This window comes from Pseudoalteromonas sp. SG43-4 (genome assembly GCF_014164325.1).
In the GTDB taxonomy this organism is placed as follows: domain Bacteria; phylum Pseudomonadota; class Gammaproteobacteria; order Enterobacterales; family Alteromonadaceae; genus Pseudoalteromonas; species Pseudoalteromonas distincta.
This window is the reverse complement of record NZ_JACJFB010000011.1, coordinates 1-57,671: the sequence shown is the minus strand read 5'-3', so window position 1 is coordinate 57,671 and position 57,671 is coordinate 1. Positions and strand designations below refer to the sequence as shown.

General features: G+C 39.5%; 50 protein-coding genes and 1 pseudogene (1 of these 51 running past the window's edge). 26 read left to right on the top strand and 25 right to left on the bottom strand.

Translation table 11 applies throughout. From position 1 onward, the window contains the following. Nucleotides 1–703, bottom strand: the 5' end (the start) of a protein-coding gene (locus H5160_RS12130; protein WP_024595623.1) for a NarK family nitrate/nitrite MFS transporter. 767 nt of this gene lie to the left of the window's left edge; 703 of the gene's 1,470 nt are visible here — the first part of the coding sequence; it begins with the start codon at nucleotides 701–703; its stop codon lies off the left edge, out of view. A gap of 288 nt (nucleotides 704–991) precedes the next feature. On the opposite strand from H5160_RS12130, the gene moeB reads away from it, so the two are divergent. After that, the gene (moeB, locus tag H5160_RS12125; protein WP_182737596.1) at nucleotides 992–1,750 is read left to right on the top strand and encodes a molybdopterin-synthase adenylyltransferase MoeB; all 759 of its coding nucleotides are present in this window, start codon (nucleotides 992–994) and stop codon (nucleotides 1,748–1,750) included. Here the strand turns inward: moeB and H5160_RS12120 are convergent, their stop codons facing one another. The 3 genes from H5160_RS12120 to modA are packed head-to-tail and all read right to left on the bottom strand — an operon-like array spanning nucleotide 1,751 to nucleotide 4,197. Continuing rightward, the gene (locus H5160_RS12120) at nucleotides 1,751–2,779 is read right to left on the bottom strand and encodes an ATP-binding cassette domain-containing protein (RefSeq protein WP_182737594.1); all 1,029 of its coding nucleotides are present in this window, start codon (nucleotides 2,777–2,779) and stop codon (nucleotides 1,751–1,753) included. It lies immediately after the preceding gene. Nucleotide 2,780: 1 nt separating this feature from the next. Continuing rightward, the gene (gene modB, locus H5160_RS12115) at nucleotides 2,781–3,458 is read right to left on the bottom strand and encodes a molybdate ABC transporter permease subunit (protein ID WP_182737593.1); all 678 of its coding nucleotides are present in this window, start codon (nucleotides 3,456–3,458) and stop codon (nucleotides 2,781–2,783) included. Further along, nucleotides 3,445–4,197, bottom strand: a complete 753-nt coding sequence (gene modA, locus H5160_RS12110) for a molybdate ABC transporter substrate-binding protein (protein WP_182737585.1) — start codon at nucleotides 4,195–4,197, stop codon at nucleotides 3,445–3,447. Before modA ends, modB begins: the two co-directional genes overlap by 14 nt. 45 nt (nucleotides 4,198–4,242) lie before the next feature. On the opposite strand from modA, the gene glp reads away from it, so the two are divergent. Further along, nucleotides 4,243–5,460, top strand: a complete 1,218-nt coding sequence (gene glp / locus H5160_RS12105; RefSeq protein ID WP_182737584.1) for a gephyrin-like molybdotransferase Glp — start codon at nucleotides 4,243–4,245, stop codon at nucleotides 5,458–5,460. 54 nt (nucleotides 5,461–5,514) lie between these two features. On the opposite strand, the gene H5160_RS12100 is transcribed toward glp, so the two are convergent. Both H5160_RS12100 and H5160_RS12095 read right to left on the bottom strand, forming a co-directional pair. Then, a complete protein-coding gene (locus H5160_RS12100) occupies nucleotides 5,515–5,967 on the bottom strand; it encodes a hypothetical protein (protein ID WP_182737583.1) in 453 nt (150 codons plus the stop codon). 274 nt (nucleotides 5,968–6,241) lie between these two features. Then, nucleotides 6,242–7,666, bottom strand: coding sequence for a sodium-dependent transporter (locus tag H5160_RS12095; protein ID WP_182696458.1), 1,425 nt, complete (start codon nucleotides 7,664–7,666; stop codon nucleotides 6,242–6,244). A 189-nt stretch (nucleotides 7,667–7,855) separates the two neighbouring features. On the opposite strand from H5160_RS12095, the gene H5160_RS12090 reads away from it, so the two are divergent. The 6 genes from H5160_RS12090 (at nucleotide 7,856) to H5160_RS12065 (ending at nucleotide 12,184) form a co-directional block, all read left to right on the top strand. After that, nucleotides 7,856–8,158, top strand: coding sequence for a YciI family protein (locus H5160_RS12090; RefSeq protein ID WP_024599115.1), 303 nt, complete (start codon nucleotides 7,856–7,858; stop codon nucleotides 8,156–8,158). A 160-nt stretch (nucleotides 8,159–8,318) separates the two neighbouring features. After that, complete coding sequence (locus H5160_RS12085; RefSeq protein ID WP_024594903.1) at nucleotides 8,319–8,576, top strand: PepSY domain-containing protein; 258 nt, start codon at nucleotides 8,319–8,321, stop codon at nucleotides 8,574–8,576. Between the two features lie 2 nt (nucleotides 8,577–8,578). Continuing rightward, nucleotides 8,579–9,253, top strand: a complete 675-nt coding sequence (locus tag H5160_RS12080) for a response regulator transcription factor (protein WP_002959806.1) — start codon at nucleotides 8,579–8,581, stop codon at nucleotides 9,251–9,253. Next, the gene (locus H5160_RS12075; protein WP_002959804.1) at nucleotides 9,247–10,584 is read left to right on the top strand and encodes an ATP-binding protein; all 1,338 of its coding nucleotides are present in this window, start codon (nucleotides 9,247–9,249) and stop codon (nucleotides 10,582–10,584) included. Before H5160_RS12080 ends, H5160_RS12075 begins: the two co-directional genes overlap by 7 nt. After that, on the top strand, nucleotides 10,571–10,981 hold the full coding sequence (locus tag H5160_RS12070) for a hypothetical protein (protein ID WP_182737582.1): 411 nt from the start codon (nucleotides 10,571–10,573) through the stop codon (nucleotides 10,979–10,981). Before H5160_RS12075 ends, H5160_RS12070 begins: the two co-directional genes overlap by 14 nt. A gap of 123 nt (nucleotides 10,982–11,104) precedes the next feature. Next, nucleotides 11,105–12,184: an FAD-dependent oxidoreductase gene (locus tag H5160_RS12065; RefSeq protein WP_182737581.1), complete on the top strand. Its 1,080-nt coding sequence runs from the start codon at nucleotides 11,105–11,107 to the stop codon at nucleotides 12,182–12,184. A gap of 69 nt (nucleotides 12,185–12,253) precedes the next feature. Here the strand turns inward: H5160_RS12065 and H5160_RS12060 are convergent, their stop codons facing one another. After that, nucleotides 12,254–13,291: an AI-2E family transporter gene (locus tag H5160_RS12060; RefSeq protein ID WP_182737580.1), complete on the bottom strand. Its 1,038-nt coding sequence runs from the start codon at nucleotides 13,289–13,291 to the stop codon at nucleotides 12,254–12,256. 170 nt (nucleotides 13,292–13,461) lie between these two features. Between H5160_RS12060 and H5160_RS12055 the strand changes: the two genes are divergently transcribed. Together H5160_RS12055 and H5160_RS12050 are read left to right on the top strand one after the other, a co-directional pair. Beyond that, the gene (locus H5160_RS12055; protein ID WP_182737579.1) at nucleotides 13,462–14,352 is read left to right on the top strand and encodes a TIGR01777 family oxidoreductase; all 891 of its coding nucleotides are present in this window, start codon (nucleotides 13,462–13,464) and stop codon (nucleotides 14,350–14,352) included. 155 nt (nucleotides 14,353–14,507) lie between these two features. Next, nucleotides 14,508–15,671: a GGDEF domain-containing protein gene (locus H5160_RS12050; protein WP_182737578.1), complete on the top strand. Its 1,164-nt coding sequence runs from the start codon at nucleotides 14,508–14,510 to the stop codon at nucleotides 15,669–15,671. A gap of 134 nt (nucleotides 15,672–15,805) precedes the next feature. Here the strand turns inward: H5160_RS12050 and H5160_RS12045 are convergent, their stop codons facing one another. Both H5160_RS12045 and H5160_RS12040 read right to left on the bottom strand, forming a co-directional pair. After that, nucleotides 15,806–18,358: an exo 1,3/1,4-beta-D-glucan glucohydrolase gene (locus H5160_RS12045; protein ID WP_182737577.1), complete on the bottom strand. Its 2,553-nt coding sequence runs from the start codon at nucleotides 18,356–18,358 to the stop codon at nucleotides 15,806–15,808. Continuing rightward, nucleotides 18,358–19,632: a sugar MFS transporter gene (locus tag H5160_RS12040; protein ID WP_182737575.1), complete on the bottom strand. Its 1,275-nt coding sequence runs from the start codon at nucleotides 19,630–19,632 to the stop codon at nucleotides 18,358–18,360. Before H5160_RS12040 ends, H5160_RS12045 begins: the two co-directional genes overlap by 1 nt. A gap of 267 nt (nucleotides 19,633–19,899) precedes the next feature. Here H5160_RS12040 and H5160_RS12035 point away from each other — a divergent pair, with 267 nt between their 5' ends. The 3 genes from H5160_RS12035 to H5160_RS12025 all read left to right on the top strand — a co-directional run bounded on the left by H5160_RS12035 (nucleotide 19,900) and on the right by H5160_RS12025 (nucleotide 23,664). After that, nucleotides 19,900–21,228, top strand: coding sequence for a GH1 family beta-glucosidase (locus H5160_RS12035; RefSeq protein WP_182737574.1), 1,329 nt, complete (start codon nucleotides 19,900–19,902; stop codon nucleotides 21,226–21,228). 46 nt (nucleotides 21,229–21,274) lie between these two features. Further along, the gene (locus H5160_RS12030) at nucleotides 21,275–22,597 is read left to right on the top strand and encodes a glycoside-pentoside-hexuronide (GPH):cation symporter (RefSeq protein WP_182737571.1); all 1,323 of its coding nucleotides are present in this window, start codon (nucleotides 21,275–21,277) and stop codon (nucleotides 22,595–22,597) included. 62 nt (nucleotides 22,598–22,659) lie between these two features. Continuing rightward, on the top strand, nucleotides 22,660–23,664 hold the full coding sequence (locus H5160_RS12025) for a LacI family DNA-binding transcriptional regulator (RefSeq protein WP_182737569.1): 1,005 nt from the start codon (nucleotides 22,660–22,662) through the stop codon (nucleotides 23,662–23,664). A 64-nt stretch (nucleotides 23,665–23,728) separates the two neighbouring features. Here the strand turns inward: H5160_RS12025 and H5160_RS12020 are convergent, their stop codons facing one another. Beyond that, entirely contained in the window at nucleotides 23,729–24,397 is a 669-nt protein-coding gene (locus H5160_RS12020) for a DUF2987 domain-containing protein (protein WP_259417092.1), read from the bottom strand. Further along, nucleotides 24,390–25,196, bottom strand: coding sequence for a glucosaminidase domain-containing protein (locus H5160_RS12015; protein ID WP_024606443.1), 807 nt, complete (start codon nucleotides 25,194–25,196; stop codon nucleotides 24,390–24,392). Before H5160_RS12015 ends, H5160_RS12020 begins: the two co-directional genes overlap by 8 nt. Nucleotides 25,197–25,444: 248 nt before the next feature. Here H5160_RS12015 and H5160_RS12010 point away from each other — a divergent pair, with 248 nt between their 5' ends. Continuing rightward, on the top strand, nucleotides 25,445–26,737 hold the full coding sequence (locus tag H5160_RS12010) for an anti-phage deoxyguanosine triphosphatase (RefSeq protein WP_182737567.1): 1,293 nt from the start codon (nucleotides 25,445–25,447) through the stop codon (nucleotides 26,735–26,737). A gap of 97 nt (nucleotides 26,738–26,834) precedes the next feature. On the opposite strand, the gene H5160_RS12005 is transcribed toward H5160_RS12010, so the two are convergent. Then, complete coding sequence (locus H5160_RS12005) at nucleotides 26,835–28,991, bottom strand: prolyl oligopeptidase family protein (RefSeq protein ID WP_182737566.1); 2,157 nt, start codon at nucleotides 28,989–28,991, stop codon at nucleotides 26,835–26,837. 164 nt (nucleotides 28,992–29,155) lie between these two features. Between H5160_RS12005 and H5160_RS12000 the strand changes: the two genes are divergently transcribed. Both H5160_RS12000 and H5160_RS11995 read left to right on the top strand, forming a co-directional pair. Continuing rightward, nucleotides 29,156–29,470, top strand: a complete 315-nt coding sequence (locus H5160_RS12000) for a DUF962 domain-containing protein (RefSeq protein ID WP_182696450.1) — start codon at nucleotides 29,156–29,158, stop codon at nucleotides 29,468–29,470. Between the two features lie 512 nt (nucleotides 29,471–29,982). Continuing rightward, a complete protein-coding gene (locus tag H5160_RS11995) occupies nucleotides 29,983–32,553 on the top strand; it encodes a TonB-dependent siderophore receptor (RefSeq protein ID WP_182733732.1) in 2,571 nt (856 codons plus the stop codon). Nucleotides 32,554–32,634: 81 nt separating this feature from the next. On the opposite strand, the gene H5160_RS11990 is transcribed toward H5160_RS11995, so the two are convergent. The 3 genes from H5160_RS11990 to H5160_RS11980 all read right to left on the bottom strand — a co-directional run bounded on the left by H5160_RS11990 (nucleotide 32,635) and on the right by H5160_RS11980 (nucleotide 35,920). Next, nucleotides 32,635–33,636 (bottom strand): branched-chain amino acid aminotransferase, encoded by a 1,002-nt coding sequence (locus tag H5160_RS11990; protein WP_272941825.1) that lies wholly within the window; start codon nucleotides 33,634–33,636, stop codon nucleotides 32,635–32,637. A 191-nt stretch (nucleotides 33,637–33,827) separates the two neighbouring features. After that, complete coding sequence (locus H5160_RS11985; RefSeq protein WP_182737564.1) at nucleotides 33,828–34,880, bottom strand: acyl-CoA desaturase; 1,053 nt, start codon at nucleotides 34,878–34,880, stop codon at nucleotides 33,828–33,830. Further along, nucleotides 34,877–35,920 carry a flavin reductase family protein gene (locus H5160_RS11980; RefSeq protein WP_182737562.1) on the bottom strand — a complete coding sequence of 348 codons (1,044 nt, stop codon included), beginning with the start codon at nucleotides 35,918–35,920 and terminating at the stop codon, nucleotides 34,877–34,879. Before H5160_RS11980 ends, H5160_RS11985 begins: the two co-directional genes overlap by 4 nt. 267 nt (nucleotides 35,921–36,187) lie before the next feature. On the opposite strand from H5160_RS11980, the gene H5160_RS11975 reads away from it, so the two are divergent. The 3 genes from H5160_RS11975 (at nucleotide 36,188) to H5160_RS11965 (ending at nucleotide 38,778) form a co-directional block, all read left to right on the top strand. Beyond that, entirely contained in the window at nucleotides 36,188–37,363 is a 1,176-nt protein-coding gene (locus tag H5160_RS11975) for a PQQ-dependent sugar dehydrogenase (RefSeq protein WP_182737560.1), read from the top strand. A gap of 159 nt (nucleotides 37,364–37,522) precedes the next feature. Next, nucleotides 37,523–37,702: a DUF6435 family protein gene (locus tag H5160_RS11970; protein ID WP_007375469.1), complete on the top strand. Its 180-nt coding sequence runs from the start codon at nucleotides 37,523–37,525 to the stop codon at nucleotides 37,700–37,702. Nucleotides 37,703–38,307: 605 nt separating this feature from the next. Then, nucleotides 38,308–38,778 carry a hypothetical protein gene (locus H5160_RS11965; RefSeq protein ID WP_182737558.1) on the top strand — a complete coding sequence of 157 codons (471 nt, stop codon included), beginning with the start codon at nucleotides 38,308–38,310 and terminating at the stop codon, nucleotides 38,776–38,778. A 93-nt stretch (nucleotides 38,779–38,871) separates the two neighbouring features. Here H5160_RS11965 and H5160_RS20445 read toward each other — a convergent pair. Continuing rightward, nucleotides 38,872–39,069, bottom strand: a pseudogene (locus H5160_RS20445) (hypothetical protein); the annotation flags it as partial. A 186-nt stretch (nucleotides 39,070–39,255) separates the two neighbouring features. Here H5160_RS20445 and H5160_RS11960 point away from each other — a divergent pair. Beyond that, nucleotides 39,256–39,492 carry a hypothetical protein gene (locus H5160_RS11960; protein ID WP_182737556.1) on the top strand — a complete coding sequence of 79 codons (237 nt, stop codon included), beginning with the start codon at nucleotides 39,256–39,258 and terminating at the stop codon, nucleotides 39,490–39,492. A 35-nt stretch (nucleotides 39,493–39,527) separates the two neighbouring features. On the opposite strand, the gene H5160_RS11955 is transcribed toward H5160_RS11960, so the two are convergent. From H5160_RS11955 to H5160_RS11920, 8 genes are all read right to left on the bottom strand, one after another. Then, entirely contained in the window at nucleotides 39,528–39,983 is a 456-nt protein-coding gene (locus H5160_RS11955) for a GNAT family N-acetyltransferase (RefSeq protein ID WP_182737555.1), read from the bottom strand. Between the two features lie 60 nt (nucleotides 39,984–40,043). Continuing rightward, nucleotides 40,044–40,637: a DUF2238 domain-containing protein gene (locus H5160_RS11950; RefSeq protein ID WP_182737553.1), complete on the bottom strand. Its 594-nt coding sequence runs from the start codon at nucleotides 40,635–40,637 to the stop codon at nucleotides 40,044–40,046. Between the two features lie 61 nt (nucleotides 40,638–40,698). Further along, entirely contained in the window at nucleotides 40,699–41,490 is a 792-nt protein-coding gene (locus H5160_RS11945; protein ID WP_182737552.1) for an SDR family oxidoreductase, read from the bottom strand. Nucleotides 41,491–41,550: 60 nt separating this feature from the next. Continuing rightward, nucleotides 41,551–42,054 (bottom strand): DUF962 domain-containing protein, encoded by a 504-nt coding sequence (locus H5160_RS11940; protein WP_182715776.1) that lies wholly within the window; start codon nucleotides 42,052–42,054, stop codon nucleotides 41,551–41,553. Between the two features lie 84 nt (nucleotides 42,055–42,138). Further along, nucleotides 42,139–42,546 carry a hypothetical protein gene (locus H5160_RS11935; RefSeq protein WP_182733725.1) on the bottom strand — a complete coding sequence of 136 codons (408 nt, stop codon included), beginning with the start codon at nucleotides 42,544–42,546 and terminating at the stop codon, nucleotides 42,139–42,141. A gap of 71 nt (nucleotides 42,547–42,617) precedes the next feature. Continuing rightward, complete coding sequence (locus H5160_RS11930; RefSeq protein ID WP_182711610.1) at nucleotides 42,618–43,292, bottom strand: Crp/Fnr family transcriptional regulator; 675 nt, start codon at nucleotides 43,290–43,292, stop codon at nucleotides 42,618–42,620. Nucleotides 43,293–43,295: 3 nt separating this feature from the next. Further along, on the bottom strand, nucleotides 43,296–43,967 hold the full coding sequence (locus H5160_RS11925; protein WP_182737550.1) for a hypothetical protein: 672 nt from the start codon (nucleotides 43,965–43,967) through the stop codon (nucleotides 43,296–43,298). A 63-nt stretch (nucleotides 43,968–44,030) separates the two neighbouring features. Further along, nucleotides 44,031–44,186 carry a hypothetical protein gene (locus H5160_RS11920; RefSeq protein ID WP_182737548.1) on the bottom strand — a complete coding sequence of 52 codons (156 nt, stop codon included), beginning with the start codon at nucleotides 44,184–44,186 and terminating at the stop codon, nucleotides 44,031–44,033. A 457-nt stretch (nucleotides 44,187–44,643) separates the two neighbouring features. On the opposite strand from H5160_RS11920, the gene H5160_RS11915 reads away from it, so the two are divergent. The 3 genes from H5160_RS11915 (at nucleotide 44,644) to H5160_RS11905 (ending at nucleotide 50,743) form a co-directional block, all read left to right on the top strand. Continuing rightward, nucleotides 44,644–47,610: a TonB-dependent receptor gene (locus H5160_RS11915; protein WP_182737546.1), complete on the top strand. Its 2,967-nt coding sequence runs from the start codon at nucleotides 44,644–44,646 to the stop codon at nucleotides 47,608–47,610. Nucleotides 47,611–47,712: 102 nt separating this feature from the next. Further along, nucleotides 47,713–49,263, top strand: coding sequence for a tryptophan halogenase family protein (locus H5160_RS11910; protein ID WP_182737544.1), 1,551 nt, complete (start codon nucleotides 47,713–47,715; stop codon nucleotides 49,261–49,263). After that, nucleotides 49,256–50,743 carry a tryptophan halogenase family protein gene (locus H5160_RS11905; protein ID WP_182695598.1) on the top strand — a complete coding sequence of 496 codons (1,488 nt, stop codon included), beginning with the start codon at nucleotides 49,256–49,258 and terminating at the stop codon, nucleotides 50,741–50,743. The genes H5160_RS11910 and H5160_RS11905 overlap by 8 nt, the downstream gene beginning before the upstream one ends. A 51-nt stretch (nucleotides 50,744–50,794) precedes the next feature. On the opposite strand, the gene H5160_RS11900 is transcribed toward H5160_RS11905, so the two are convergent. Continuing rightward, nucleotides 50,795–53,371 (bottom strand): exo 1,3/1,4-beta-D-glucan glucohydrolase, encoded by a 2,577-nt coding sequence (locus H5160_RS11900; RefSeq protein WP_182737543.1) that lies wholly within the window; start codon nucleotides 53,369–53,371, stop codon nucleotides 50,795–50,797. A gap of 239 nt (nucleotides 53,372–53,610) precedes the next feature. On the opposite strand from H5160_RS11900, the gene H5160_RS11895 reads away from it, so the two are divergent. The 3 genes from H5160_RS11895 to H5160_RS11885 all read left to right on the top strand — a co-directional run bounded on the left by H5160_RS11895 (nucleotide 53,611) and on the right by H5160_RS11885 (nucleotide 57,576). After that, nucleotides 53,611–54,939, top strand: a complete 1,329-nt coding sequence (locus H5160_RS11895) for a GH1 family beta-glucosidase (RefSeq protein WP_182737541.1) — start codon at nucleotides 53,611–53,613, stop codon at nucleotides 54,937–54,939. A 32-nt stretch (nucleotides 54,940–54,971) separates the two neighbouring features. After that, nucleotides 54,972–56,498: an MFS transporter gene (locus tag H5160_RS11890; protein ID WP_149604933.1), complete on the top strand. Its 1,527-nt coding sequence runs from the start codon at nucleotides 54,972–54,974 to the stop codon at nucleotides 56,496–56,498. Between the two features lie 76 nt (nucleotides 56,499–56,574). Then, nucleotides 56,575–57,576, top strand: a complete 1,002-nt coding sequence (locus H5160_RS11885) for a LacI family DNA-binding transcriptional regulator (protein ID WP_002961833.1) — start codon at nucleotides 56,575–56,577, stop codon at nucleotides 57,574–57,576. Nucleotides 57,577–57,671 lie beyond the last annotated feature (95 nt).

Below are 57,671 nucleotides of genomic sequence, written 5' to 3'. Positions count from 1 at the left end.
GTGCACCATACATAGGGATTTTCATAATAAGAAGTAATACAAAGTCGCCTTTACTGGTTACTTCCATTGCGCCTACTTTTTTAGGCTTAAAGTATGTACCGCCTTTTGGTGTATCGGTTACATTTAAGTACCAAATAATACCAAATATAACGCTTAATACACCCGTTAAACCTACTGCGTAACGCCAACCATCTTCGCCACCAAACATAAGTGCAATAATTGGCAATAACATAGCCGCTGCTGCTGAACCAAAGTTACCCCAGCCGCCATAAATACCTTCTGCTATGCCCAGCTCGTTAGCAGGAAACCATTCACTCACCATACGAATGCCCACAACAAAGCCAGCACCAATAAAGCCTAGCGCAAAACGCGCTATAGCGGCTTGTTCAAATGTGGTTGCCATAGCAAACATAAAACACGGAATACTACAGGTAATAAGTAGCGCGGCATAAACAATCCGGGGACCAAATTTATCGGTCAGCATACCCACCACAACACGGGCAGGAATAGTTAACGCTACATTTAAAATTAGTAATGTTTTAACTTGTGCCATGGTAATACCAAGCGAGCCCGCAATTGCACCTAATAAAGGAGCATGGTTAAACCATACAAAAAATGACACAAAAAAGACCATCCAACTCAGATGTAATACTTTCATTTTTCCTTTAAAGGATATTAAGTTAAATCCAGAACTCGGTTGCATGTTTATTTCCTCGTAAACGTATTATTGTTTTATAAATGCCCCACTCTTTTATATGAGTAGTAGCTCAAACTTTGTTAAATTTTAGTTAACCAAACACAGCAATTACTGAGCCACTAATTAAAAACCATATATTTCAGCTAGTTATATGTATTTATTATTTTAATGCGTTATAGTTGCACTATATGAGTGAGGGGGTAAGGGCTGTTACAGTGCAAATAAAAAGCGTTACTACTTGCTCTAGGATTTAACAAATTGGTATTGTTCAAAAAAAGTATGAGATATTTAAAAATGCAAAAAGCACCGTTAACGTACCAACAGCAACTACGCTATTCTCGGCATATTATGCTGCCGCAGCTTGATATAGACGGACAAGAGAAACTATGGCAATCGCATGCTTTAATTATTGGTGTGGGTGGGCTTGGTTGCGCGGTAAGTCAATATTTAGCGGCATCTGGCGTTGGCACGCTTAGCTTAATTGATAACGATGAAATAGACGTGACCAACCTGCAAAGGCAAATACTGTATAAAGAAAGCGACATTGGTAGCTCAAAATGCAGTGTTGCTAAAAAACAGCTTAACGCGCTTAATAGTGAAATAAACATAAATACTATTGAGGCATTTTTTGATGCAAATACCTCTACAGAGCAGCTATTTAATAACATTGATATAGTAATTGATTGCTCAGATAACCTAGCAACGCGTAATGCACTTAATAGCGCCTGTTTTAAAGCTAAAGTTCCGCTAGTGTCAGGCTCTGCAATACGTATGGAAGGACAAGTCGCGTGTTTTACTATGGATGAAAACAGCCATTGTTATGGTTGTTTATCGCAATTTTTTAGTGAACAAACACAAAGCTGCTCTGAATCTGGTGTGCTTTCTCCTATTGTGGGGTTAATAGGCAGTATTCAGGCAACTGAAGCGCTAAAAATGCTTGCTGGTTTACCCAGCGGCTTAAGCGAACACTTATTGCTAGTGGATGGTTTAAGTATGGAATTTAATCGTTTTAAAATAGCTAAAAATAGCCAATGTGCGATGTGCAGTATTTAGTTATTCTAGATTACTGATTGTTGTATAAAGCACATCGCCCACTTTAAAGTCGTTTTTGTCCCACACTCGTCTTGAAGCCAAGCAATACAAAGTTTGCCCGTCAACATTAAGCGTTAACTGCCACTTATTATTAATAAGCTCAGCTTGAGTTAATACCGACCTTAAAACATTACTGTGCGTTATTTGCTCAGGCTTTAACGCACTAAGCGACATTTGCTCACTTTCTATAATTAGCTTATTACTACTATCGACAAGTGCAGGAAGCACAAAAAGCGGTTGCTCACTTTGCTGTAATTGCAGTTGATATAGCCCGTAGTCTTTATCAAATTTAACCACATCGTAATTAATTAAGCTCAGCGGTGTTTGCCTGTCGTTTGCGTAAATAGCCTTTGCAACGTGCGCACTTGCACCTTGGTTTATCACCTTACCTTTATCAAGCTGAATAAGGGTATCGCAGCAAAATAGCAGCTCTTTTAATGAGTGACTTACTATTATAAATTTAATATTAAACTTAACGGCTAACTCATTGAGTTTAGTGAGCGTTTTAAAACGCAATGACCAATCAAGCGCACTAAAAGGCTCATCAAGCATTATAAATTTTTGACCGGCAAGCAAAGTGCGCGCAAATACTACACGCTGGCGCTCGCCACCCGATAAGCTTTGTACATCACGATTTAGTAAATCTTGTAATTCAAGTGTTTTAACAACGTATTGAAGCGTTAAGCTGGTTTGCTTATTTTCGCAGTGTTTTTGTGTAAACGCTAAATTACCTGCCACATCTAAATGAGGAAACAACGGGCACGATTGCAACTGAAGCGTTATACCGCGTTTATCACTTGGCAACTCATGCACTGGCTGATTATTAATATGAACACTTTTTGCAGGCTCTAAACCACTAATACAACGCAGTAATGTTGACTTACCGGAGCCTGAAGGACCGTAAACACCCAATACATTAAACGACTCAAGCTCAAGGTTTATATCTAAATCAAAATTATTGAGTGCTTTAAAAAGGCTTAACTTAATCATGTTATTGCTTAACCCCTACAATGCTTTTATTAAACTTAAATAACAGCACTAAACAGGCAAACGAAATAGCCAGTAAAATAAGTGAAAGCTGATGCGCCGCCGTATAATTTAACGATTCAACATGGTCATAAAGCGCAATAGACACCACCTGTGTTTGCCCCTGAATATTACCGCCAATCATTAATACCAAACCAAATTCACCCAATGTATGCGCAAAGCCTAAAGCAAATGCGCTACCAATACTGGGTTTTAAAAGCGGAATAATTAAATGCACAAAGCGTTTAAATGGGCTTAATCCAAGCGCAATGGCAGCTTCGTTATAGGTTTGATTAATATGCTTAAACCCAGCCACAAGCGGCTGCATTACAAAAGGCAGCGAATAAAAAAGCGAGCCAATAACCACGCCCTGAAAACTAAACGCAAGCTGCGTACCCGTTAGCCAAAGCCAAAACTGCCCAAAAGCGTGATCAGGCGAAAACAAAACAAGTAAATAAAACCCTAACAACGTAGGCGGTAGCACTAAAGGCATTGCAATTAATGCCTCTAAAAATGGTTTAAATTTACCGTTATAGCCAGCGAGCTTGTAAGCCAGTGGAATACAAAAAATAAGAAGAAGTACTGCGGTTATAAAGGCAAGTTTTATAGTTAACCACAGCGCGGTTAAATCACTTTGAAGCATTGTTGTCCTTTATTCTGTAACCTAATTCAATTAACTGCTGCTGCGTAGCTTCTGCCATTAAAAATTGCATAAGTTGCTTAGCGCTAGCATGTTTTTTAGTCGAGCTAATAATAACGCCTTGTTGAATTATATCGGGATATTGATTGGTAGGCAGCACGGTATAATCTAAATATTTTTGATCTTGCGTGTTACGGTAAGCCGCCTTTAGGGATGAAACAGCCACCAGCCCTACTCCTACATTACCACTTTGCACAAACTGAAACGCATGCGTAATGTTATTCCCGTACACATAATTTATTGGTTTTTTAAAATGGTTATTCGCGTAGTGCTCTGAGGCACGTCCGTATGGTGAAAAACGCGGATTAGCAATGGCTACTTTATCATTTACTTTTTCAGCTTTGGGTTGCCACAAAGCAAGTTCGCCTAACGCGTAAGTGATTAAACTGCTTTGCTCGGCATAGCCTTCTTTAATAAGCGATTGCGGTCGAAAATCGTCAGCCGATAAAAACACATCAAATGGCGCGCCATGCACTATTTGCGAATATAAAACACCGCTAGAAGCAGCTGATATTTTCACGTCAACATTAGGTAATGGGGATTTTTTTAGTAGGGTTTGCAATACAGTTTTAAAATTACTCGCTACGGCTACTTGCAGCGTTTCTTTTGCGTTTACGCTGCACGAAAGCATGCATGCTATACACAAAAAATAACCCAACCATGTATTGTAAAGCTTTGACATTGTAAGTATTGTTTCAAAATAAAATGATTTAAGTAAGCAATATATATGAACGATGTTTGCAATGCACCCGGTTTATTACCAATTGAAACTGCAATACAAAATATACTTGGCTCAATAACGCCTGTTAAAGACGTTAAAACCATCACTATAATGCAAAGTGTTGATCGCGTTTTAGCAAGCGATGTTAAATCAACTATAAACGTACCCGCTCATAACAACTCTGCAATGGATGGCTATGCGCTGTGTATTTCAGATAAAAGCTTAACTTATACACAAGTAGGTAGCGTGTTTGCGGGTCAAGTTTTTGAAGGAACGCTTACCCCTGGGCAATGCGTAAGAATAATGACCGGCGCCGCCATTGCACCAGGCGCTAACGGCGTTGTAATGCAAGAAAACGCCTCGGTAGATGGCGATAAAATTACGTTCACCTCGCAACCAGAGCTAAATGAAAACGTGCGTTTTGCTGGCGAAGATATTGCAATAGACGATGTTATTTTAAAAGCAGGCGATAAATTAAAAGCCGTTGATGTGGGGTTACTTGCATCGTTAGGGATTGCCAATATAGACGTGGTGAGAACTTTGAAAATAGCCGTACTTTCTTTAGGCGATGAGCTAATTGAACCTGGTCAGCCTCTTAAGCAAGGCGCTATTTTTGAAAGCAACCGCGCTGTTATTATTAGTGCGCTGCAACAAAAAAATATCGACGTGATCGATTTAGGAATAATCCCTGATGACAAAGACCTCATCACCAATGCATTTTTAAAAGCGAATGAACTCGCCGATGCCGTAATAAGCTCAGGCGGCGTATCGGTTGGAGAAGCCGACTTTACTAAAGAAGTGCTCAACGAAATTGGTGAAATTCACTTTTGGAAAATAGCCATGAAACCAGGCAAACCTTTTGCCTTTGGTAAACTAAGTAACAGTTACTTTTTTGGCTTGCCAGGTAACCCTGTGTCGGCTGCTGTTACGTTTAATCAGTTAGTAGAGCCTGCACTGCAAAAGCTGTCGGGGCTTGGTGTAGTAAACCCTAAAATGCGCTTTAACGCTGTTACTACATCCGTTATTAAAAAGCGCCCTGGCAGAGCTGATTTTCAGCGCGGTACTGCAACAATTAACGAGCAAGGTGACTTGATGGTTGCTCCGTTTAATAAACAGGGTTCGGGTGTACTTTCGTCGCTTAGTAAAGCTAACTGCTTAATTGTAGTGCCGGCACAAAGCGGCAATATCGAAAAAGGCGCAACAGTAAGTATTGAGTTGCTATAAAGCCTAAAATGCTACAGCTAACTGTATAATTTAGCTGTAGCGCTGCTGCAAACCTTAAAATATTCTTATATTTAATGTTTGAATTAAACAATTTAACTTTTCGCTACGCCCTACAAACCCTTCTTTGCTCAATCTATTAACACACTTTAGCGCATTTTTAGTCGCAAAGTATCTATCATAACTTAGGCTTCTTTCGCATTTAACACTATACGTTGAGGGCCAAGAGCCGCCGGCACCCGTTGCTATGCCAACAACGTTACATGTAGCATCTATATACTGCTCCCATGCTTTTATTTGTGCTTTAACTGCATCTACTTGGTAATCATCAGTTAGTTGCGGGTAGATCTCATCCATCATTTTACTGATTTTAGTTTTGTACCTATTACCCTCTAAATTATAAGTATTGCCGGTGTGCATTTCACCGCCTTCTGGCCAACCATCAGCGCTTTGTGCAAATGCGCCAAATGATGAAATAGCAAAAGCAAACCCAATAATAATTTTATTCATTTTAAATCCCTTTAATACCAATCTGCTTATATATGGGGTCTATTTAACGTTAAGAAAATTACGCTAGAACTAGGCAAAAATTTTTGTATCTAGTTGTTCTAAATAAAAAAATTTTAACGACGTTATAGTGCAATTTAATTCGTTAAATTGATCAAAGATTTATGCAGGTTGGTATAATAGTTAGACCAGATACCTGTAAAAAACGCCTATAAAAAATGCCGCTAAGCTTAACTGAGCGGCATTATATTATTCAATAAGCTTTTAAAGAGGCCTATTAAAAACCAAATATTTTTAAATCAAAAAACTTAGTCGCCACTGTATTTATAAATATTACAGCTAGAATGACAGGAATAAACGTTGAAAGTGAAAAGTTAACGTACTTTTCCATCAAGCTTCCCGCATAATTAGGCGAACCTAAGCTTAGCTCTTGTGTTAAGCGTGCTTTTTTCCAGCGGTACATTACAAACAAACACACCATTAAGCCATTAAGCGGTAAAATTGTGTCGTAAAATACATCAACAATAATATCAAAAAAGCTCTTACTAACGCCGCCATAACTGGTGAAAGATGTAAGGCTGTCAATCATACCAAACGACATTGTACATAAAATAGTAAGTACACCGGTTGAAAGTGTAAGGATGCCCAGTGCTTTTTTACGGCTAATACCTTTACGGTCGCTTAGTGTTGCTGTCGGTACCTCCACTATTGAAACAAGTGAAGTAATCGCTGCAAAAAATACCAATAAAAAGAATGAGAACGCAACAATAGACGCACCTACATAGCCAATATCATTTTGCAGTGCTAATAATATTTTAGGTAGGTATACAAAAATCATTGATACGGACGAGTCAGAAAGTGCTGATGGGTCTGTATTTGGGTCAAAGCTAAATATCGCTGGCAACACCATTAGCCCCGCTACAAACGCAACGAGTGAGTCAGTAATAGCGACCATTTTAGCACTGCTTACAATGTCATCTTTCTTAGAAATGTACGACGCGTAAGTCATTAATATACCCATACCCAGCGATAGCGAGAAAAACGCTTGGCTTAATGCGCCATTAAGTACACTTGCACTCATCTTAGAAAAATCAGGAATAATGTAGTATTTAACACCGGCCATTGCGTTATCAAGCGTTAATACATAAGTAACTAGAGCTAGTAGCATAACTAATAAAGCGGGCATTAAAAATTTGGCGGCTTTTTCTATGCCTTGTTTAACACCACCTAACAAAATTAAGTTCACCATAATAACCACAACAGCCATATAACCAAACACAGTGTAACTATTAATAAAAACACCAAAGTGGCCAGGATCTGCAAGTAAATCTAAATTACCGAGGCCTGTTTGCGTTAAATAACCAAAGATCCAAACCGTAATCACCATATAAAATACAGCAATCATAAATGGTGTAAGCACCGCAAAAAAACCAGCTAACTTCCATTTTTTATCGTTATTAGATAATAGTTTGTACGAACCAAGTGGATCTTTTTGAGCGTTACGACCCATTGCCATTTCAGCCATCATGACTGGTAAACAAATGAATATGACAAATAAAGCGTAAATTAATAAGAATGCGCCACCACCATTTTTAGTAGCAGAAACCGGAAAACCAACTAAATTACCAATACCAACAGCTGAACCGGCCGCTGCCATTATGAATCCAAGGCGGGAACTAAATCGTTCTCTATTTTCGCTCATGCATAAAACCTTTTTATTATTTTGTATATTTCAGCGACTCTACCAGTGTTACACAGAGATTTTCAAGCAATTACAGCTTAAAAATAAAATCGAAGTGTAAACCTGTGTAAATACGCTTTTAATTCACCAATTTTCAACGCTGTGGTAGTATTGCGTTAATCAAATTTAACAATTTTTATGAGATTCCTTATGTTGTACATGATTCACTCAACAGACGTTGAAAACAGCTTAGAGCTTAGAAAAGCAGCACGCCCGGCACATTTAGCACGCCTTAGTGAGCTTGATTCACAAAACCGTCTACTTACCGCCGGTCCATTACCGGCAGTCGATAGTGAAGATCCTCAAGAAGCAGGTTTTACCGGTTCATTAGTGGTTGCTGAATTTGAATCAATTGAAGCAGCTCGAGAGTGGGCAGCAGCAGACCCTTACGTTGCCGCTGGCATCTATGAAAATACAATTGTTAAACCTTTTAAAAAGGTATTTCCTGCTTAAAAAGTATTAAACCCTAGAGCGTGCGTTGCACTGTAATTCAGGGTTTGTTCACAGGTTTTTAATTAAAATTATCAGGATAAAAACGAATTTACCGTTTTTACTTGAATTTTAGTAACTTAGTTAATTAAACTAAGTGAGTCTGGTCTAGGAGTTTTCCATTATGCGCGTATTATTAAGCCTCGGTTTTATTGCTTGTGTTAGCTTAGCTAACTTTAGCCAAGCAGCAACCGCCACCCAAGCATCTCATGCTGAGGTGGACAAAAAGAAAGCCGTAATACTCGCAAAGAAAACAATTGGCGGTAAGACCTTAAAAATTACCGAAAAAACAGATTTTTATACCGTACGAATACTCAAATCTGACGGCCACGTCGTTGATTTACATATTAATAAAAAAACCGGCGAAGTGAAAAAGGATTAAAAATGCGAATTTTAGTTATAGAAGACGATTTACATTTAGCAGATAACCTACGTAATGCCTTAGAAAAAGAACGTTACAGCGTGGATTTATGCCACGATGGTGAAGCAGGTCTTTTCCACATTACAGAATACCCGCTTGATATGGCCGTAGTTGATTTAGGTTTACCTAAAATAGACGGTATTGAGCTAATTAATAAAGCACGAGCACAAGGCATTACTATTCCTATTTTAATCTTAACCGCGCGCGATCGCTGGCAGGATAAAGTAGAAGGTTTAGATGCAGGTGCTGATGACTACCTTACCAAACCATTTCATGTTGAAGAACTTATTGCACGTTGTAATGCATTAATTCGTCGCAGTGCTGGTAAAGCAAATCCAGAAATGACTGCGGGCCCAATTAAAATTCATACACGTTCTCAACAAGTATGGGTTGATGATAAAGAGCTTAGCCTTACAGCTTACGAGTATAAAGTACTTGAATACTTAATGGTAAATCCGCAAAAAGTAATTTCTAAATCAGAACTGACTGAGCATATTTACGACCAAGATTTCGATCTTGATTCAAACGTAATTGAAGTATTTGTACTACGTTTGCGTAAAAAGCTTGACCCTGATGGTGTGCTTAACCCAGTAGAGACACTACGTGGGCGTGGTTACAGGCTTAAAAGCCAGTGGTAATACCGCAAATATCGTTAAAAATAAGGCAAGGATTTATCCTTGTCTTTGTTTTATTAGTCGCACTCCCTATCTTATTTTATTCAATTGGCAAAGCGTATTACGCTTCACTTGTTGATGCGACTGAAAAAACTCTCGAAGCACAGCTTTACTCGCTAATATCTGAAGTCGACTTTACTGAGCATGGTATTATTATGCCCAGCACTATTTTAGCGCCTGAGTTAAACAGATTAAATTCAGATACCTACGCAATGATTTACCGAGATGATGATCCGGTTTGGAACTCAGAGTCGGCTGTAAATTTAAACTATGTACCTCAGCAAATAGAGACCAAAGCAGGTGCTGCCGACTTTAGGCGTGTAGAATATAATAATACCGCTTATTGGCAACTTAGCCTGACTGTAATTTTAAATAACATAGATCAATCAGAACAAGCTCGCTTTATATTAGTTAAACGTAATGACGCTCTACTTCGTTTAATGGATGGCTTTAAGCAAACCCTTGTAGATTGGATGTTTATAATGGGCATTGCAATTGCAGGCCTGATGGCGATTGGTTTTATTTGGAGCGCTCGCCCACTCCAAAGACTCGATAAAGAAATAAAAGCAATTGAATCGGGTGATATTCAAGAAATTAAAGGCCTCTACCCAGTAGAGCTGCAAACAATAAAAGCAGACCTAAATTTGCTACTTGAGTCGCAACAACGCCAAAAAGAGCGCTACAGAGCCTCATTAAGCGACCTTGCTCATGCACTTAAAACACCGCTTGCGGTACTTAAATCAAGTCCATTGGCAAACGATGCCGATGCACAAGAACAACTCGACCGAATTAATGTGATGATCGAGCACCAATTAAAGCGTGCTGCAACCGGTGCATCAGACACCTGGAAAAAACAAACACCTATTAAGCCAGTACTCGATTCAATACTCAGTGCTATGGCAAAAGTGTACCGTGATAAAGATATTATTTTTACCTGCACCGTAACCGAAAAAGATTACTTTTTAGGTGACCAAACAGATTTAATGGAATTACTTGGCAACCTGATTGATAACGCCTGTAAAGCGTGTCGCTCACAAGTAGCAATACAAGTTATTCAAAGCAAAACTTTGTGTATTGGAATTAGCGATGATGGCCCTGGCGTACCAGAGGACAAACGTGAATCTCTACTTACACGGGGTACTCGTCTGGATACATATGAAAGCGGACACGGCGTAGGGATGGCGATTGTATCTGACTTGGTTAAGTCCTATCGCGGTACACTTACCATTACAGAAGCTGATAACTTAGGCGGCGCTCAATTTATTTTAGAGTTTAATTACAATGACAAAAAGTAACCATTTATTACAACTAACTGCCATTGTGTTATTAGCTTCAAGCCAATACAGCTTTGCAGATGAGGCATGTACTTTAGCCGCTAAAGCAACAACCGATGAAGCTAAGCGATATATTCAATGCCTAGATAGCCAAATTGATAAAGCAAAACAAGCACAAGGCAGTTGGATACAAAAGCGTAAATATGAGCTAACTCAATCACAAGAAAGCACAGGCAATACGCAAGTACTGCCGTTATTCATGCGCAGCATTAAAAATAACGAAAAGTACCTTGAGAGCGCCTGCCAATGGCGTTACTTAATAAAACTTCCTAATGCGACAACCGCAGCCATTAGCTATAAACTGTGTGAAATTGAGCTTATAAATCAATTTACAGAATCACTAAAACACCCATTTTGACGTAACTTAAGCACACTAAACTAGTTACGTTTCTTTACTCACTCCCTATAGCTTACTTGACAATTTATTCACACCAAAACAAACTACCTACTAGTAGATTGCTAAAAACTAATGGATAAACAGATGACCAAACCAGTAATTATTATAGGTGGCGGACTTGCTGGTTTGTACAGTGCGTATAAATTACAACTACTTAATATTGAGTACTTATTATTAGAAGCTAAATCGCAATTAGGTGGCCGAATTTTTGCCGCGCAATCACCAATAAATAACGATGTTAGTTTTGATTTGGGTCCTACGTGGATATTTCCCCACCAACCAAAAATTCAAGCGCTAATTAAGTCACTCAACTTAAGTATATTTGAGCAATACAATAAAGGTGATGTGTTATATCAAGCACCTAACTCCAAGCAACCTCAACAAATTGCAGGCGCTGGAGATATGCAACTATTTAGACTCAAACATAGCATGAATACCTTAATAACTGCCTTATACGAGAAACTTAATCCTAATTCAGTGCTATTAGAACACAATGTCATTGAGCTTAAAAAGAACGATAATAGCTGGCAAGTTACTGTTAATCACTTAGGCAATATAAAGCACTTTGCTACTGGCAAATTAATTTCAGCAATTCCTCCTCGTATGGTTACAACGCATTTAACACCTGAACTATGGGCGACTCCAACACTCATAAACCGCCTCAGTAGTGTACCTACATGGATGGCAGGACAAGCCAAGTTTATAGCTACTTTTGAACATGCATTTTGGCGTAATAAAAACTTATCTGGGCAATGCTTTAGCCGCGTAGGCCCTATGGTCGAAATTCACGATGCCAGTGCTGAGGATAGTAATTACGCCGCATTATTTGGCTTTATAGGTGTCCCCTACTTATCACGAAACCAAGTAACTCAAGAGCAATTAATTCAAGCCTGTGCCCAACAGCTCAGCTACTTTTATGGTAAGGATGCTGAAAAGGCAACCGGATACTTTATTAAAGACTGGGCAGAGGATAAATTTGTAGCTAATAGAGACGATCAAACTCAGCCTTCACAGCACCCAGAATTTGATTTTTCAAACTTGGAAGAGCAATTAAGTAACCTCAATATTCATTTTGTAGCGAGTGAGTTTGCAAAACAAGAAGCAGGATATTTAGAAGGCGCAATATACGCAGTGGATGACGCTATTAAATCGTTTATTAATTAATAGCCCTGTATTTATTGATAACTTAACCATCAAGGGTTTTAATTTTACAGCCCTTGATGGTTATAAATGTTAGTTATTTTTAGTAACGTCTTCACCACTGCCCAATAAAGTGGCAACCCACTTGCCTTCTGCACTGGCTTCTAGGGCTATTTTTACAATCATTGTTAATGGTACAGATAAAAGCATACCCACAGTACCTAATAACCAGCCCCAAAATATTAATGATAAAAACACCACTAACGTTGAAAGTCCCAGCCCTTTACCCAAAAATTTAGGCTCTACAATATTACCCATTACCGTATTTATTGTTAAATATCCTGCAGCAACAAGTCCTGCCACTAATGGGCCTTGAGTAATAAGGGCAAGTAATACAGCTGGTACAGCCGCAATAATTGAACCTATATTTGGAATGTAATTGAACATAAATGCCAACACGCCCCAAAGCACAAAGTAGTCAACGTCTAAAATCCATAAGTAAAACGCAGCAATAATACCCGTCCCTAAACTTACTAGCGTTTTAATTGCCAAGTATGAATTAATAGATTCTAAAAAGCGGTCAATTTGCTTCATTTTACTATCAGGGTCTTCAAGTGCCATATGTATTTTCATGCTCAGCATTGGCCCTTCAAACAGCATAAAAACAACCGTTAAAATAATTAAAAACATGTTTGCCATTACGCCACCTAACCCAGTGAGCATATTAGTGGCCACATCAACCATTTTGCCAGGGTCGAACATATTAATTAACTGATCTTTATTGATCAGTATGTTGTATTGAGATGCTAAATCGACCAGCCACACAAATTCTTCTTTAAGTTGTGTTTTATACTCAGGAAGCTGCTGAGAAAAGTCGTTGATAGATTGCCCTACAAGCCCGCCAAGGCTTACCCCTAAGCCAACTATAATCAGCACGACCAACATAACAGCAATGCCTTTAGGAATTTTGTAGCGCGCAAAAAACTTGATAAGCGGGTTACAAATAATGGCAATAAATGCCGCCAAAATAAACGGAATAATAATTACACTCGCGGCTTTTATTCCAGCGAGGACCACTACTAAGGAAGCAAAAACTATTAAGCTTTTATTTACTCCAGTTAAACTTGCCAATTTATTAATCCTTTTATTAACTATATCGTCCCAGTGTAAGGCAAAAGGTAATTAAATGAAATAATTACGAAGTGATCATAAAAGCCTGTTTTACGTATAAATTTGCAAAGCTGTTTGCTAGCGAGTATGTTTTTTAATCACTTGCTTCTATTTTATTGTAAGGATGAATAATGCATATATTTATAACTGGCGCGACCGGATTAATTGGTAAGCACTTATGCCCTTTTTTACTTCATCATAATACTGTTACTGTACTTAGCCGCAATCCAACTAAAGCAAACGTATTATTAGGCCACAAAGTTAAAGCCGTAAGTGACCTTAGTGATGTTGACTTCAACACTGTTGATATCGTTATTAATCTCGCTGGCGAGCCGATTGTAAATAAACGCTGGAGCGACAAACAAAAGCAAATAATACGAAACAGTCGTATTGATATTACACAGCAAATTAGTCAAGCTATTAAAGCCTGTTGTATACCCCCGCATACTTTTATATCTGGCAGTGCAATTGGTTTTTATGGTCGACAAAATAGTAATCCTATTGATGAAACTTTTGAACGCCCACACGATGAATTTAGCCACCAGCTTTGTAAAGACTGGGAAAATGCAGCACTACTCGCCCAATCAGAACAAACCAGAGTATGCCTTTTGCGAACGGGTATTGTTTTAGCTAAAAAAGGAGGTGCACTTGGAAAAATGTTACCTGCTTTTAAATTATGCTTGGGTGGCCCGATTGGTAATGGCGAGCAAGGCATGTCGTGGATACACATCGACGATATGATTCAGCTAATACTCTTTATTATTAAACACCCAGAAATATCAGGCCCTGTTAACGCAACAGCACCCAACCCTGTAAGCAATGCTCAATTTAGTAAAAGCTTAGGCGAGGCGCTCTCTCGACCTGCATTTATCACTATGCCAACCCCAGTACTTAAACTATTAATGGGTGAAATGTCAGACTTACTAACAACGGGGCAATTTGTAGTCCCTAAAAAGGCACTCGTTAACAATTATCGTTTTCATCATCCTGATATAAAATCGGCTTTAGAAAGCTTGGTTTAGCGGGCGTTAATATTCGTTCAGTTAAAATCCCTTTCAAATTAGATATATGGGTAAATTACTACTTTTTACCCATATTGACCTTTAAACATTAATACATAATAATCAGCAAGTTTTCCACACCAACCACGCCTATCTTTAATAAAAGAGAATCTTAAATGCTACACCTGCCTACTGTGATCAGTCTCTCTTTTATTCTTAACGTATTAATAGGCTTGTTTTTTTTATCCGTACATAACTTTAAAAAACAAACATCATTTTTATTATTTGGCCTAGCATGCATTACCTTTGCATTTGCCGAGTTACTTGCCTGTTTAAAGTTAGTAATAGACGCGCCTTTTATTACACACTATTTGGCTGATATTTTTATATTACTAAGTCCATTGTTAATTATTATTGGGTTAAATAAATATAAGCACAGTAAGGCACTAAACTTAAAACCTCTTTATTGTCTCCTTGGATTAACGGGGGTTGCTTTATTACCCATATATTCAGACCCTGCAGGGCAAATGCTGACAAGCTTAATTATTTCGGTTTTATACCTATATTCCGCATATATTATTAAGCAGATGAACTTTGTAGCCACTTTGCAAAAAAAAGCGCTGATAGTTTGTTTTTCAATTCACAGCATTTTAATGCTCATACAAACAACACTATTGGCGATATCTATTTTTAGTATTAATTCGCCAAACTACATAGAGCCACTGCAACTTATCTTAAGTAGTCATTTAATTTTGGCCACTTGTAGCGCACTAATATTGCCATACCTGCTGGCTTCTAATACAGAGCATACACTTTCAAGCCTTGCTAACACCGATACTTTAAGCCAATTACTTAATCGCCGTGGCTTTTTTACAAAAAGTAAAGAAGCACTAAGTGATCCTAAGAATATAGACAAAAATGTGTCTGTTATTTTGCTCGATATTGATTTTTTTAAACGTGTAAACGATCAGTTTGGTCACGAAGCGGGCGACCACGCAATTAAGTGGATATCTCACTTTATTAAAGAGCAATTTTTAAATGTAGGTATTAGTGCCAGAATTGGCGGAGAAGAATTTGCCATTTTACTACCTGATTACACTCTTAGTGCAGCAAAAAGTGATGCTGAGCTATTAAGAAAGAATATAAGCACTCAAGCTTTTTATCATGAAAATCAGCATATAAAACTTTCCGTAAGCGCTGGGGTAAGTAATGCAATTAATGGGAATGCAACTATAAAAGAGCTGCTCGCTTATGCCGATAAACGCCTTTACTTAGCTAAAGAAACAGGCCGAGACAAAGTAGTAACCTTTGATGAAAAAAGCTTACTCACGAAAAGTTAATTGCTTTTAAGTGACTTATAAGCGCATTAAAAACAACTATATTTACACTACCATATTTTATCTAGCTAACACCTATCCATAAAAAAAGCCCTTCATTAGAAGGGCTTTGGTATACACACAATAGAGTTAATAAACTACTTACAAGACAGCGTAGCCTCGTCCGCTTTATTTGGTACAAACTGAATATTAGCTACAGAAATTGATGCTTGACCATTGCTGTGCAAGCTAAATGGGCTTGTTAGGCTTGCAAAATTAACACCCTTATCAGCAAAACAACCTAAATCGATTGATACTGACTGCCATTTATTTTCAATAGTTTTATCAACTACGTTTGCTAAATCAATGCTTGCACCACACTCACCAGAACAAGTCATAGCAAGGGCTACATCGCTCGTTAGTGCTTCGTTTAATTTAATATCAAAGCTAATCACACTGTTTGCTTCAACGTAGGCAATGGTATCTTCTGCAAAGCTTGTTACTATTTCAGCACTGGCTTTTTCTGCACCGCTGAAGTTAAATTGGCGCGCGTCTTCTTGTACTGTTTTGTCCTCAGTACGGTATTTAATTGCACCAAATTCATGCGTACTACTCGATACATCTAAAAGCTCATCGCCCGATTTTAACAATAAGCGCCATGGTGCTACAGGCGCACCAACAAGTATATCCATACTCGTAAGCCCAGAGTTATCAAGTTTAGAGTCTTCATCAAGGTCGTCAGCTAACACGTTTTTATCGCCGTACGATAAGCCAAAACCATAAGGAAGTAATGGATCGTAATTTTCATCGCCTTTATTAACCGCAGTTTGTACCGCTGATTTAGGCCAAGAAAACGATAATTTACCTCTAAAGTTATTTTGAATGGTGCCGTCTGCCGCTTTTAATAAAACATCAGCAATACCTGCGCCTTCTGTACCTGGCAACCATGCAGCTACAAACGCGTCAGATGCGTTAAGTTCGCTGTTAACCCACATAGGTCGACCTGATATAAACACAGATACAACAGGAATGCCTTGCTCTTTTAGTGAGTTTAAAAGTGCTAATGACTTTTTATTTCCGCGCTCAAACTCAAGGTTATCTTTATCGCCGTGCCCTTCTGCGTAAGGTTCTTCACCAAATACAACAATGGCAACATCAGGACGTTGCTCAAACGTACCATCAGCGCTTAAAGTAACACTTCCACCTGCTGCAGATATTTGATCTTCAAGCCCTTTATATATCGAAGTAGCACCAGGGAAATCAGCATTTTTATTATTAGTACCTTGCCACGTAATACTCCAACCACCCGACTGTTTACCTATATTATCGGCTCCATCACCTGCAACAAGTACGCGTTGATTAGCTGCGATAGGCAATAGGTTATTTTTATTTTTGAGTAACACAAGTGATTCGCGCACAGCTTGACGTGCTACTTCGCGGTGCTCTTGGGCACCAATTAGCTCTGTTTTTCCAGAGTAAAGACGCTTAGCCGGGCTTGGTTTATCAAATAAACCAGCGCGAAGTTTTACGCGTAATATTCTGCTCACTGCGTCATCAATACGCGACATACTAATTTCGCCTGACTTAACTTGCGCAATTGTATTGTTATAAAGAGGCTTCCAGGCACCTGTTGGCACCATGAAAATATCAAGGCCAGCATTAACGGCTTGCGCACAACTTTCGTTAGTACAGCCTTCAATTTGACCGTGACCGTTCCAATCGCCTACTACAAATCCATCAAAACCCATTCGTGTTTTTAATACATCAGTAAGTAGATATTTATTGCCGTGATTTTTAACGCCATTCCAGCTATTAAAAGAAGCCATAACCGATTGGCTACCTGCTGATAAACCGCCTACATAGCCTTGTGCGTGAATATCAAATAATGATTGTTCACTGTCGATATTATTACCCTGATCATCACCATCAACCGTGCCACCGTCGCCAATAAAGTGCTTAACGGTACTAATTACACGCTTGTCACTTAAAAAGTCGCCATCGGCTTTACCTTGTAAGCCATTTACTATGGCTGCTGAGTAATCATGTACAATTTTTGGATCTTCTGAGTAACCTTCGTAGGTTCTTCCCCAGCGATCGTCGCGCACTACGGCAACTGTGGGTGCAAATACCCAATCAATACCCGTAGCCATTACCTCTACTGCAGTAATCGATGCTATTTGCTCGATTAAATCAGGATTATTCGCCGCGCCTAAACCAATGTTGTGCGGAAATAACGTGGCACCAATTACATTATTATGGCCATGTACTGCATCGGTGCCCCACATAGTTGGGATACTACTGCCATCAACTGAGTCGTCGACAGAAGCTTGATAAAAGCTCTCTGCTAAGGCTACCCAGTCCATAGGTGTTGCATGTTTGTCGCCATTAGGAAAAGCACCACCGCCATTGAGGTAAGAGCCAAAACCATATTTACGCATGTCTTCAACGGTAATATCACGAATTTCTGGCTGAATCATTTGAGCAACCTTTTGCTCAAGTGTCATGGCTTTTAAATAGTTAACTATTTTAGCTTCAATATCGGCATCTTTTTTAACGGCAATATTAAGTTTTGGCCAAATTTGCGCTGTTTTAGATAACGTTTCATTAGTTTCAACCGATGTCACTGCGTCGTTTGAACAAGCCGATAAAGTACCTACTGATGCAATTAATGTTGCTAAGGCTATTTTATTAAGTGTAAAAGGGGTTTTCATTATAGAGTCTCCTGCGCATGAACTGGTTTGCTACCGCTTAAACCATAGAACACGATAAATATGTAACATAAAATAGGTAAAACATACGAAAGTTGAACACCCACACTATCAGCAAGTGCACCTTGTAAAAGTGGCACTATTGCACCACCTACAATCGCCAAACACAAAATACCAGAGCCTTGAGCGGTATGCTTACCAAGTCCATTTAACGCTAAACTAAAAATAGTTGGGAACATAATAGAATTAAATAAACCAACCAATAGTATTGACCACATTGCTAATTGACCCGACGTGCTCATGGCAATAATGACTAAAATAATAGCCATGGTTGCGTTAAAGCCAAGTACTTTACCAGCGGGTAGTTTTTGCATTACAGCAGCACCAATAAAACGCCCAACCATAGCACCACCAAAATAATAAGTAATGTAATGAGCTGCAACATTCTCTTTTAGCCCTGCTATATTTTCTTGTGCTAAAAAGCTTACTAAAAAGCTACCAATTGCCACTTCTGCGCCTACATACATAAATATACCCACAGCACCTAATACAAGATGGCGATACTGCCAAGCACTGCCTTCAATTGCCTCTGATTTTTCGGCTTCTGCTTTTTGCTCGCTCATAATGTCTGGTAATTTAAGCCAAGCAAAAATACCGGCTAGTAAAATAAGCATTGCAGCTAAAAGGAGGTAAGGAAGTTGAACTGACTCTGCATTTTGAGCCGGTGTTAAAAAGGCTTCTGACGCTGAGTCTAGAATTAACAGAGCACCAAATGATGGCGCAACAGTGGTACCTAATGCATTAAAAGCTTGGGTAAGCGTAAGTCGAGACGACGCAGTTTTTGGTGAGCCCAACAAACTTACGTAAGGATTAGCAGATACTTGCAATAATGTTATGCCGCTGGCAAGTACAAATAAAGCGAATAAAAATACAGGGTAACTATGTAAAGACGCTGCTGGGTAAAATAATATACACCCGACTGCTGCAATTAATAATCCAATCACGATGCCTTTTTTATAGCCCACCTTTTTAACTATATAACCACTTGGAAGTGACATTAAAAAGTAAGCGCCAAAAAAGCAAAACTGAACCAACATGGCTTGTACATACGTTAAGTTAAATACGGCTTTTAAGTGTGGGATTAAAATATCATTTAAGCAGGTTATAAATCCCCACATAAAAAATAATGTTGTTAGAGAAGTTAATGCAAAACTGTAATTTTTATCCTGATAGTTTTGCGACTGTGTGTGTGTTGTCACTGGTGCTGAACTTGCCATGTGTTCTCCGTATTTTATTATTATAAATCTATTCTTAAGGTGCCCTGTTTTAGTTTTCAGCTGTCTTTAAACCATCCAGAAGCATTAAAGAGTTGACCTAAGAATTAATAAACACTAACCTTAAATGTAAGCGCTTTCATATGCAATTAAATACGAACAAGCTGTATATTTCAACACTTTTTATTTTTTGTACCCTCATACAGCATTAATTAAGCAAAAACACAGAGCTGATTTCTCTGTAAATGACTAACAAAAGGTTTGTTATTAATGACAAAATTATCACTACCACCCCATTCACCGCTTTTATCTAAAAACTTTGTATACGGTGTGGCCACGGCTTCTTTTCAAATAGAAGGCGGATCACAAGATCGTCTCCCATGTATTTGGGACACTTTTTGCGATACGCCCAATAAAATAGTCGATAACTCAGACGGTCATACCGCCTGCGATCACTATAACCTTTGGCGTAATGATATAGACCTTATTGAGTCACTTGGCGTAGATGCTTACAGGCTTTCTATTTCATGGCCGCGCGTGATGACCCAAGACGCAAAATTAAATCCTGTAGGCGTGAAGTTTTATACTGATATTTTAGATGAGCTAAAACGTCGCAATATTAAAGCCTTTGTTACTTTGTACCACTGGGATTTACCGCAACACCTTGAAGATGAAGGCGGTTGGCTTAACAGACAAACAGCTTACGCTTTTGAACATTACGTAAATTTAATTACCAAAGCCTTTGGCGATCGCGTTCACTCTTATGCCACATTGAATGAACCATTTTGTAGTGCGTTTTTAGGTTACGAAATTGGTATTCATGCCCCAGGTAAAGTGGGTAAAGAATATGGCCGTAAAGCAGCGCACCATTTATTATTAGCCCACGGACTCGCTATGAGCGTATTAAAGCAAAACTCGCCTAATACATTAAATGGCATAGTGCTTAACTTTACGCCGTGTTATAGCCTTACTCAAAGTGACGAAGACTTAAAAGCCACTGCATTTGCAGACGACTATCTTAATCAGTGGTATATAAAACCAATAATTGATGCCCAATATCCTGATATAATTAATCAATTACCATTAAACCATCAGCCTGAAATTCTTGAGGGCGATTTGGAACTAATTTCTCAATCTATTGATTACTTAGGTATTAACTTTTATACCCGCCAAGTTTATAAAGCGCACCCTGCTGACATTTATGAGCCTATTGCACCTACGGGCCCGCTAACTGATATGGGGTGGGAAATTTACCCGCAATCGTTCACCGACTTGCTCGTATCGCTTAATAAAACATACACCTTACCGCCTATTTATATAACCGAAAATGGTGCAGCAATGCCCGATACGTATAATAATGGTGCAGTTAACGACTTAGACCGTTTAAGTTATTATAATACTCATTTAAACGCGGTTCATAATGCAATTGAACAAGGTGTTGTTATACATGGCTACTTTGCTTGGAGTCTAATGGATAACTTTGAATGGGCTGAAGGCTATTTAAAACGTTTTGGCATTGTGTATGTAGATTATAAAACCCAGCAACGCACTATTAAAAACAGTGGCTTAGCTTATAAAGAACTCATCTCTAAAAGATAAGAGCATACCCATAACTAAAAACAAGTATAAAGCGGGATAAATAATCATGGTCAGTGTAAAAGAAAAAATAGCGTATGGCTTAGGCGACACCGCCAGTAATATCATTTTTCAAACAGTTATGATGTTTTTAATGCTGTACTACACAGACGTAGTGGGTTTATCACCCGCTGTTGTCGGTACTATGTTTTTAGCAGTACGTATTTTTGATGCCGTAACCGACCCATTAATGGGCAACCTTGCTGACAAAACACATACGCGCTGGGGGCACTTTCGCCCCTACCTACTTTGGCTTTCACTTCCTTTTGCCATTATTAGTATTTTAGCGTTTACTACGCCTGATTTAGAAGGCACCGATAAAATAATTTACGCCTTTACTACTTACACACTTCTTATGGTGGCTTACACCGCTATCAATATTCCTTATTGTGCACTGGGCGGTGTACTTACTGCAGATGTAAAAAAGCGCGTGACTATTCAGTCTTACCGGTTTGTATTTGGTATGTTAGGCGGCGTAATAGTAGCGGGTTGTACTATGCCAATGGTTGAGTACTTTGGCCAAGGCGATGCAGCTAAGGGCTATCAATACACCATGACTGCAATGAGCATTTTAGGCTTTGTACTTTTTTTACTTTGTTTTTTAGGCACAAAAGAGCGTATACAACAGCCAAAAGAGCAAAACATTCCTTTTGCCCAAAGTGTTAAAGCATTAATTAAAAACGATCAATGGCGAACACTTTGCTTAGCTGCGTTTTTTTTACTTACCGGTCAAGTATTAAGGCTTACGCTTGCTGTTTACTACGTAAAATACTATTTAGGTCGAGACGATTTAATCACCTTATTTATGACACTAGGCGTTGCAGCAAGCATGCTAGGGTGTGCTTTAGCTCAACCGCTTGCAAAGCGCTTTTGTAAAATAAAAGCCTATATAAGCTTACAAGTTATTGCCGCCGCTATTTGTGGTTTTAGTTACTTTATTAGTAAAGATCAATTAGTACTCGCATTTACTGCCTTTATTTTATGGAAATTCTTTTTAGATATGGCAACCCCTTTGTTGTGGGCAAAAATGGCCGACACCATAGATTACGGGCATGAAAAAACAGGTGTACGCATTACGGGTTTAGTTTATTCAGGCGTCATATTTTTTATTAAAATGGGCGTGGCGGTAGGCGGCGCAATTGCAGGCTGGTTGTTATCTTTTTACAGTTATCAGGCCGATGCAGTACAAACTCTTGATACTCAACACGGTATTTTACTTTCATTTACTGTGTTACCTGCTTTTGGATCTTTATTTGTTGCCTACATAATGAAAAAATATACACTGACTAATCAGGTTGTTGAAAATATTCAATCTAAACTAACAGCTAGTTAAGATATATACTCTAAGGTATTATTTAGCCGAAGTAGTTAAGGATAAGCGAGTGAACAAATAACATGGCAACAATTTATCAAGTCTCAGAGCTTGCGGGCGTATCGTTAGCCACCGTTTCTCGCGTGATGAACAAAAATACCCGTGTAAGCGATAAAACCAAACAAAAAGTGCTTGATGCCATGGAGCAGCTTGGCTACAAGCCTAACTCAATAGCGCAATCTTTAGCCTCTAACTGTACTAACAGTGTCGGTATTTTAGTGTCTGAGTTACATGGTCCTTTCTTTGCCCAAATGATGGCAGGTATTGAGTCGGAGCTTCGTGCTGCGGGTAAACACGTTATTATTACCACCGGGCACAGTGAAGAAGACAAAGAACAAGAAGGCATTGAATTTTTAATTAGCAGACGCTGCGATGCTATTATTTTGCACGTTGAAGCCGTTTCAGACGACTACCTAATAAAACTAAGTAAAGGCTCTACGCCCGTTTATTTAATGAGCCGTTACGTAGAGCAACTAAAAGACAACTGTATCAGCCTAGATAATCAATTAGGTGGTTACCTAGCCACTAAATCGATATTAAATCAAGGCCATACACAAATAGCGTATATTGCAGGCCCGCAGTTTAAAGCCGATGCATTTAATAGACTTGAAGGTCACAAACAAGCGCTTACAGAGGCTGGTGTTAAATTTGATCCTACGCTTTATTATATTGGCGACTTTAACGAAACTGGCGGTAGTAAAGGCTTAAAACATTTTATTGAAGAAAAACTTAGCTTTACTGCACTGGTATGCGCCAATGACGAAATGGCCTCCGGTGCCATGAAGTATGCACGAGAGCACGGTTATAACTTACCAATTGATTTATCGATTGTTGGATTTGATAACGTTATTTTTGCAAACTACCTATACCCTACACTCACGACTATAGATAATCCGGTCGGGAAAATGGGCGAAATGGCAGCTAAATTAGTGCTTAAAGACGTATATCAAAATAAAAACCTTGTTATAAATCGCTTTTTTGAACCTACTTTAATGCAGCGCGATTCATCTGCACCACTTATCAAATAAAGACTAAAAGCGAATACTAATTTTGGTACAAAAAAGCGGCTAAATGCCGCTTTTTATATGTGAGCTACTTAACAATCCAAGGCGTTACTTTAATAACGTTCGATATATCGCCAAGTGACGCGGTATCATCTTCCCAGTTATCTTTAACTGCAAAATAACACACAGACTTTTCACACGTTATATTTTCATCATCAAATTGCATTGGGCTTTTAAATGTAACCGCTACGCCCTTTTGCTCTGGTAATAAAAACCACATTAATTTACTTACAAAAAAGCCCGACAAATCAGTTAACAGCTCATCAAGTTCTTCGTTAATGGTATATAACGACTGCTTTGAAAACGTTAAATCTTCAAGTTCGTTTGCTTCTATTTGAAGTTTTAATTGGCAATCATGATCTGGATTTTGTGGCTGCACCACAATGACGGCTTTATCTGTATCAAGTTGCTTATCGAACGGTAATAGTAATTGTGCTTTATCGGTGAAGTTAAGTGGGTACTCGTTTCTTTCAGTTAAAATAGTGCCGCTTTTAATGGCACACGCTTCGTTAGTTGCTATATCACTTATATAAAAATTAACTCGCGCATATTGAAAGTCGCCTTTGTTAACAACTTTTAATCGGTCATAAAAACCGTCATACGACATCACAAATTCTCTTGCATTAACATTAAATGCACTCATGCCCAGCAGCACTAACGCAATGGCGTTGGTGCAATTAAAAATGTATTTATTCATCAAAGTAGGCTCTATTTTGGCTAATCATCGTGTTTAGCTCTTCTATATACGCTTCACCGCGCTCAGAGTAAGACATTAAACCATGTGTAAGTTCAGTCGCTAAAATTGGTTTTTGCTCAAGACGTAAGTTTTCACGTATTGCGCGTAAATCTTTATAAGCAGGATGCGTATTTATGTTTTTAAAATAAGAGTTTATAGCAGCTCTTACCGATTTAAACGCAGCAACTTCGTGTGCAGCTCCAGTATTACGGCGTTTTGGTACCATGCCACAACCTTTTGTGTAACACCACTGACCAAAAAAGTTAAGGCCAATACGTGCAAAACGCGATGTGCCCCACGCCGATTCATTTGCAGCTTGCATAAGCGCTAATTCTTTAGGGATTATATCAACACGGCGTAGTGCTTGCGTAAGTATTAGCGTATCAATGGTGGTTGGTAAGCCGTACGACTTTAATATTGCTGCAATATCTTTGCTTTGCTTTTTTTCTAAAGGTAATTCGTTTTGTAGCATCATGCGTGCTATTTCAAGCTTAGCGCGTTGCTGTAATATTTTTTTGTTTTCGGCTTCAACGTGCGGACGAATAAAGCTAAAAAATGCATGTTTTTTTTCTTTAACATCACTAAATTCTGAAAACTTTGGCAGTTTTACATTATGTAATGGTTTTTCTTTTTTCTTCACTTTTTTTGGTTGTTCTGACGTTTGTTCATCTAGTTCAACATCATCATTTTGTATAAACGGATATGCAAGCGCCCATACAAAAAACACGGTTAGTAAAAGCTTAAAAATCGTTTTTAACATGTATTCTCTCTTTGAAACAACAACTATGCATGGTTAATACACAAGCATACGAAGGCGCATTATACCTAAGCCACTTTATAAACGCGAATAACTGGGATTTGATGACCTTTTACGGTTGAATTTTCAGCAGTGGATTTGGGTTTTAGATAAAACAGAGCCTATGTAGTGCATTTGTTCATTCGCAATTTATAAGTCCATGGGTATACTGAGCAAAGTTTAATAATATTAACTATGTGTGAGTAAGCAGTATGGATAAACAATGGCAAAGCCGAATAATAGAGCAATATAAACATCGTCCTAACGATAACCGCTCGCCGTGGCAGGTCGACCGTTCGCGTATTATTCATGCCGCAGCATTTAGGCGTTTGCAAGCTAAAACCCAAATTATGGGTATTGGCCTAAACGATTTTTACCGCACTCGCCTTACCCACTCTTTAGAAGTATCGCAAATTGGTACCGGCATATTGCGCCATTTAAAAGCGCAACATAGCGACTTTACGCACTTTCCATCAACTGGACTGCTAGAAACACTGTGTTTGGCTCACGATATTGGCCATCCGCCTTTTGGTCATGGTGGTGAAATAGCGCTAAATTACATGATGCGCGATCACGGTGGTTTTGAAGGTAACGCACAAACACTGCGCATAGTTGCAAAACTTGAGCCCTATAGTAATGGGCACGGTATGAACCTAACTCGTCGTACTTTATTAGGTTTTATAAAATACCCCGCGTTTATTAATACGCTTTGGCATACCATTCCCGATGCCACAACCGGTCGTGCATTTATAAAAGCAGATGATTGGCGCCCTGCCAAAGGGTTATACAACGACGATGCAGCCATATTCAATTGGATAGTAGAACCACTGAGTCAAAACGATAAAACATTGCTAGGTAACCATGCCGCTATTGATAAGTACCGCGCTAAAACAACGTATAAATCGCTCGACAGCGCCATAATGGAACATGCCGACGATATAGCATACGCGGTACATGACTTAGAAGATGCCATTGCAACCCACGTACTCACATTAGACGATTGGCAAACCCATGCTCTGCCCCATTTAAAAGCACTAAACTTTGACTGGCTAAACGACATGCTTGAATCGCTGACCCAGCGCTTGTTTTCAAAAAATGATTATGAGCGAAAAGATGCCATAGGTGAGCTGGTTAATACCTTTATTATTCATATACATTTGGATATTCAAAACGATAACTTTGAATGCCCTATTTTAAAGTACACCGCTAAATTAGATGCCCAATACGACAGTGTATTGCAAATACTTAAGCATTTTGTGTTTCAACGTTTAATACGTGACCCCGAAATGCAGCAAATAGAATTTAAAGGTCAAAATTTGCTAATAGAGTTATTTACCGCTTTTGCTAGCGATCCGCTGCGTTTATTGCCCGAAACAACACAAGCACAATACATAGAAGCGCAAAAGCAAAACCAAGGGATGCGTATAATTTGCGATTATTTGAGTGGAATGACCGACGAGTACGCCTATAAAACATACCAACGATTGTTTTCACCTGTGCAGTAGCTAACTGCTAACTGCTAACATTGAAAAGGCCGAGTAAATTTAATTTACTCGGCCTTTTTGCTCAGCTATTAAAGTTAGCTATTTTGTTAAAGCGCTTTTATAACGACTCTACGCCCATGTTGTATAACGTAAAACCAAATATATCAGCGTACTGCTCAATTGTTTTACTCGTTGGTGTACCTGCACCATGCCCTGCGTTTGTTTCTATACGAATAAGCGTTGGGTTATTACCTGTTTGCTTTGCTTGAAGCTCAGCTGCAAACTTAAACGAATGCGAAGGGACAACGCGGTCATCATGATCGCCAGTTGTGATCATAGTAGCTGGATACTCAACACCTGCTTTTACATTATGAAGTGGTGAATAACCTTTAATGTATTCAAACATTTCTTTACTTTGCTCACTGGTACCATAGTCGTATGCCCAACCAGCGCCGGCAGTAAATGTATGGTAGCGCAGCATATCAAGTACGCCTACAGCAGGTAGAGCCACTTGAAATAAGTCTGGGCGCTGCGTCATTACTGCGCCAACTAACAAACCACCATTAGATCCACCGCGAAGTGCTAAGCGCTTTTTAGACGTGTACTTTTTATCTTTTAAGTACTCAGCCGCCGCAATAAAGTCGTCAAACACATTTTGCTTTTGCAATTTAGTGCCTGCATTGTGCCAGTCTTTACCGTACTCACCACCACCGCGAATATTAGCGACGGCGTATACGCCACCTTGCTCAAGCCATACTGCATTAACGGGGCTGAAGCTTGGCGTTAAACTAATATTAAAACCACCGTAACCGTATAAAATTGTAGGGTTTGATCCATCAAGCTTAATGCCTGTTTTATAGGTAATTACCATCGGTATTTTAGTGCCGTCTTTTGATGTGTAAAACACTTGCTCAGACGTGTAATCATCACTATTAAAATCAATAGCCGACTTACGATAAACACCCGATTCACCCGTAGCTACATCAAACGTATAAGTAGTACCTGGTGTTTTGTAGTTAGTGAACGAATAATAAAGCGTTGTTTGATCTTTTTTACCGCCAAAACCACGTGCTGTACCCACGCCTGGCAATGTAATTTCGCGAATTAGCTCGCCTTTTTTGTTGTACTGTTTTACCTGCGATATCGCGTCAACCATGTAGTTGGCAAAAAAGGTATCGCCGCCTTTTGTAAGATTTAGTACGTTTTTGGTTTCAGGAATTAAATCAACCCAATTTTCAGGGCTTGGGTTACTTGCATCAACCGTCACTACTTTTTTGTTTGGTGCATTAAGGTTAGTAACTAAAAACAGCTTGCTGCCTTCGTTATCAATAACTGATGTATCTGAATCAGTATTTCCTACAACCGTTACAAACTCACTGTTTTTATTTGTTAAGTCCTTTATAAACAGCTTATTGCCTGAAGTAGACGTACTAGCTGAAATAAGTAAGTAGCGGCCGTCATGAGTTACATCAGCGCCTACATAGCGATGTTTTTGCTCATCAGTTTCACCAAATACAACACTATCTGCAGATTGTGCAGTACCTAGCTTATGGTAATACGCTTTATGCTGATCTGTTTTAGCCGACAGCTCACTGCCTTTAGGTTTTTCGTAACTTGAATAATAAAAGCCCTCGTTACCTAACCAATCAATGCCACTAAATTTAACGTCAACAAGCGCTTCTTCAACTTGCTCTTTAGTATGTGCATCAATAACTATAATTTTGCGCCAATCGCTGCCGCCTTCAGATATTTGATACGCGAGTAATGACCCATCTTTTGAAAACGATAAACCCGACATAGACGTCGTACCATCTTCACTAAACTTGTTTGGATCTAAAAATACTTCAACGTCGCCACCATCTTTACTGCGGTACAAAACATATTGATTTTGCAGACCATCGTTTTTATAAAAATAGGTGTAATCGCCTTCAGTAAAAGGAGGGCCTATTTTTTCGTAGTTCATTAGTTTTTCAAGGCGCTGCTTTAACTTATCGCGATAAGGAATTTGTTCTAAATAAGAAAACGTTAAATTATTTTGCGTTTTAACCCAATCGGCAGTTTCGCTGCTCATGTCATCTTCAAGCCAACGATATGGGTCACTAACCGCTTCTTCAAAGTAGGTATCTACGATATCGCCTTTTTTTGTTTCTGGGTATATAACTGCGTTAACTTGCTTCATAGGTGCTTTTACTTCTTCTTGAGTTACCGTATTAGTTGGCTCTGTACAGCCGCTAAGCGCTACAATTACAGCACACGCTAGAGTATGTTTAAACATCCCGAGTTCCATTCTTATTTATTAATAGTGCGCCTAAGCTATTAACTTTTAGCCCTTTTGTCTATATAGATGCGTTAAGCGCCATTTATCGCTGTAAACAAATGTAAACTTACGCTTTAATAGCATTACCCTCATTAAAATAAAAAACAATAAAAGAGCACACTATGCAAAGTACAAACCCCACGTTTAAAAGCTTTAAAGCTTTCTATCCTTATTATTTAAAAGAGCATCGCAACGTGATTTGCCGCCGCTTACATTTTATAGGAAGCACCCTCGTTCTTGTTGTAATCGCAATAGCATTATTAAAACAACACTACAGTTTATTGTGGCTATTACCTGTTATTGGATATGGGTTTGCGTGGGTCGGGCATTTCTTTTTTGAAAAAAACCGCCCTGCTACTTTTAAACACCCTTTTTACAGTTTGTGGGGAGATTGGGTAATGTTTAAAGACATACTTATTGGAAAAATTAAATTTTAACACTATTTCTAGCACTCTTTTTTATACCAATTACTTATAAAAACAAAATTACTTCATGCTTTAAAGTATAGGTTCTAATAAGTAGTACATAATTTATAACACACCCATTAAATGTTAATTTAGTTAACATTTAATGGGTGTATTTTTATTTTATATTTTTAAAAATATTTATAGCTCAACAGTTGTTTATTGCCAGCCCAATAAAAATGGCTTCCTACAAATAATTAGTTAAATCTACCAACCTCATCTTACCAGTTAATTAAACGTTAAATTTAATTTTTAAATATAATTCATTATCCATCAATTACTTAGCAATTACCTTCGCTATATAACTAAAACAATGGTCATTATAAAAAACAACTAAATGTAATTATAAAAACCCTTAAATTAATTGAATGTTATTCAATTGACTGGCTTTGTTAATTAAGTATATGTTCAAGGTAACAAAGAGGTTTAATCTTTATCTTTTTGTTCAAAACTAAAATAATTCAATGGGTATGGGGAAATACAGCATGAATAGAAAACCGTTATTTAAATTACAGCAGTCGGTACCACAAATATTACTCGCCATGAGTGCATCAGCTGCGCTACTTGGTTCGCTCTCAGTAAATGCTGCAGAGCAAGACACCAAAGCAGAAGAAAACATCGAACAAATAAGCGTAATTGGCTCTCGCCGATTAGGCCGTACAGTAGAAGACAGTGCAGTACCCATCGATATAATTGGTGCAGATGCACTTAAAAACTCAGGCTTTACTGAAACGAATGCCCTACTTAGCAATTTATTACCTAGCTTTAACTTCCCGCAAGCATCACTTACTGATGGTAGTGACCATGTACGCCCTGCTCAACTTCGTGGTTTAGCACCCGATCACACTTTAGTGCTTGTTAATGGTAAACGCCGCCACAGTAATGCATTACTTAACTTAAATGGCTCAACGGGTCGTGGTTCATCATCGGTTGATTTAAATGCGATACCTGCAAATGCTATCGACCGCATTGAAGTATTACGTGATGGTGCAGCAGCCCAATATGGCTCTGATGCTATAGCCGGTGTTATTAATATTGTGCTTAAAAGTGCCAGCAGCGGTGGCTCAGTGGCGGCTATATATGGTGCTAACGTAACCGAAATGGACGGTGTACCACAGCTTGAATCTGTATCTGAAGGTAGCGACGGAAATTTAGCATTTACCGAAGGTGGCGATCGCTCTTTAACAGACGGTCAAACATTAACACTGCAAGGTAATATGGGTTTTGAGCTTGGCGATAATGGCTTTTTAAACATTTCAACGGAATACCGCGACCGCCATTCAACTAACCGCTCTGACTACGATAATCGTGAAAACTACGCACGATTAGATGATGGCTCTCTCGACCCACGTGAACTTACCGTAAATCGATATAACCATAACTTTGGTAATGGCGATGTAGAAGACTTTTCAGTGTTTTATAACGCAGGTTACCAATTAACAAACGAAGTAGATTTATATTCGTTTGGTTCTTACAGCAAACGCGAAGGCGAAGGCGGTGGTTTTTATCGCCGTGCAAGCGATAGCCGTAATATAGAAGAAGTTTACCCTGATGGCTTTTTGCCTGTTATCACCTCAGACATAGATGACTTTTCACTGGCACTTGGCGCTAAAGGTTTTGTAAGTGAATGGAATTACGATGTATCGGCTGTATATGGTCAAGATGCATTTGAGTTTGGTGTTATAAATAGTTTAAATACCTCATACGGCCCGACTAGCCAAACAAGCTTTGATGCCGGAACACTTACCTACGATCAACTTACCTTAAACGTTGATTTTAGTCGCGAAGTAGACGTCAGCTTTTTAGAAAGCTCGGTAAGTGTAGCTGTAGGTGCTGAGTATCGCCGCGAAGGATACCAAATAGATGCAGGCGAAGAAGCTTCATATGCACAAGGCACATTTGGCCCAGGAGGCGCAGTAACCGACCCAGTCGATGGCCCATTTGGCGCAGCGGGCGCACAAGTATTCCCGGGGTTTACACCCGAATCAGAGGGCGATAATAGCCGCCATAACGTGAGCTTGTATATAGACCTTGAAACCTACCTAACCGACGATTGGAATTTAGCGGTTGCCGCCCGTTATGAAGATTACTCAGACTTTGGCGATACACTTAACGGTAAAGTTGCGACTCGTTATTCATTAACTGAAGACTTAGCGCTGCGCGCCTCTGTATCAACTGGCTTTAGAGCACCTTCTTTGCAGCAACAATACTTTACCTCAGTGGCCACTGTATTTGTTGATGGCGAACCAACCGAAACAGGTACGTTCGCACCAAGCAGCGATGTAGCAAAAGCACTGGGCTCACCTGGTCTTGATGCAGAAGAAGCAACAAACTACGGCGTTGGTTTTACATGGTCTACCGACTTTAATTTCAGCTTGTCGGTTGATTACTACCAAATATTAATTGATGACCGTATTGTGTTATCAAACAACTTATCGGGCGATGCTATTGCCGATTTACTTCAAGGCACAGGTGCTAATCAAGGTCGTTTCTTCTTAAATGCAATTGACAGTAAAACCCGTGGTGTGGATGTGGTTGCCTCTTATAATGTAGCAACTGATGGTTATGGCGATTTAGCCTTTAACCTAGGTTACAACTACGGTAAAAATGAAGTAACAAATATTATCGACCCACCAGCAGAGCTGCAAGGTGCAGGGTTCGATCAAGATAACCTGTTCTCAGGCACTGAGCTGCGTCGTTTTGAAGTAAGCACACCGCGTAATAAGTACAACTTAAGCGCAACATGGACTAACGACGACATACGTACCACGCTTAGAACAACACGTTACGGCGAAACTCAAGACCCTTCAGATATCCCAGAACGTAACGAAGTGCTTAAGCCCAAATGGATAACCGACTTAGATGTCGCCTACTCGCTTAGTGAAAACTTATCGCTGAGCTTAGGGGCTAATAACATTTTTGATGTTTATCCAGATGCAACCCGTGAAAATGTTGACGATGTAACCACCTTCTCACGTTTATTTGCTTACTCTAGCTTCTCGCCGTATGGATTTAACGGACGCTACGTGTACGGTAAAATAGAAATGAAGTTTTAATAAGCGCAGCTTAAAGTAACCAAACACACAAAAGCCACCGATTAGGTGGCTTTTTAATGCGAGTTAGAATCAAATCTATAATTAGATTTTAGTTAACCAGCCGTGTTTGTCTTCACTTTTACCCCATTGAATATCGTTCAATGCTTGGCGAAGGCGTGCAGTCGTTGGGCCTGGCTCGCCAGTACCTACTTTGTACTCTTTATCGTTATGAATAAACGTACCCACAGCAGTTAGTACAGCAGCAGTGCCCGAAAGCGCCGCTTCAGTACCTGGTTTAGCAGCACGCTCTAATAGCTCAGTAACGCTAAAGTTACGTTCGCTTACCGTCATACCTAAATCTTTTGCAATGGTTAAAATACTATTACGCGTTACACCATGTAAAAACGTGCTATCAAGCGCTTTAGTAATAATTTCGTTGCCATCAATAAGTATAAAGTTAGCAGCACCGGTTTCTTGTACGTCGCCACCTGGGCAAAACAAAATTTGATCAGCTTGATACTTTATACGTGCAGCGCTAATAGGTGCTAGTGCACTGGCGTAGTTACCACCACTTTTTACCATACCCATGTGCGGAGCGCAGCGCATGCCATCTTCTTCAAGCAGTACACGTAGTGCAGTTGCACCACCGGCAAAGTAATCACCTACTGGCGATAGTAATGTGTATAAAAGCGAGCTCATTGATGGCGCTGCGGCTTTACCAATTGCAGCCTCTGTACCAATGTGCGTTGGGCGAATATACATAGAACCCGGCGGTAATGGCGTTTCATCTGCGTATTCACGCATAATATCGATAATCATCGTTTTTAGCATATCGCTGTCAAAACTCGGTAAGCTTAATAGCGCTGAGCTTTGTTGCATGCGTGCAATGTTTGCATCCATTCTAAAAAGATAAACAGAACCATCTTCATGGCGAAAGGCTTTTAAGCCTTCAAAACATGTACTTGAATAATGAAGAACGTGCGCACCAGCATGAAGTTCAAGTTTATCGGAAGGGACAATTGAGCTTTCGCTCCATTTATTATCAGAAAAACGAGCTTGAATCATCTGCGGCATAAACACGGTACCAAATGCGGCCATTTTAATCTCTCTTGTGTGGTCTATTTCCCTCCATTGTATGACAATCACACGCTATTTAACCATAGCTAAAGTAAGGCTTTTTTAATTAACTATGAGAATTTTTTGCAAGTGCTGTTTACTAATCAACCGCATTGGGTGCTATAAACAAAAAAATCGACCTATGCTGCTACATAGATCGATTTTTTAAAACAAATAATTTATTTAAACGAGTATTTAATAATACGTTTTAACACCGACGTATACTGTCTAAAAAAGCCACCAGTGTGATAATCAATACCGTGTTTTTGCAAAACAGCTTGTACTTGAGGTGCAACTTCTTGATAGCGCGAAGACGGCATATCTGGAAATAAGTGATGCTCTATTTGGCAGCTCAAATGCCCTGTTAAAACATGAAACCAATGCGACCCTTTAATATTAGACGAGCCCAGTACTTGGCGATAATACCACTGTCCTTGCGTTTCGTTTACGCAGTCTTCTTGTTTAAAAGTTTGCGTTTCTTCAGTAAAGTGACCACAAAATATTATGGTTGATGTCCATAAATTACGGATTAAGTTAGCTACCAAGTTACCCGCTAATACCCATAAAAATAAAGGCCCTGCAAGTAACGGAAATATCGCATAATCTTTAATTAACTGGCGAGCGCCTTTACTAAAAAAGCGCTGCTTTAATGTATAGTGTGATACAAGCCCTTCACGGTTTTCTTTCTTTTTACCGATAAAAACACGCTCTGCAGCTAACTCGTGATACGACACGCCCCACTGAAATAACACACTTAAATTAATATATGTAAAAAACTGCCATACATTTTTAAAGCGCCATTTAAAATCATCGCTTAAACGCAACAAGCCATAACCAAAGTCTCTGTCTTTACCAATAATATTAGTATACGTATGGTGTTCAAAGTTATGAACGCGGTGCCAACTTTGTCCATCGCACGCTATGTCCCACTCATAATGTTGTGAGTTAAGTTGCTTGTCGTTCATCCAATCGTATTGACCATGCATTACATTGTGGCCAATTTCCATATTGTCTAAAATTTTAGCAAGCGCTAATAGCAGCACGCCTGCAACCCACAATAGTGGCTGAATAAAACCAAGCATAAGCAAAATTCGCCCGCTCCATTCACACACTCGCTGTTTGCGCACAACAGAGCGAATATAGTCAGCATCTTGTTGGCCAACTTTGCCAAGGGTGTCCATTTTAATGGCATCTAGCTCGCTTGCGAGCATGTCATAGTTAATGTTTTTCATAATTGTAACTCCAAATCACTAACAGGTTGGCTTACGCAAAGTTGTATTAATTGCTCGCCGTTGTCACTCAATTCACCTGTTTTTAAATTACGTACCACGCCTGACTTTTTAATACATTGGCATTGATGGCAAATACCAATACCGCAACCGCGTTTAACGGGGAGCTTTTTTTCTTCAAACTGAGTCAGTAAAACATCGTTGCCCGATACAACATGGGCACTGGCGTTAATTTTTACATTAAATTGGCTGTCGTCGTTTAAGGTAGGCAGCGCTAAACCAAATGCTTCTTGGTAATAATTTAGCTTATGCGTTTTAGCAAAATCGCTCACCGTTTGCATAAATGCTGCAGGGCCACAGCAGTAAATATCTGGGTTTTCCCACGGCTTAATATTGCTGGTTATATCGCTTGATTGCTCACGCGTTAATAATAAAAACGAAAAATGCTCAAATTGCGCTGCCAACTCACTTAGCTCATCAACACATTGATGCTCAGTGGCTTTTGCGTAATACACTAACGACACTTTTTGCGTAGTTTGGCTTAAGTAATCATCAAGCATAGCCAGCATAGGTGTTATACCCGAGCCGCCTGCAATAAAAGTGGCTGGCGTGTGTGTGTTTTTAAACACAAAGTCGCCGCTTGGCGCAGAAATATTGCACCACAACCCCGCTTTTAATGCACTGCTGAGTAAGCCTGTAAAGCGCCCTTGCGCATTTGTTTTGATTAGTAAGCGCACCAAACCTGTATTTTTAAATTGCTGAGCGCTTGAGGCCACGGTAAAAACGCGTGTTAATAATCGCCCATTAATTTCAACCGTTAAACTTATATGCTGCCCTGACGTATGCGCCTGCCATTGTTTGCTTGGCTTAAGTTGCACACTTAAAAAACCGCCATCAAGTACAGCTGTACTAACTACTTGCGCTCTAAACTGCCCTGCACGCCAAGCAGGTTTAAACACCTGCATTACGGGCTCTATGTAGCCTGCAAAACTTTGATGGTGTAAAAACCATTTTGAAAATTGGTTTAATACTTGAGTCATCATGGTTAAATCTCTATCAAATCTTAATTACTTTGAACTTACACGTGTACGCCCAAACTTCAGCGCACAAGTGTACGCTCAAATTCTAAGTTTTCAACCCCAATAGAGTAATTATTCAGTTTTTTATTAGCGCTAATTGCTAAAACAATTTCCTGTTAAAGGTCATCGTATAAAAATAGAAGTGTGTGTTTTTCATTCAACTCAACGCTTAACAAATTTATTTATGCCATGTTAAGGTTATATAAGACTGAATTAATTTTGGAAGCCATAATGATAAATTTAATGTCACATAACACACTCCCTAAACTAATAAGTGCAGGCTTAGCCATTGCTATATTTGCTACTAACGCACCCGCGCATGCAAAAAGCGATTACGTAAAAAACTATAAACAGCTCGATACTTTAGCGCTTAGCGTTAACGCAGTAACAGCGGCAGAAGGTGTAGTTATACCTTGGGCTATTGAGCCTTTAGCTAATGGTGATTTATTAATATCTGAGCGCAGTGGAACGTTATTTTTATTACCTAAAAATACCACTACGTTAACTAAAGTCTCTGGGCTGCCCGACATTGACGCTAATGGCCAAGGTGGATTACTTGATTTAGCACTACACACCGACAGTAAACAAAACCAATGGCTGTACTTTAGTTACGCAAGTAGTGAGGGCAAAGGAAGCGGAAGTAACACCGCCTTAATGCGCGCCAAGCTAAGTGACGATCATATGCAGTTGTCTGATCAGCAATTGCTATACAAAGGCGAGCATAATAGTACCAAAGGCCAACACTACGGCAGCCGTATTGTGTTTGATGATGAAGGTTATGTTTATTTTTCAATTGGCGATCGCGGCTCGCGCGACATAAACCCACAAGATCTCACCCGTGATGGCGGTAAAATTTATCGCTTACACGAAAATGGTAATATCCCAAGTGATAATCCGTTTGTTGAACAAAAAAATGCAAAACATGCGGTATGGTCTTATGGACACCGTAATCCACAAGGTATGTGGATTGATAATCAAAATAATATTTTATGGTCTCACGAACACGGGCCACGCGGCGGCGATGAACTTAATATAATAAAAAAAGGCGCTAACTACGGATGGCCTTTGGTCAGTTATGGCGTTAACTACAGCGGCACCAAGTTTACCGACCTTAAAGAAAAAGACGGCATGCAATCGCCTGTATTACACTGGACCCCTTCAATTGCCCCTTCCGATATGTTGTATGTAACGAGTGATAAATACCCAAAGCTTAAAGGTAAGCTATTATTAGCATCAATGAAATTTGCATTTATTAGCGCATTGGAAATCTCAAAGGGTAAGGTTGTTAAGCAATATAAAGTACTCGATGGAATAGGCAGAGTACGCAGCTTAGCCCAAGGCAGTGATGGTTTTATTTATTTAGGTATTGATGGGCAAGGTATTAAACGCCTAGAGCCAGAAACGTAAGTACTAGAACCAGAACTAGCACACAGTACGTTAATAACTACACCGTGTTTACTTTGCGCTTTAAAAGCGCAAAGTAAACATTTTCACTAAACAAAGAACTATTAAGCCCATTAATGCGTACACTAACTACATATAATTTAATAAATTAAGAGAATACTAATGTTTTCATTTTTAAAGCCTGATCCCGTAAAAAAACTGCGTAAAGAATACGACGTAAAACTAGAGCAAGGCATGCAGGCACAAAGAAAAGGCGACATTAAAAGCTTTGCCATGTTAAGTGCCGAAGCCGAAAAAATCTGGAGTGAAATAGAAACTCTAGAGGCAAAAAAAGCTAAATAATACCAATCGTGTTAAGTTATTAGACATTTATAGCGACGGATAAATAGAGGGATAACAAGGCATAAATTTCGACATGTAGTTGCTCTACATGAGAAATTTATAACGCCGTTAACGCTTTATTTAGCACGCTAGAAAGGCTAAATATTTAAGTCGATTGGTATAAGTACATCGTGTCTGCCCTGTTTTAAAAGTAGGAAGACTCGTTTAGTAAATAATTAATGATCTCGTTTTTACAGCTTCCACCGTCCCTAAACCACCTTTTATAATACGCCTACACAAATAAGTGTACTTAAAGCGGTTATTTGCATTATCGCTGGCGTTTTTTAGTGACTATAAAATGATTTAAAATCGGGTTTGGTTTTCATTTTAAATACTTAATTGCTGCATTTATGTACCGCACTGGAGCTTTTCCTCATAAGTCTAAAAATGAGGACGTTTCCTCATTTGTGCATATTATTAAAAGAACAGCCCGCCTTAAAGTTTATAACTGGCAATGTGTTACAGGATTTGTTATTAATATTAAAAAATAATTAAGGGGACATACATTGCTCATAAAAAGAGGAAAGTGTCCTCTGATAAAGCCGTTGTGTACCTAGGATGATGCAATGAAACTTTTAGTATTTGTTTTAATATTCATTTTTTCTGCAGGTCTTAATGCGAAAGAGAATGACTGGACTCTACGTGCAGAAATTGAAACTATGAGAACTGTTGATCGAGTTTGGCTAAACAACCAAGGCGAGTTTTATTGGGCTACTTCATTCTTTTCAAATGCCATGCCTTGCAAAACAAAACTTGAACAAACTGAAATAGATGAGTTATCACAATTGATTCAAAGTTTACCAACAACCCCATATGAGAGAAAGTTCAACAACCAATGTAAAGATGGACTGCATTTCTTTATTTTTGCATCTACCGAATTAGCAGGCGGCTCTTTAATTGAAGTTGGCAAAAAATTTCCTAATTCTAAACACTGTCGAAAATTACCTGTCAATAAATCATGGGACGACTTGAGCTTAAAATTGCATGAGTTAACTCAAGATAAGTTTAAAAGTTGCAGACAAAGTATGTGGAAATAGTTACATAATCGGGTAGCCGGAGGCCTCCAGCCCCCACACCCCCCATCATGCGGGTCCGCAATGGGCGGTTCATCTCCCGTAATGAATACCGATTCAAATATCTCTCAATGACATTAAACCTTGTGATGCTAAATAGTCATTGACTAGCGCAATGTTAATTCCTTTTGTTTTTGAGCTTCTACAAGGGCCTTTGCTGGTGATAACGCAGGCTATGGCGAGTCGTTCGCTAACACCTCGTTTTATTAAACTGCATACTTTCGTGCGTGGTTTACGCCATTGCCGCCAGTAGCAAAAGCCACCTATATACCTATAATCCCTTTCAAAACGCGAATAAAAAAAACACTAAATACTTTTCAATATTCTGCGTAAAAACACAGTAATCAATTGAACCAAAATAGGAACTCAGCTATGGTTTGTTTATATAAAAAACGAGTTAATCTAAAGGCTCGTTAGGTGTTTCTCAGGTTTGGAGTTCAAATGGGATCTAAGTTTTGGTTCGTTAGAGCATTAAAAGTATTTCTTGGAGTAGCAGCCTTACTTTTTATAGTTGAGTTGCTTAAACAGCATTCAGTTCAAGAAGCATTAATTTTTGCTTGTACTTGGTCTTTAATTACAACAACAGTGTTTATATGTTCAAGATTATATCAATCACGTAAAGGTGTAGGGTGTGCTTTATGTAATGATATTCCAGACAAAAGTGATAAAAACACCTAACAAGATCTTTAAATTTATCATGGTCTTCCCCCCGCTTAATAGACCTCACTATTATTTTCATCATACACATTCTCAGGATTTATTTGCATTAGCAATGCGGGGTTGTCTATAGGTTTAAACCCGTATTGTGCATAAAGCCCGTGGGCATTCGATGTCGCTAACAAAAAGCGCCTGAGCCCTTGCAGCTCAGGGTGCTCCACTATCGTTTTAATAAGTAACTTACTCAGCCCATTACCTTGCAAGTGCGGGGCAATAAATACATCTGCTAAATAAGCAAAGGTTGCTTTATCGGTCACGACTCGGGCAAAGCCAACTTGCTCGTTATGAGCGCTGTAAACACCAAAGCACATTGAGTTATCAATAGCTGATTGCATCACGCTTTTAGGAATGCCTTTGGCCCAATAGCTATTAGCAATAAAGTTATAAATAACGTTAAAGTTAAGTTTGCTTTTGTCTGTGCTAATTGAGTAGTTACTAATATTTGCGGTCATAAGTTAGTAGTCTTTTTTACCAATGTTTTTATAAACATTTCTATAGAACGTTCCTATAGCCTATAAATAATCTTTAACGTTTTTTAGCTGTTTGTCGTGTACTTTTGAAAGTACTAATAGCGAGCAAATAGCCCCAAATAACGCCAGTCCCATATCTGATTGGGTATCCCACACGTAACCTTGCGTGCCTAAAAACGCTTCTGCGTTTTCGCCGCTTAATACTGCAACCCACCATTCTATTAATTCGTAAAACGCGCTAAATGCTAAACATACCGAAATAACAAAGGTGATTAACCAACCTTTGCCGTTTACTACTTTTTTGCGCAGTAAAATTTCGCGTGCTAGTAGTGCTGGTACAAACCCTTGAAAAAAGTGCCCTACTTTGTCGTAGTTATTACGCTCGCTACCAAATAGGTTATCGAAAAAAGGGACTTCGGCGTAGGTGTAATGCCCGCCAATCATCAGCACTATGCAATGCGCTAAAATAAATGTATATAAAATAGGGGTAAGTTTAAAATGGCTATAGGTACTTGCTAGCAGCACTAAACCAATAATTGCGGGGATAACTTCAAGCAGCCATGTAAATTGATCTTTTGGGTTAATACCAGACCAAATTAATACAATAAAAAACAGGCTCAACCATAAATACTTCATTTAGAATCCTTTTCTAAATTGATCAAATTTACGGCATTTTACGCCTTTGAAATAAACGACGCTACCTATAGTTTGTTTTTGCAGTAATGCGATTAAACAAAGTAGGAAAAAAGCGCTTAATTGTAGGCGCCCAACCACTCAAACCTTTGCCAATAATCACTTCGTCTTTTTTATTGCTAATGGCACGAATCATTTTTGAAGCCGCTACGCTTACATCCATCCCATTTTCTATCGATTCTTCTGGTTTATTTTGAGCTATGCCTTGCTCGTTTAGTGAGTTATGCGCAATTGCTGTTTTAATAGAGCCTGGGCAAATTGTTAAACAATGAATGTTATGTTGTGCTACTTCTGCTCGTAGGCAATCCATAAAACCAACCACCGCATATTTAGAACCCGAATAACCTGTTCTAAATTTTGACCCAACTTTACCCGCCACACTACTAATAGACACAATTGAGCCACTGCGCCTTGCCACCATAGTAGGCAATACAGCTTTAGTAAGTGCAATTGAGCCAAAGTAATTAACCTCCATTAATTGGCGGTACACGTTAAAGTCGTTTTCTAAAAATAAGCTACGCTGCGATACGCCGCCGTTATTAATTAAAATATCTATTACAGGAAGCTCGCTCATGTTTGCTGTTATTGTACTCAGTACATGCTCTGGCTGGGCTAAGTCCAGCGGCACAACCAAGTGCCCTTCGCCTTTAAGCGTTGCTTTTAAATCGTTTAGTTTATCTACATTGCGCGCCGATAAAATAACGCGCGCTCCAAGCTCGGCAAATTGTATAGCAAGCTCTTTACCAATACCTGACGATGCCCCGGTGATCCACACGGTTTTATTATTATATTGCATGCGTTATCTGCCCTTTTATTGTTATTTATTAGGTTTTATAAAGGTACTTAGTAAAGTATTTTACGCCTTTGTAGGACCTGCTATTGCGTTTACTTCATCTTCTAATGTTTTGTAAAAACCCATTAAAAATAGTAGTTCAACAGTTACGTACAAAGGGCCTATAATTAAACCAATTAGATCATCTACAAACGCCGGTTTTTTACCTTCGTAATAATGCCCAATAAACTGTAATACCCAACCAAATACAAACACACCTACGCCAATACTCAACCAAGGCCAAAACGCCATTGCCGCAATAGGCTGAGCAGCAACAAGGAGTAAAGTAAATATTACGGCCATAATAAAGCCAAGCGAAAAGCTTAGCATAAAATAATAAACAACCGACGCTAATACAAAAAGTTGTGCGCCATCAATTACTACACTACCAAGGGGTATTTGAATACGTGCTAGTAAACACAACGCCGCAAATACAATGAGCGGAATACCAATAAAGTGCGTTAGTACATTACGTTTAGAACGATGATATAAACCATATTTACCAAGTTGCTGTTGAAGTGTTTTCATTGTTTTGCCTTTATTTTTATATTTAAAACTTACTTTAGCAAAAGTAAGCACAGCAACAATGTCAGGTATCCGACATTGTGTAAATTAAACAAATGCAGAAATTATTTTACCCGGCTCATGCTCACCTTTCATATCCGTTCGCTCGCGCCCTTTTTGATACTCTTGCTCAAGCATTTTTTGAAGTTCCTCTATTTTATCAGCAATTGCGCTAGGGTCTGTGCCCTGACCTTGTAGCTCTTTAGTGAGCTCTTCTATTGTCGCTTTTAGCTCGTCTATCTTGTTTTTGTTTACGCCTAAGCGCTGATAAACCAGCGCTTCTTGGGCACTTTCTAAAAACGTTTGATCTTTAGGCGTTGAGCTTATGCCTTTAACACCATTTGGTTTTTCATTAGGGAGGGTATTAGTTGCCGCAACTTCGCTTGAACCTGCCGCTTTATTTACTGTTGGAGAGTTATAATTACTATATTGATTTTTAAAGGTTATTGTAGTCATTAGCTCAAATCCATTGTTGCATTACATATTATGTAGCAATTTTGGTTCCAACTAAATAAAGCAGCCTCTATTTAAGCTTGTGTAGCACGGGCCTGTAACTTTTGTTTATCTAAAACAGTTATGCGTTGATACCCCAAACTAATAGCTTGTAAGCTAACAAGCTGTTGCAGTATTTGATTAATAGTTTGGCGCGTTAGGTAGGTCATATCAGCAAGTTGCTGCTGAGATAAAACAAGCGGTGTTAAGTGCTCTGTATGTTCGCTAAGCATTAAAAGTCGATTGCATACTTTTTGCTCAGCGCTTAGTAATGCGTGATCTTCCATTGAGGTAAACATTAGGCGTAACTTTTGTGCCAGCAATAAACCAAACTCTTGCCAATATTGTGGCTGTTCGTTTAATAGCTGTTCAAGCGCGCGTTGGGGCACGTAAAAAAGCACAACATCAGTTTGTGCATATACATCGTGAGTGCGCAGGCCACCATCAAACAAGGTAACTTCGCCAAACCACAGTGATGAATCAATAAAGCTCAATACGGCTTCTTTGCCTTCGTTACTTACGCCACTAATACGCACCACGCCGCTAAGCACTGCATAAATTCCATCGTGCTTATCACCTCGCAAAAATAATGATTGCTGAGCCTTTAGTGAGAGCGTTTTGCCCTGCGTTAATAAAAAGCTTTTTAAATAAGCGCTACGGTTTTTAAACCAATGCCCTTGCTCTATAACGTTTTGCTGCTGTGGAGTCATTATTTACTGCATTTGCTTATTAAATGGCTGTTTTTCGATAACCAATTTTTTAGGGAAATTTAAATCGGTTGCTATAACAAAATCATCGTAAGGATCATTACCCGAAAACAGCTCAGTTATTAATGTATCGTTTTCATAAACATTAACGGTTACACCGCTGCCCATACCGCCTGAGTTAATAATATAGTAGTGATATTCGCCGTTACTAAAAAATAAAATACTCTCGCCAATACGCCCTACTTGCCTGTAGTAACTGCCAAATGGAGCATTCGGTGTTGCTTCTTTTTCAAGCCCTATGTCATTAACTCTACCAAATCGATAACTAAGCGATGAGTCATCTTTTGCAACACAAATAGAAAGCACTTTATCGGTAGGCTCTAACTTGTAGGCTGTACTTTCATCTGGGTTACGCACAACTTTATGCATTTTTGCGTTAATGTAGGCTGCTTCATTACTTTTACAATGTGTTGCTAGCATACCGACCACTAAAGCGGGTTCGTGTGTTTGAGCTGCTGAAGGCGTGTTTACTTTGAGATTAGAGGGTGAGTTACTTACATTATTATTTAGCTGAGGACTACCTTGAATTGCCATACTTTGGTCGTCACAACCAAACAATGCAAACAAGAAGAAAGAATAAAAGCTCGCTAAAAATTTAATGCGCATAATAAAATCCATCTATGAGAGAGCCTTTAAAATAGCGATAAAACTAGCGACTCGCAACACCTTATGCGCAATACTTTATAAGTTTATTTTTAAACCATCTTCTGCAAAAGCTACGTTACTTTTTAGTGATTTAATTAACGATTTTTTAAACAACTTCTGGTTTTTAATGACCGATACATAAACTGAGATAGAACCGCCGCTTGATGCGATTGCTTCAATTGCGTTGTACATAATCACTACATCGGCATTTTCGCTAAGTTAGCAAATGTACCTATTTTTTGTTGAGTGACCAACGGCCGATTTATTAATTTTAGCTAGTATTAAAAGCTGATTTAAACACCTTATAAAAATGTGTAAATAACTAAATTAATCAATAATTGGTTTTCTTATAATAAAATATTGTTACAGCACTATTGCAAACGGCTTTTTATAACCAATTGTAATTTATGATTTAAATAAAATTAAATCCAAAAAACATACATTTTAAAAACAATTTAGTCTCATTTTATTAAAACAACAGTTGACCCTATTCAAAATATAAACTAGCATTTCTGGAAGCGCTTCCACAAAATCTATTTAAACAGATCTCTCTGGAAGCGCTTCCACACATTTGACAATGTTTATAACTACACAATAACAGCCCCATACAAGCTGTTAATAATAATGATAAAAGCGCGAGGGAAACCGAATGTCCAACCATATTGTAAGAAAAACAAAGATAGCGACCAGCCTATCTCTGATTTTAGGTGCATCAATCTCTTTGCCTGTATATGCACAAGAAGCAAATACAGATGTTGAAGTAATCCAAGTTACTGGTTTTAAAAGCAGTATTAAAGAGTCGACTCGTTTAAAACGCGACGCCGCCGGTGTTGTAGATGCTATATCAGCTGAAGATATTGGTAAATTCCCAGATACCAACTTAGCCGAGTCGCTACAGCGTATTACGGGTGTGTCGATTGATCGCTCAAATGGTGAAGGCTCTAAAGTAACGGTTCGTGGTTTTGGCCCCGACTACAATATGGTAACCCTAAACGGGCGTACAATGCCGGCGGCATCTTTGCCTGCAGGCGGTGGTACACCCAGCTCTCGTGCATTTGATTTTGCAAACTTAGCGTCTGATAGCGTTAAATCGGTTGAAGTATATAAAACTGGTAAAGCAAGCATTGCATCAGGTGGTATTGGCGCAACAATTAATATTAATACGGCTCGCCCGCTCGACAATCCAGGCTTTGTTTCAAGCATTGGCGTAAAAGCATTACACGACTCAACAAACCGCGTTGGTGATGACATAACACCTGAGCTTTCGGGCTTAATTAGCTGGACCGACAGTGAAGCTAAATTTGGTGCCTCGTTAACTGCAAGCATGCAACAGCGCGATAGCTCATCAACAGGTGCGTTTGTAAATCAATGGAATACATCAGCTTTTGACGGCACAATCCCACAAGCTGCAGACGATATTGTTTTAACTAATGCACCCGCCGTTGGCCAGCTTTATTCAATGCCATCAGATTTGCGCTACACCATTGCCGACAGAGAGCGTACTCGTACAAACGCGCAATTAACGCTGCAATACAGCCCTATTGACGATTTAACAGCCACGCTTGATTACACATATTCTAAGCAAGATTTATTCGAAGCCCGTGCTGAGCAATCAATTTGGATGGATAACTACAAAAGCGCGCTAACATTTGACGACAACACGGTAAAAACCCCTATTTATTACCGAGAAGAACGTCGCGATCAGCAAACACGCGATTTAGGCTTAGCATTTCAAGAGCTAAACCAAGTTAACCAAAACGACTCTATTGGTTTAAACGTTGAATACTATTTCAATTCAGAATTGAGCTTTATGTTTGATGCGCACAATTCAAAAGCCACTAGCAAACCAGATGCACCTTACGGCAGCTGGGTAAACGCAGGCTTGGGAGCAAACGTAGTTAACGCACAAGAAGTTGATTTTAGCCGTGAGCTTCCATCAATGAGTATCGATTTTGATGATTGCCGCCGAGACAACCTAAATTGTAATAACACATTAGATGCCTCTGATGTGGGTACGTCTATTTTAGATTCTAACTTTGCTCGCCAAGAATCTGAAATTACAGAATTTAGAATCCATGGTAAATACGAAATTGAAAACGGCGCAATTGACTTTGGTATAGAGTCTCGCTCTATGGAAAGCCATTCACTGCAATCACTTACACGTAATACAATGGGTAACTGGGGTATCGAAAACCCAGGCGAACTACCTGATGGCTACCTAAACCCAACAAACTTTTTAGCTGAGTTTGACGACTACGATACATCGGGCTCATACAACCAAGGTTACACCGGCAGCGCATCGCAAATTGGTTACTCGGCGGGTGAAGAATACGGATTTAACTTTGCAGCCGATGGCGCATTTGCAACTAACCGCACCATTGAAGAAGATATAACCGCAGCGTTTGTGCAATTTACTTACAACGGCTACATTGGCGATATGCCATACAACATTGTTATTGGCGCGCGCCAAGAGTCTACCGACATTACCTCAACGGCTAATATCGATTTACCTAACGCAGTAGCGTGGGAAGGTAATAACGACTTTAATGTTCGTTTTGGCTCAGATAAAGAAGATTTCACCCTTAAATCTAGCTACGATCACTTTTTACCAAGCTTTGACTTTGACATAGAAGTAATCGAAAACGTAAAAGCGCGTTTTTCTTATAGCACTACAATTGCTCGCCCAACTTACGACAACTTAAGTTCAGCAGCGACTGTTGGTGTACCGGGTGCCCCTACTCTTTTAGCAGGTTCTTCACCGGCTACAGCGTCAACGGGTAATCCTGGCTTAGTGCCGCTTGAATCAGACAATATTGATGTATCGGCTGAATGGTACTTTGCAGAAACTAGTTATGTGTCGGTAGGTTATTACACTAAAGACATCGAAAACTTTATTGGTTTGACACCAATGACGCAAAACTACTACGGATTACGCGATGCAACAGCGGGTCCTCGCGCACAAGCTGCCATTGCTGAACTAGAATCTCGCGGACTTGCCCTAACCGATTCAAACTTATTTCAAATGGTTGCCGCAACAGAAAACAACGTTGATTTTGACTCTATGACTTACGAAGAGTTTGAAGCCGCTTACGATGTAATTGCTAAAAGCGATGACCCATTACTAGAATTTACAGCGCAAGTACCTACCAACAATAAAAATGCCACCATTGATGGTTTTGAAATTGCCTTTCAGCACTTTTTTGGTGAAAGCGGTTTTGGTGTGCAAGCAAACTACACCACAGTTAATGGCGACATAGACTTTGATGTAAACGCTGACCCTACTACAACACAATTTGCACTAGTGGGTTTAAGCGATACAGCTAACTTTATTGCAATGTACGAAAACGATGATTTTCAAGCACGTATTGCTTACAACTGGCGTGATAAGTTTTTAAATAGCGCAGCTCGATACGTAAACGAGCCAGGCTTTACTGAAGAATATTATCAAATCGACTTTAATGTTGCGTACAACTACAGCGAACAACTATCGTTTTTTGTTGAAGGCCTTAACATTACTGAACAAAACAGCCGCGAACATGGCCGTACGTCAGCACAATTGTGGAACCTACAACAGCTAGGTGCACGTTACAATATTGGTATGCGTTACAACTTCTAAAGGTAATACAAAGTAAAGCCGTTAGTTTATACTAGCGGCTTTTTTGTATTTAAAACAGTATTAATGCTAGTTTAATTGTTATCAACTTTAGGGTGTTAACTCATGACCAAACCAATAACAAAAATAGTCGTTTTAGGTGGTGGTACTGCCGGCTGGCTAAGCGCAGGCTTATTAGCCGCCGAACACCCGCACCTTAATGTAACGTTAGTGGAGTCGGCAAACGTGCCTATATTGGGTGTGGGCGAAGGCACATGGCCGTCAATGCGCAACACGCTGCAGCGCATTGGCATTAAAGAAATTGATTTTATAACCCAGTGCGACGCGTCATTTAAACAAGGTTCTAAATTTATAAATTGGCGCAACCTCAGCGAGGGAGAAAACTACTACCACCCTTTTATGAATCCACAAGGCTACGAGCACACTAATTTACACGCCAGCTGGCAACGTATTGCACCTGATCAAAAATTTGCCGACGTTGTTAATATGCAAAGCTTTGTATGCCAAGCAGCACTTGCACCAAAGCAATTACAAACACCCGAATATGCAGCGGTCACCAACTATGGCTATCATTTAGATGCGGGTAAATTTGCTGAGTTTTTAAAAAATCACTGTGTTAAAAATCTAAACGTTACACATATTATTGACGATGTAACCGAGGTTATTAACGACGAACATGGCTATATTGCTTCATTAAAAACAAATAATAATGGCGATATAACAGGTGATTTATTTATAGATTGCTCAGGCTCTCGTGCTCGTTTAATTGGTGAGCATTTTAATAGTGAGTTTATAGCGCAAGATCATATTTTATTTAATAACAGCGCTGTTGCGGCGCAAATACCTAATGCACACATCGATCAGCCAATTGCCTCTGCTACGCTATCTACAGCGCAAAGTAACGGCTGGATTTGGGATATAGCCCTGCCAACACGCCGTGGTACAGGTTATGCATTTAGTAGTAAATATCAAAGCGATGAAAGCGCAACAAATACACTAAAAAGCTACATAGCCAAAAGCACCAGTGAGCAACAAGCTGAGCAACTTACCTACCGTGTATTAAAATTCAGCCCTGGTTACAGGGAACAATTTTGGATTAAAAACTGTGTTGCCGTGGGTATGTCAGCTGGCTTTTTAGAGCCGCTTGAAGCGTCAGCTCTTGCTATGGTTGAACTTTCAATTAACATGATAAGCGAGCAACTACCGCAAAACCGCACCCACATGAGCCAGCTTGCAAGTCGTTTTAACAGCCGCTTTAGCACTCGTTGGCAGCGCGTTATTGAATTTTTAAAACTTCATTATGTACTAAGCGAGCGCGACGACACTCCCTATTGGCAAGATATTAGTAATTTAAATACCGCGCCCGAGCGCCTGCAAAACTTACTTAAACTTTGGCAATTTCAGCCCCCTAGCCGCTTTGATTTTATTGAAAACGAAGAAGTGTTTTCATCAAGCAGTTACCAATACGTTTTATATGGCATGGGCTTTGATACACAAACAGTCTCTGCACAAAATACATTTAACGACCCACGTGCTGGGGATTACTATTATCAGCAAAATCGCGAAAAAATAGCGCAGTGTTTAAATGGACTGCCAAGTAATCGCGCGCTTTTAAATCACCTTTTATCAAATAATGGGCAGCCACATAATGACTAAAACAAACGCTGTTAAAAACGTAGTAATTGCTGGAGGCGGCACTGCAGGTTGGATGGCCGCAGCGGCACTTGCTAAACTAGTTGGTAACAATATAAACATAACCCTTGTTGAATCTGACGATATTGGCACTGTGGGTGTTGGCGAAGCTACAATTCCGCCTATTCGTACATTTCATAAATTGCTGGGTATAAACGAGCAAGCATTTATGAAAGCCACTCAAGCAAGCTTTAAATTAGGTATTAGCTTTGAAAACTGGGGCGATGAAAACACGCATTATATTCACTCATTTGGCGCAACGGGCAAAGAATGTTGGGCGGGTGAATTTCATCACTTTTGGCTGCAAGGTAAAGCACTTGGAATAAACAACCCATTTGGCGATTACTGCTACGAGCTGCAAGCGGCTAAAGCCGGTAAGTTTGCGTTTAATCAGCAAAACCCTATTAACTATGCCTACCATATGGATGCCACGCGTTACGCGCAGTTTTTACGTGAATTTTCAGAGCCACTGGGTGTAAAACGCATTGAAGGTAAAATACAAAAAGTAGTAAAAAACCCTAAAACGGGCCATATAGAATCATTGATTTTAAATAATGGCGAGCACATTAACGGCGACTTTTTTATTGATTGCACTGGCTTTAGAGGCTTGTTAATAGAGCAAGCATTACATACTGGCTACGAAGACTGGTCGCATTTACTACCGTGTAATAGCGCCATTGCGGTGCAAACAAAATCAACCAGCGAGACCGTATTACCACTTACCCGATCTATTGCCCACAAAAGCGGCTGGCAATGGCGTATACCGCTGCAAAACCGTGTAGGCAACGGATTAGTTTATTGCAGCCAATATATGGATGACGAGCAAGCCAAAGCGCTCTTATTAAGTAACATAGAGGGCGAGGCGCTTACAGAGCCACGTATTATTAAATTTAAAACAGGGCGGCGCTTAAAAGGCTGGAATAAAAACTGCCTAGCGCTTGGCCTTGCCAGCGGTTTTGTAGAGCCACTTGAGTCCACCAGCATTCACTTAATTATGTCGGGTATTATTCGCTTTATGCGTTTATTTCCGTTTAATGGCATTACCAATCACGCCATTGACGAATACAACAAACAGCTTAAAAGCGAAATTGAAAATATTCGCGACTTTATTGTGCTGCACTACAAAGTAACTAATCGCGATGACAGTGAGTTTTGGCAGCATTGTAATGCCATGGAAGTGCCAAAAACACTTCAGCATAAAATTGATTTGTTTAAACAAACCGGCCGTGTATTTTTAGACGATGGCGACATTTTTAGAGTCGACTCGTGGGTGCAAGTTATGCTTGGTCAAGGTATTGAGCCTAATCAACATCACTTAATAGCCAGCATGATGAGCGATGAAGAACTCACCCGTTTTTTACACGGTATTAAACAGCAAATAGAACAGCGCGTTAGCCAATTACCGCCTCACCATGAGTTTTTAAAGCAGTATTGCCCAGCATAAAAAACCCTTATTACTAAGGGTTTTGGTTACACACAACAACTTTAGGTTTTATTATTCACACTTAACCACGGCGCTTTTAGCGCTTTGTGGTTCAAAGCTAATATCTGCAACTGAAACGCTAAGCTCTCCTGCTGTTTTAATAATAAAAGGGCTGGTTACTCTGGCAAAATCAACGCCCTTTTTAGTAAAACACGTTAAATCTATACTCATGGTTTGCCATGTATTTAAAGTAGCATTTTCAAGCTCATTGGTAATATCAAATTCGCCACCACAACCTTGTTCGCACTTCATTGCAAGGTATGTATGTGAGCTAGGTATTTGGTTTACTTTATAGCTAAAACTAAGGGCCGAATTTGCTTCAATGTAGGCCACTTTGTCTTCGGTAAAGTTACTATTAATTTCGATGTAGCTGGCTGCAGTGCCATCAAAATTAAATTGCATCGCATCTTCTTGAATGGTTTTGTCTTCAGTGCGATAAGTAATGCCACCGAGCTTTACACTGTTACTGGCTACTTGGTGCTGCTCGCTATTTGAATTTAAAAACAAACGCCACGGCGTTTTAAAACTGCCATTAAATATAGATAGCGGCGCAAGGTTACTAATATCAACACCTGAGTCTTCATTTAGATTATTGGCAAGCGTACTTTCATCTTTATAGGTTAAACCAAAGCCATAGGGTAATAATGGTGAGTAATCAGCATCGCCCTTATTTACTGCGGTTTGTAGTGGCGATTTAGGCCATGAGAAAGACAATTTACCTTTAAAGTCGTACTGTACCTGCCCACTTGCATCCGCTAATAAAACATCTGCAATGCCTTGTCCTTCAGTGCCAGGAAGCCATGCTGTTACAAATGCATCTGACGCGTTTAGCTCGCTGTTAACCCACATTGGTCTGCCCGATATAAACACAGAAACAACCGGTATATTTTGCTGCTTTAATGTTTTTAATATTTTAAGAGAGCGTTTATTGTTACGCTCAAACTCAAGGTTGTCTTTATCACCATGCCCCTCTGCGTATGGTTCTTCACCAAATACAACAATGGCTACATCGGGTTTGGTATTAAATTCACCCGTTGGGCTTAAAATAGCGTTACCGCCAGCAGCCTCTATTTGTGTTTTTAGCCCCGCATAAATAGACGTTGCCCCAGGAAAATCTGCATTTTGATTATTAGTTCCCTGCCACGTAATGCTCCAACCGCCCGATTGCTTGCCTATGTTATCGGCCGCATCGCCTGCAATCAGTATGTTGCTTGATGGATTAAGCGGTAATAAATGGTTGTTGTTTTTAAGCAGTACTAACGACTCTTGTACCGCTTGGCGGGCAATATCGCGATGTGCTGGCGCACCTATTAGTTTTAATTTACCTGAATATTTTCGATTTGCGGGGCTTGGTTTATCAAATAAACCCGCGCGTAATTTAACGCGTAAAATACGTGCCACGGCGTCATCTATTCGCGCCATTGTTATTGTGCCCGCTTTTACTTGTTTAATTGTATTTTCATAAAGTGGCTTCCAAGCACCCGTTGGCACCATAAAAATATCAAGCCCCGCATTAACAGCCTGTGGGCAACTTTCATTTGTACAGTCTGCAACTTGTCCGTGTCCGTTCCAATCTCCTACAACAAAGCCATCAAAACCCATTTTTGTTTTTAATACATCGGTAAGTAGGTATTTATTGCCGTGATTTTTTTTACCATTCCAGCTATTAAACGATGCCATAACCGACTGACTACCTGCGGTTAAGCCACCTATATAGCCTTGCGCATGAATGTTATATAACGTCTCTTCGCTATCAATGTTGTCACCTTGATCGTCACCATCTACCGTGCCGCCATCGCCTAAAAAGTGCTTAACGGTACTAATTACGCGTTTATCACTTAAAAAGTCCTCATCGGCTCTGCCTTGCAATCCGTTTACAATTGCGGCTGAATACTCACGTACAATTGCAGGGTCTTCTGAGTAGCCTTCGTACGTTCTGCCCCATCGGTCGTCGCGCACAACCGCAACAGTTGGTGCAAATACCCAATCTATGCCTGTTGCCATTACTTCTATTGCCGTAGCTGCTGCAATTTGCTCAATTAATGCAGGATTATTTGCTGCACCTAAACCAATATTGTGCGGAAATAACGTCGCCCCAATCACATTATTATGACCGTGTACCGCATCAGTGCCCCACATAGTTGGAATTTTACTGCCATCAATTGAGTCATCAACCGATGCCTGATACATACTCTCAGCAAGTGTTATCCAATCGGCAGGCGTTGCATGCTTATTAGCATTAGGGAACGAGCCACCGCCATTTAAATACGAACCAAAACCATATTTACGCATGTCTTCAACACTAATATCGCGAATTTCAGGTTGGATCATCTGCGCTACTTTTTGCTCAAGCGTCATTGTTTTTAAATATTGTTCAATCGTATTTTCAATTTCAGGCGTTTTCACTACTTTGTTTTTAAGCGTTGGCCAAAGTGATAAATCACCTTGCTCATGTTCAGCCTTTTTGGCCACCGCGCTTTCGTTATTATTAGCGTTAGCTTCTTGTTTATTACACGCACTTAGAACGCATAATCCGCCTATTAAAATAGGGAGCATTCGTAACCTATTAGTGTTTAAGCTTTTTTTCATTTTTATAGCCCTGTGTTGTGTCAGTGTGTTTTTGTGCAGCACCTATTTGTTATTTAAATTTAACTATTGACCTACTTAGCAATAGCCACTAACCTAAATATGGAAGCGCTTCCTTAAAGTTATTAAATACCATCCTTAGTGATTAATCAAATTAAATATGGAAGCGCTTCCAATATTGAATTTAATACACGCTATATACAAAGCAACCTTTACCAAAAAGAAGCAGAGGTTTTCTCTTAATGAAACAATTATCTTTACCTAGTGGCTCACCCCTTTTAGCCAAAAGTTTTACCTATGGTGTAGCTACGGCCTCATTTCAAATTGAAGGCGGCGCAGCTGATCGCTTGCCATGTATTTGGGATACCTTTTGCAGTAAAGAAGGAAAAATAGTCGATAATTCAAATGGCGATGTAGCCTGCGAGCACTACACTCGCTGGAAAGACGATATAAACTTAATTGAATCATTAGGTGTAGACGCTTACAGACTTTCGATTTCGTGGCCGCGCGTAATGACTAAAAGCGGTCACTTAAACCCGACAGGCGTTAAGTTTTATACCGACATTTTAGATGAATTAAAACGCCGTAACATTAAAGCTTTTGTAACGCTGTACCACTGGGATTTACCACAACATATTGAAGACGAAGGCGGTTGGCTAAACCGTAACACCGCTTACGAATTTGCGCATTACACTGATTTAATTACCAAAGCATTTGGTGACCGCGTACACTCGTACGCCACCTTAAACGAGCCGTTTTGTAGCTCTTACTTAGGTTACGAAATAGGCGTACATGCGCCGGGTATTGTAGGTCGGGAGTTTGGTCGTAAAGCTGCGCATCACTTATTACTGGGCCACGGATTGGCTATGCAAGTACTTGCTAAAAATAGCCCAAATACATTAAACGGTATTGTACTTAACTTTACGCCTTGTTACTCAGTTACCCAATGCGAAGAAGATTTAAAAGCGACTGCATTTGCTGATGACTACATAAACCAATGGTACATGCAGCCTGTAATGCAAGGTAAGTACCCAGATATCATTTCGCAATTACCTAAAGCCCACCGCCCTGATATTTTGGATGGAGACATGGAAATAATTGCTCAACCACTAGATTACCTAGGGGTTAACTTTTATACCCGCATGCATTATCAAGCAAGCGAAACCGACTTTTACCATGAGCTGCCACATAAAGCGCCAATGACCGATATAGGCTGGGAAATTTATCCTAAAGCACTTACAGAGTTACTTGTATCGTTAAACGAAAAATACACCCTACCGCCTATTTATATTACCGAAAACGGTGCAGCCATGGCTGACGAATTTAAAGACGGTGAAGTGAACGATAACGACCGTATTGAATATTACCACGAGCATTTAAATGCCCTACATAACGCAGCTGAGCAAGGTGTGAAAGTAGATGGCTACTTTGCTTGGAGCCTAATGGATAACTTTGAATGGGCTGAAGGATATTTAAAACGTTTTGGAATAGTACACGTAGACTACAACACACAAAAACGAACTGTTAAAGCCAGCGGTAAAGCGTACAGTAACCTAATAACTAGCCGATAATTTTTCGGCTTATAACAATAAGAACACGCACTGTGAACAAACTCCCTTTATACGAAAAAGTCGGTTACGCCATGGGTGATGCCGGCGCTAACTTAGTGTGGCGCGGCGCGCTTGCTTATTTAGCGGTGTTTTACACCGATACATTTGGCATATCGGCGGCTGCCGCTGCCATGTTGTTTTTAGTGGTAAGGCTATCTGATGGCGTAACCGATATTATTATGGGTATGATTGCCGACAGAACGCAGTCGCGCTTTGGTAAATTTCGCCCATGGATACTCTACTCGGCACCATTTTTGGGCTTGTTTATGGTGTTGTGTTTTACTACACCCGACTTTAGCACTACCAACAAACTTATTTATGCCTACGTAACCTACATAGGTTTAACGCTTGCTTACACTGTAAGTAACGTACCTTACTCGGCACTTATGGGCGTTATGACACCAGACGATACAGAGCGCACAAAGCTCTCTGGTTTTAGGTTTGCAGGTGCGTTTACTGGTGGTTTATTGGTTATGGGTTTTTTACCTGAGCTAGTAGCTTTTTTTGGTGGCGGCGACAACGCTAAAGGCTATCAGCTTACTATGTACTTATTTGCCAGCTTACTTATTATTTTAATGATTATAACGTTTGCGACCACTAAAGAGCGTGTAACACCGCACGCTTCAAATGAAGGGAATTTAAAATCAGAATTATTTGATTTAACCAAAAGCCTGCCATTTATAATCCTACCTTTGCTTGCTACTACCTTGTTTTTTTATTACCGCGATTTATACAGCGGCGTATTTTTTGCCCTTGTTATGGCTGCAATGACATTCGTTATTAAAAAATTACTCAATAAAGATAAGCAAAGCTTAACGGGATCACAACGCGACATGGTTGATCTTCTGACCAACAAACCTTGGCTGGTATTACTTGGCATTGGTTTTTTAACCATGATGTTTAATGGCATTAAATACGGCGTAATTGCGTACTACTTTAAGTACCACGTAGCCAATGAACTCATGGCTGGGCAATACTTTATTGCTTTGTTGGTTGTATCTATATTTGGCGCACTTGCCACAGGTAAACTGGCCGAAATTATGGGTAAACGAAACCTTTTTATTGCTTCATTAATGCTAAGCGGCATACTCACTACTGCATTTTACTGGGTACCTAGTGATAACCTTATTGCTGTATTTACCTTTGGTTGCGCTGCTGAATTTTTTGCCGCGATGATGCCAACATTATTTTTTAGTATGCTTGGTGATTCAGCCGATTATTCAGAGTGGAAAAACAAACGCCGCGCTACAGGCTTAATTTATTCAGCGGGTACATTTGTGCAAAAAACCGGTGGTGGTTTTGCAGGTGCATTAGTATTAGTGGTACTTGCAGGCTACGGCTATAACGGTATGGATGAGCTAACAATCACACAAGCCCTACCTGGTATGCAGTTACTTATGAGCTGGATACCCGCCGCATTTGCTTTTTTAGGCGCCGCATTGATGCTTATTTATCCGCTAACCTCAGCGATGACGCAAAAAATAACAGAAGACTTAGCAATTAGACGCAGTAATGTGTAAATTAACTTTTAATGACCCTTCGCACTTTATATTTTTTATAAAGTGCGAGTAAAAATACATATAAGCTAGGACATCAATGGCGACAATTTATCAAGTATCAGAAATGGCAGGTGTGTCTTTATCAACTGTTTCAAGGGTACTTAACGACAACGACTACGTAAGCAAAAAAACTAAAAAAAAGGTATTAGAAGCAATGAAAGAGCTAGGCTATCAGCCAAGTTCTATTGCTCGCTCTTTGGCGTCTAGCACTACAAACAGCGTCGGTATTTTAGTTTCTGAGTTGGATGGTCCGTTTTTTGGTCAAATGATGTCAGCCATTGAAGAGCACCTTCGTATTGCGGGTAAACACGTTATTATTACACCTGGGCACAGTGACGAGAAAAAAGAAAAAAGCGGCTTTGAATTTTTAATAGGCCGTAATTGCGACGCTATTATTGCCCACGTAGAAGCGGTATCAAACGAGTATCTAATTGAGTTAAGTAAAGGCAAAACCCCTATTTACTTGATGAGCCGCTACGTTAAAGAAATTGAAGAAAACTGCATTAGCCTCGACAACGTAATGGGCGGCTACTTAGCCACTAAAGCCATGATCAACAAAGGTCATAAAAACATTGCATACATAGCAGGCCCGCAGTTTAAAGAAGATGCGTCAAACCGTTTAAAAGGCCACAAAAAAGCCCTCGCAGAATACAACCTAACCTTTGACGAAAACTTATTTTACATAGGCGACTTTAAAGAAACCGGCGGCAGCGACGGCTTAAGGCATTTTATTCAAAATAAAGCGCAAATAACCGCCCTTGTATGTGCCAATGACGAAATGGCATCGGGTGCTATGAAATACGCCCGCGAACACGGTTTTAATCTACCAAAAGATTTAGCCATTATTGGGTTCGATAACGTAATTTTCACCAATTACCTCTACCCAACACTGACTACAATAGATAACCCAGTTCCCGAAATGGGCCGAGCTGCGGCTAACTTAGTACTTAAAGACATTTATAAAAAAAGCGGCATAACAGTAAAGCACGTGTTTCAGCCAAAGCTTATTTTAAGAGACTCAACACCGGATATTAATTAACTTTAAACCTAATTTAAATCTAATTTAAATCTAAGTTATGTAACTCATTACGTACCCAATGCGTATCTACGTATTGCTCTACGTATTGCTCTATG

Bases quoted from the DNA above. Each gene is read 5' to 3' on its own strand.
- moeB (WP_182737596.1), top strand. From the start codon at position 992: ATGCAAAAAGCACCGTTAACGTACCAACAGCAACTACGCTATTCTCGG.
- H5160_RS12120 (WP_182737594.1), bottom strand. From the start codon at position 2,779: ATGATTAAGTTAAGCCTTTTTAAAGCACTCAATAATTTTGATTTAGAT.
- modB (WP_182737593.1), bottom strand. From the start codon at position 3,458: ATGCTTCAAAGTGATTTAACCGCGCTGTGGTTAACTATAAAACTTGCC.
- modA (WP_182737585.1), bottom strand. From the start codon at position 4,197: ATGTCAAAGCTTTACAATACATGGTTGGGTTATTTTTTGTGTATAGCA.
- glp (WP_182737584.1), top strand. From the start codon at position 4,243: ATGAACGATGTTTGCAATGCACCCGGTTTATTACCAATTGAAACTGCA.
- H5160_RS12100 (WP_182737583.1), bottom strand. From the start codon at position 5,967: ATGAATAAAATTATTATTGGGTTTGCTTTTGCTATTTCATCATTTGGC.
- H5160_RS12095 (WP_182696458.1), bottom strand. From the start codon at position 7,666: ATGAGCGAAAATAGAGAACGATTTAGTTCCCGCCTTGGATTCATAATG.
- H5160_RS12090 (WP_024599115.1), top strand. From the start codon at position 7,856: ATGTTGTACATGATTCACTCAACAGACGTTGAAAACAGCTTAGAGCTT.
- H5160_RS12085 (WP_024594903.1), top strand. From the start codon at position 8,319: ATGCGCGTATTATTAAGCCTCGGTTTTATTGCTTGTGTTAGCTTAGCT.
- H5160_RS12080 (WP_002959806.1), top strand. From the start codon at position 8,579: ATGCGAATTTTAGTTATAGAAGACGATTTACATTTAGCAGATAACCTA.
- H5160_RS12070 (WP_182737582.1), top strand. From the start codon at position 10,571: ATGACAAAAAGTAACCATTTATTACAACTAACTGCCATTGTGTTATTA.
- H5160_RS12065 (WP_182737581.1), top strand. From the start codon at position 11,105: ATGACCAAACCAGTAATTATTATAGGTGGCGGACTTGCTGGTTTGTAC.
- H5160_RS12055 (WP_182737579.1), top strand. From the start codon at position 13,462: ATGCATATATTTATAACTGGCGCGACCGGATTAATTGGTAAGCACTTA.
- H5160_RS12050 (WP_182737578.1), top strand. From the start codon at position 14,508: ATGCTACACCTGCCTACTGTGATCAGTCTCTCTTTTATTCTTAACGTA.
- H5160_RS12045 (WP_182737577.1), bottom strand. From the start codon at position 18,358: ATGAAAACCCCTTTTACACTTAATAAAATAGCCTTAGCAACATTAATT.
- H5160_RS12040 (WP_182737575.1), bottom strand. From the start codon at position 19,632: ATGGCAAGTTCAGCACCAGTGACAACACACACACAGTCGCAAAACTAT.
- H5160_RS12035 (WP_182737574.1), top strand. From the start codon at position 19,900: ATGACAAAATTATCACTACCACCCCATTCACCGCTTTTATCTAAAAAC.
- H5160_RS12030 (WP_182737571.1), top strand. From the start codon at position 21,275: ATGGTCAGTGTAAAAGAAAAAATAGCGTATGGCTTAGGCGACACCGCC.
- H5160_RS12025 (WP_182737569.1), top strand. From the start codon at position 22,660: ATGGCAACAATTTATCAAGTCTCAGAGCTTGCGGGCGTATCGTTAGCC.
- H5160_RS12020 (WP_259417092.1), bottom strand. From the start codon at position 24,397: ATGAATAAATACATTTTTAATTGCACCAACGCCATTGCGTTAGTGCTG.
- H5160_RS12015 (WP_024606443.1), bottom strand. From the start codon at position 25,196: ATGTTAAAAACGATTTTTAAGCTTTTACTAACCGTGTTTTTTGTATGG.
- H5160_RS12010 (WP_182737567.1), top strand. From the start codon at position 25,445: ATGGATAAACAATGGCAAAGCCGAATAATAGAGCAATATAAACATCGT.
- H5160_RS12005 (WP_182737566.1), bottom strand. From the start codon at position 28,991: ATGTTTAAACATACTCTAGCGTGTGCTGTAATTGTAGCGCTTAGCGGC.
- H5160_RS12000 (WP_182696450.1), top strand. From the start codon at position 29,156: ATGCAAAGTACAAACCCCACGTTTAAAAGCTTTAAAGCTTTCTATCCT.
- H5160_RS11995 (WP_182733732.1), top strand. From the start codon at position 29,983: ATGAATAGAAAACCGTTATTTAAATTACAGCAGTCGGTACCACAAATA.
- H5160_RS11985 (WP_182737564.1), bottom strand. From the start codon at position 34,880: ATGAAAAACATTAACTATGACATGCTCGCAAGCGAGCTAGATGCCATT.
- H5160_RS11980 (WP_182737562.1), bottom strand. From the start codon at position 35,920: ATGATGACTCAAGTATTAAACCAATTTTCAAAATGGTTTTTACACCAT.
- H5160_RS11975 (WP_182737560.1), top strand. From the start codon at position 36,188: ATGATAAATTTAATGTCACATAACACACTCCCTAAACTAATAAGTGCA.
- H5160_RS11970 (WP_007375469.1), top strand. From the start codon at position 37,523: ATGTTTTCATTTTTAAAGCCTGATCCCGTAAAAAAACTGCGTAAAGAA.
- H5160_RS11965 (WP_182737558.1), top strand. From the start codon at position 38,308: ATGAAACTTTTAGTATTTGTTTTAATATTCATTTTTTCTGCAGGTCTT.
- H5160_RS11960 (WP_182737556.1), top strand. From the start codon at position 39,256: ATGGGATCTAAGTTTTGGTTCGTTAGAGCATTAAAAGTATTTCTTGGA.
- H5160_RS11955 (WP_182737555.1), bottom strand. From the start codon at position 39,983: ATGACCGCAAATATTAGTAACTACTCAATTAGCACAGACAAAAGCAAA.
- H5160_RS11950 (WP_182737553.1), bottom strand. From the start codon at position 40,637: ATGAAGTATTTATGGTTGAGCCTGTTTTTTATTGTATTAATTTGGTCT.
- H5160_RS11945 (WP_182737552.1), bottom strand. From the start codon at position 41,490: ATGCAATATAATAATAAAACCGTGTGGATCACCGGGGCATCGTCAGGT.
- H5160_RS11940 (WP_182715776.1), bottom strand. From the start codon at position 42,054: ATGAAAACACTTCAACAGCAACTTGGTAAATATGGTTTATATCATCGT.
- H5160_RS11935 (WP_182733725.1), bottom strand. From the start codon at position 42,546: ATGACTACAATAACCTTTAAAAATCAATATAGTAATTATAACTCTCCA.
- H5160_RS11930 (WP_182711610.1), bottom strand. From the start codon at position 43,292: ATGACTCCACAGCAGCAAAACGTTATAGAGCAAGGGCATTGGTTTAAA.
- H5160_RS11925 (WP_182737550.1), bottom strand. From the start codon at position 43,967: ATGGATTTTATTATGCGCATTAAATTTTTAGCGAGCTTTTATTCTTTC.
- H5160_RS11920 (WP_182737548.1), bottom strand. From the start codon at position 44,186: ATGTACAACGCAATTGAAGCAATCGCATCAAGCGGCGGTTCTATCTCA.
- H5160_RS11915 (WP_182737546.1), top strand. From the start codon at position 44,644: ATGTCCAACCATATTGTAAGAAAAACAAAGATAGCGACCAGCCTATCT.
- H5160_RS11910 (WP_182737544.1), top strand. From the start codon at position 47,713: ATGACCAAACCAATAACAAAAATAGTCGTTTTAGGTGGTGGTACTGCC.
- H5160_RS11905 (WP_182695598.1), top strand. From the start codon at position 49,256: ATGACTAAAACAAACGCTGTTAAAAACGTAGTAATTGCTGGAGGCGGC.
- H5160_RS11900 (WP_182737543.1), bottom strand. From the start codon at position 53,371: ATGAAAAAAAGCTTAAACACTAATAGGTTACGAATGCTCCCTATTTTA.
- H5160_RS11895 (WP_182737541.1), top strand. From the start codon at position 53,611: ATGAAACAATTATCTTTACCTAGTGGCTCACCCCTTTTAGCCAAAAGT.
- H5160_RS11885 (WP_002961833.1), top strand. From the start codon at position 56,575: ATGGCGACAATTTATCAAGTATCAGAAATGGCAGGTGTGTCTTTATCA.